At 48.4% G+C, this 57671-nt stretch carries 55 protein-coding genes and 6 pseudogenes (2 of these 61 only partly in view); 32 read left to right on the forward strand and 29 right to left on the reverse strand.

Going from position 1 to position 57671, the window contains the following annotated elements; all coding sequences use genetic code 11:
* A protein-coding gene (locus tag RQN30_RS11770) for an alanine/glycine:cation symporter family protein (protein WP_353060637.1) crosses the window boundary here: on the reverse strand, positions 1-150 show its start. The gene continues 1290 nt to the left of window position 1, outside the view; only the first 150 of its 1440 coding nucleotides appear in the window; its start codon is at positions 148-150; its stop codon lies beyond the left edge, outside the window.
* Between the two features lie 421 nt (positions 151-571).
* On the opposite strand from RQN30_RS11770, the gene RQN30_RS11775 reads away from it, so the two are divergent.
* Entirely contained in the window at positions 572-1162 is a 591-nt protein-coding gene (locus RQN30_RS11775) for a cation efflux transmembrane domain-containing protein (RefSeq protein ID WP_353060638.1), read from the forward strand.
* A 140-nt stretch (positions 1163-1302) separates the two neighbouring features.
* On the opposite strand, the gene RQN30_RS11780 is transcribed toward RQN30_RS11775, so the two are convergent.
* A complete protein-coding gene (locus RQN30_RS11780; RefSeq protein WP_353060639.1) occupies positions 1303-1881 on the reverse strand; it encodes a biotin transporter BioY in 579 nt (192 codons plus the stop codon).
* 427 nt (positions 1882-2308) lie between these two features.
* Between RQN30_RS11780 and RQN30_RS11785 the strand changes: the two genes are divergently transcribed.
* The 11 genes and pseudogenes from RQN30_RS11785 (at position 2309) to RQN30_RS11870 (ending at position 18802) form a co-directional block, all read left to right on the forward strand.
* On the forward strand, positions 2309-2731 hold the full coding sequence (locus tag RQN30_RS11785) for a lipoate--protein ligase family protein (RefSeq protein ID WP_353060640.1): 423 nt from the start codon (positions 2309-2311) through the stop codon (positions 2729-2731).
* Between the two features lie 160 nt (positions 2732-2891).
* Positions 2892-3116: a hypothetical protein gene (locus tag RQN30_RS11790; protein ID WP_353060641.1), complete on the forward strand. Its 225-nt coding sequence runs from the start codon at positions 2892-2894 to the stop codon at positions 3114-3116.
* Positions 3117-3272: 156 nt separating this feature from the next.
* Entirely contained in the window at positions 3273-3770 is a 498-nt protein-coding gene (locus RQN30_RS11795; RefSeq protein WP_353060642.1) for a biotin carboxylase N-terminal domain-containing protein, read from the forward strand.
* Positions 3770-4714 carry an ATP-binding protein gene (locus RQN30_RS11800; RefSeq protein ID WP_353061854.1) on the forward strand — a complete coding sequence of 315 codons (945 nt, stop codon included), beginning with the start codon at positions 3770-3772 and terminating at the stop codon, positions 4712-4714. The genes RQN30_RS11795 and RQN30_RS11800 overlap by 1 nt, the downstream gene beginning before the upstream one ends.
* A gap of 14 nt (positions 4715-4728) precedes the next feature.
* Positions 4729-5037, forward strand: a complete 309-nt coding sequence (locus tag RQN30_RS11805; protein WP_353060643.1) for an acyl-CoA carboxylase biotin carboxyl carrier protein subunit — start codon at positions 4729-4731, stop codon at positions 5035-5037.
* Positions 5037-6709, forward strand: a pseudogene (locus RQN30_RS11810) (acyl-CoA carboxylase subunit beta). Before RQN30_RS11805 ends, RQN30_RS11810 begins: the two are co-directional and overlap by 1 nt.
* A gap of 65 nt (positions 6710-6774) precedes the next feature.
* Positions 6775-16173: pseudogene (locus tag RQN30_RS12650) on the forward strand (fatty acid synthase subunit beta domain-containing protein).
* A gap of 204 nt (positions 16174-16377) precedes the next feature.
* The gene (locus RQN30_RS11855; protein ID WP_353060651.1) at positions 16378-16551 is read left to right on the forward strand and encodes a holo-ACP synthase; all 174 of its coding nucleotides are present in this window, start codon (positions 16378-16380) and stop codon (positions 16549-16551) included.
* A complete protein-coding gene (locus RQN30_RS11860) occupies positions 16548-16946 on the forward strand; it encodes a holo-ACP synthase (RefSeq protein WP_353060652.1) in 399 nt (132 codons plus the stop codon). The genes RQN30_RS11855 and RQN30_RS11860 overlap by 4 nt, the downstream gene beginning before the upstream one ends.
* A gap of 128 nt (positions 16947-17074) precedes the next feature.
* A complete protein-coding gene (locus RQN30_RS11865; RefSeq protein ID WP_353060653.1) occupies positions 17075-17644 on the forward strand; it encodes a TetR/AcrR family transcriptional regulator in 570 nt (189 codons plus the stop codon).
* A gap of 504 nt (positions 17645-18148) precedes the next feature.
* Entirely contained in the window at positions 18149-18802 is a 654-nt protein-coding gene (locus RQN30_RS11870) for an HAD-IA family hydrolase (protein WP_353060654.1), read from the forward strand.
* 180 nt (positions 18803-18982) lie between these two features.
* On the opposite strand, the gene RQN30_RS11875 is transcribed toward RQN30_RS11870, so the two are convergent.
* The 5 genes from RQN30_RS11875 to RQN30_RS11895 all read right to left on the reverse strand — a co-directional run bounded on the left by RQN30_RS11875 (position 18983) and on the right by RQN30_RS11895 (position 23530).
* Complete coding sequence (locus RQN30_RS11875; protein WP_353060655.1) at positions 18983-19813, reverse strand: glycosyltransferase; 831 nt, start codon at positions 19811-19813, stop codon at positions 18983-18985.
* Complete coding sequence (locus RQN30_RS11880) at positions 19810-20805, reverse strand: glycosyltransferase (RefSeq protein WP_353060656.1); 996 nt, start codon at positions 20803-20805, stop codon at positions 19810-19812. The genes RQN30_RS11875 and RQN30_RS11880 overlap by 4 nt, the downstream gene beginning before the upstream one ends.
* A gap of 413 nt (positions 20806-21218) precedes the next feature.
* Entirely contained in the window at positions 21219-21812 is a 594-nt protein-coding gene (locus RQN30_RS11885; RefSeq protein ID WP_353060657.1) for a UDP-galactopyranose mutase, read from the reverse strand.
* On the reverse strand, positions 21718-22311 hold the full coding sequence (locus RQN30_RS11890) for an NAD(P)-binding protein (protein ID WP_353060658.1): 594 nt from the start codon (positions 22309-22311) through the stop codon (positions 21718-21720). Before RQN30_RS11890 ends, RQN30_RS11885 begins: the two co-directional genes overlap by 95 nt.
* A gap of 433 nt (positions 22312-22744) precedes the next feature.
* Positions 22745-23530 (reverse strand): glycosyltransferase family 2 protein, encoded by a 786-nt coding sequence (locus tag RQN30_RS11895; protein WP_353060659.1) that lies wholly within the window; start codon positions 23528-23530, stop codon positions 22745-22747.
* A gap of 387 nt (positions 23531-23917) precedes the next feature.
* Between RQN30_RS11895 and RQN30_RS11900 the strand changes: the two genes are divergently transcribed.
* The 4 genes from RQN30_RS11900 to RQN30_RS11915 all read left to right on the forward strand — a co-directional run bounded on the left by RQN30_RS11900 (position 23918) and on the right by RQN30_RS11915 (position 26501).
* On the forward strand, positions 23918-24103 hold the full coding sequence (locus RQN30_RS11900) for a hypothetical protein (protein ID WP_353060660.1): 186 nt from the start codon (positions 23918-23920) through the stop codon (positions 24101-24103).
* The gene (locus RQN30_RS11905; RefSeq protein ID WP_353060661.1) at positions 24100-24543 is read left to right on the forward strand and encodes an ABC transporter permease; all 444 of its coding nucleotides are present in this window, start codon (positions 24100-24102) and stop codon (positions 24541-24543) included. Before RQN30_RS11900 ends, RQN30_RS11905 begins: the two co-directional genes overlap by 4 nt.
* Positions 24544-24557: 14 nt before the next feature.
* Positions 24558-25325: an ABC transporter ATP-binding protein gene (locus tag RQN30_RS11910; protein WP_353060662.1), complete on the forward strand. Its 768-nt coding sequence runs from the start codon at positions 24558-24560 to the stop codon at positions 25323-25325.
* A gap of 63 nt (positions 25326-25388) precedes the next feature.
* The gene (locus RQN30_RS11915) at positions 25389-26501 is read left to right on the forward strand and encodes a glycosyltransferase family 2 protein (RefSeq protein ID WP_353060663.1); all 1113 of its coding nucleotides are present in this window, start codon (positions 25389-25391) and stop codon (positions 26499-26501) included.
* Between the two features lie 518 nt (positions 26502-27019).
* On the opposite strand, the pseudogene RQN30_RS11920 reads toward RQN30_RS11915, so the two are convergent.
* Positions 27020-27418, reverse strand: a pseudogene (locus tag RQN30_RS11920) (glycosyltransferase family 2 protein); the annotation flags it as partial.
* Between the two features lie 275 nt (positions 27419-27693).
* On the opposite strand from RQN30_RS11920, the gene RQN30_RS11925 reads away from it, so the two are divergent.
* The 3 genes from RQN30_RS11925 to RQN30_RS11935 are packed head-to-tail and all read left to right on the forward strand — an operon-like array spanning position 27694 to position 28579.
* Complete coding sequence (locus RQN30_RS11925) at positions 27694-27876, forward strand: hypothetical protein (protein WP_353060664.1); 183 nt, start codon at positions 27694-27696, stop codon at positions 27874-27876.
* On the forward strand, positions 27852-28268 hold the full coding sequence (locus RQN30_RS11930; protein WP_353060665.1) for a hypothetical protein: 417 nt from the start codon (positions 27852-27854) through the stop codon (positions 28266-28268). Before RQN30_RS11925 ends, RQN30_RS11930 begins: the two co-directional genes overlap by 25 nt.
* Positions 28199-28579 (forward strand): hypothetical protein, encoded by a 381-nt coding sequence (locus RQN30_RS11935; protein WP_353061855.1) that lies wholly within the window; start codon positions 28199-28201, stop codon positions 28577-28579. The genes RQN30_RS11930 and RQN30_RS11935 overlap by 70 nt, the downstream gene beginning before the upstream one ends.
* A gap of 117 nt (positions 28580-28696) precedes the next feature.
* Here the strand turns inward: RQN30_RS11935 and RQN30_RS11940 are convergent, their stop codons facing one another.
* The 9 genes from RQN30_RS11940 to wecB all read right to left on the reverse strand — a co-directional run bounded on the left by RQN30_RS11940 (position 28697) and on the right by wecB (position 34601).
* Complete coding sequence (locus RQN30_RS11940) at positions 28697-28822, reverse strand: hypothetical protein (protein ID WP_353060666.1); 126 nt, start codon at positions 28820-28822, stop codon at positions 28697-28699.
* A 62-nt stretch (positions 28823-28884) separates the two neighbouring features.
* Positions 28885-29268, reverse strand: coding sequence for a glycosyltransferase family protein (locus RQN30_RS11945; protein ID WP_353060667.1), 384 nt, complete (start codon positions 29266-29268; stop codon positions 28885-28887).
* Positions 29238-29699 carry a glycosyltransferase family 2 protein gene (locus tag RQN30_RS11950; RefSeq protein ID WP_353060668.1) on the reverse strand — a complete coding sequence of 154 codons (462 nt, stop codon included), beginning with the start codon at positions 29697-29699 and terminating at the stop codon, positions 29238-29240. The genes RQN30_RS11945 and RQN30_RS11950 overlap by 31 nt, the downstream gene beginning before the upstream one ends.
* Before the next feature lie 140 nt (positions 29700-29839).
* The gene (locus RQN30_RS11955) at positions 29840-30862 is read right to left on the reverse strand and encodes a glycosyltransferase family 2 protein (RefSeq protein ID WP_353060669.1); all 1023 of its coding nucleotides are present in this window, start codon (positions 30860-30862) and stop codon (positions 29840-29842) included.
* Positions 30863-30994: 132 nt separating this feature from the next.
* Positions 30995-31357, reverse strand: coding sequence for a hypothetical protein (locus tag RQN30_RS11960; protein ID WP_353060670.1), 363 nt, complete (start codon positions 31355-31357; stop codon positions 30995-30997).
* Positions 31342-32628: a glycosyltransferase gene (locus RQN30_RS11965; RefSeq protein ID WP_353060671.1), complete on the reverse strand. Its 1287-nt coding sequence runs from the start codon at positions 32626-32628 to the stop codon at positions 31342-31344. Before RQN30_RS11965 ends, RQN30_RS11960 begins: the two co-directional genes overlap by 16 nt.
* A gap of 61 nt (positions 32629-32689) precedes the next feature.
* Positions 32690-32950 carry a hypothetical protein gene (locus RQN30_RS11970; protein ID WP_353060672.1) on the reverse strand — a complete coding sequence of 87 codons (261 nt, stop codon included), beginning with the start codon at positions 32948-32950 and terminating at the stop codon, positions 32690-32692.
* Positions 32938-33393, reverse strand: a complete 456-nt coding sequence (locus RQN30_RS11975; RefSeq protein ID WP_353060673.1) for a hypothetical protein — start codon at positions 33391-33393, stop codon at positions 32938-32940. Before RQN30_RS11975 ends, RQN30_RS11970 begins: the two co-directional genes overlap by 13 nt.
* Positions 33394-33566: 173 nt before the next feature.
* A complete protein-coding gene (gene wecB, locus RQN30_RS11980) occupies positions 33567-34601 on the reverse strand; it encodes a non-hydrolyzing UDP-N-acetylglucosamine 2-epimerase (protein ID WP_491608734.1) in 1035 nt (344 codons plus the stop codon).
* Positions 34602-35166: 565 nt separating this feature from the next.
* On the opposite strand from wecB, the gene glf reads away from it, so the two are divergent.
* The 4 genes from glf (at position 35167) to RQN30_RS12000 (ending at position 38063) form a co-directional block, all read left to right on the forward strand.
* A complete protein-coding gene (gene glf, locus RQN30_RS11985; protein WP_353060675.1) occupies positions 35167-36363 on the forward strand; it encodes a UDP-galactopyranose mutase in 1197 nt (398 codons plus the stop codon).
* 3 nt (positions 36364-36366) lie between these two features.
* Positions 36367-37152 (forward strand): NAD-dependent protein deacylase, encoded by a 786-nt coding sequence (locus tag RQN30_RS11990; protein ID WP_353060676.1) that lies wholly within the window; start codon positions 36367-36369, stop codon positions 37150-37152.
* Positions 37153-37510: 358 nt separating this feature from the next.
* The gene (locus tag RQN30_RS11995) at positions 37511-37714 is read left to right on the forward strand and encodes a DUF6767 domain-containing protein (RefSeq protein WP_353060677.1); all 204 of its coding nucleotides are present in this window, start codon (positions 37511-37513) and stop codon (positions 37712-37714) included.
* 91 nt (positions 37715-37805) lie between these two features.
* Complete coding sequence (locus RQN30_RS12000) at positions 37806-38063, forward strand: glutaredoxin domain-containing protein (protein WP_353060678.1); 258 nt, start codon at positions 37806-37808, stop codon at positions 38061-38063.
* Between the two features lie 169 nt (positions 38064-38232).
* On the opposite strand, the gene RQN30_RS12005 is transcribed toward RQN30_RS12000, so the two are convergent.
* The 5 genes from RQN30_RS12005 to RQN30_RS12025 form a co-directional block, all read right to left on the reverse strand.
* Complete coding sequence (locus RQN30_RS12005) at positions 38233-39009, reverse strand: FtsX-like permease family protein (RefSeq protein WP_353061856.1); 777 nt, start codon at positions 39007-39009, stop codon at positions 38233-38235.
* Positions 39010-39149: 140 nt separating this feature from the next.
* A complete protein-coding gene (locus RQN30_RS12010; RefSeq protein ID WP_353060679.1) occupies positions 39150-40223 on the reverse strand; it encodes an FtsX-like permease family protein in 1074 nt (357 codons plus the stop codon).
* On the reverse strand, positions 40223-40591 hold the full coding sequence (locus RQN30_RS12015) for a hypothetical protein (protein ID WP_353060680.1): 369 nt from the start codon (positions 40589-40591) through the stop codon (positions 40223-40225). The genes RQN30_RS12010 and RQN30_RS12015 overlap by 1 nt, the downstream gene beginning before the upstream one ends.
* Positions 40591-41265, reverse strand: coding sequence for an ATP-binding cassette domain-containing protein (locus tag RQN30_RS12020; protein ID WP_353060681.1), 675 nt, complete (start codon positions 41263-41265; stop codon positions 40591-40593). Before RQN30_RS12020 ends, RQN30_RS12015 begins: the two co-directional genes overlap by 1 nt.
* Before the next feature lie 930 nt (positions 41266-42195).
* Positions 42196-42504 (reverse strand): ArsR/SmtB family transcription factor, encoded by a 309-nt coding sequence (locus RQN30_RS12025; RefSeq protein WP_353060682.1) that lies wholly within the window; start codon positions 42502-42504, stop codon positions 42196-42198.
* 786 nt (positions 42505-43290) lie between these two features.
* On the opposite strand from RQN30_RS12025, the gene RQN30_RS12030 reads away from it, so the two are divergent.
* The gene (locus tag RQN30_RS12030) at positions 43291-44646 is read left to right on the forward strand and encodes a carbohydrate ABC transporter substrate-binding protein (RefSeq protein WP_353060683.1); all 1356 of its coding nucleotides are present in this window, start codon (positions 43291-43293) and stop codon (positions 44644-44646) included.
* A gap of 167 nt (positions 44647-44813) precedes the next feature.
* Here RQN30_RS12030 and RQN30_RS12035 read toward each other — a convergent pair whose 3' ends face one another.
* Complete coding sequence (locus RQN30_RS12035) at positions 44814-44972, reverse strand: hypothetical protein (protein WP_353060684.1); 159 nt, start codon at positions 44970-44972, stop codon at positions 44814-44816.
* 34 nt (positions 44973-45006) lie between these two features.
* On the opposite strand from RQN30_RS12035, the gene RQN30_RS12040 reads away from it, so the two are divergent.
* The 8 genes and pseudogenes from RQN30_RS12040 to RQN30_RS12075 all read left to right on the forward strand — a co-directional run bounded on the left by RQN30_RS12040 (position 45007) and on the right by RQN30_RS12075 (position 51225).
* Entirely contained in the window at positions 45007-45795 is a 789-nt protein-coding gene (locus RQN30_RS12040) for a carbohydrate ABC transporter permease (RefSeq protein ID WP_353060685.1), read from the forward strand.
* Between the two features lie 129 nt (positions 45796-45924).
* A complete protein-coding gene (locus RQN30_RS12045) occupies positions 45925-46434 on the forward strand; it encodes an ABC transporter permease family protein (protein WP_353060686.1) in 510 nt (169 codons plus the stop codon).
* The gene (locus RQN30_RS12050) at positions 46431-46745 is read left to right on the forward strand and encodes an ABC transporter permease subunit (protein ID WP_353060687.1); all 315 of its coding nucleotides are present in this window, start codon (positions 46431-46433) and stop codon (positions 46743-46745) included. Before RQN30_RS12045 ends, RQN30_RS12050 begins: the two co-directional genes overlap by 4 nt.
* Entirely contained in the window at positions 46742-46921 is a 180-nt protein-coding gene (locus RQN30_RS12055) for a DUF6903 family protein (RefSeq protein ID WP_353060688.1), read from the forward strand. The genes RQN30_RS12050 and RQN30_RS12055 overlap by 4 nt, the downstream gene beginning before the upstream one ends.
* Before the next feature lie 404 nt (positions 46922-47325).
* Positions 47326-48260, forward strand: a pseudogene (locus tag RQN30_RS12060) (sulfatase-like hydrolase/transferase).
* Positions 48257-48745, forward strand: coding sequence for a sulfatase/phosphatase domain-containing protein (locus RQN30_RS12065; RefSeq protein WP_353060689.1), 489 nt, complete (start codon positions 48257-48259; stop codon positions 48743-48745). Before RQN30_RS12060 ends, RQN30_RS12065 begins: the two are co-directional and overlap by 4 nt.
* Before the next feature lie 279 nt (positions 48746-49024).
* A complete protein-coding gene (gene gnpA / locus RQN30_RS12070) occupies positions 49025-50437 on the forward strand; it encodes a 1,3-beta-galactosyl-N-acetylhexosamine phosphorylase (protein WP_353060690.1) in 1413 nt (470 codons plus the stop codon).
* Positions 50356-51225, forward strand: coding sequence for a lacto-N-biose phosphorylase central domain-containing protein (locus tag RQN30_RS12075; protein ID WP_353060691.1), 870 nt, complete (start codon positions 50356-50358; stop codon positions 51223-51225). Before gnpA ends, RQN30_RS12075 begins: the two co-directional genes overlap by 82 nt.
* 199 nt (positions 51226-51424) lie before the next feature.
* Here the strand turns inward: RQN30_RS12075 and RQN30_RS12080 are convergent.
* The 6 genes and pseudogenes from RQN30_RS12080 to RQN30_RS12105 all read right to left on the reverse strand — a co-directional run.
* A pseudogene (locus tag RQN30_RS12080) lies at positions 51425-52845 on the reverse strand (amino acid permease).
* 352 nt (positions 52846-53197) lie between these two features.
* Positions 53198-53350 (reverse strand): hypothetical protein, encoded by a 153-nt coding sequence (locus RQN30_RS12085; RefSeq protein ID WP_353060692.1) that lies wholly within the window; start codon positions 53348-53350, stop codon positions 53198-53200.
* Between the two features lie 645 nt (positions 53351-53995).
* Positions 53996-55288 (reverse strand): UTP--glucose-1-phosphate uridylyltransferase, encoded by a 1293-nt coding sequence (locus RQN30_RS12090; protein ID WP_353060693.1) that lies wholly within the window; start codon positions 55286-55288, stop codon positions 53996-53998.
* Positions 55289-55670: 382 nt separating this feature from the next.
* Positions 55671-56791, reverse strand: a pseudogene (locus RQN30_RS12095) (6-phosphofructokinase).
* A 266-nt stretch (positions 56792-57057) separates the two neighbouring features.
* Complete coding sequence (locus RQN30_RS12100) at positions 57058-57411, reverse strand: DMT family transporter (protein WP_353060694.1); 354 nt, start codon at positions 57409-57411, stop codon at positions 57058-57060.
* A 3-nt stretch (positions 57412-57414) separates the two neighbouring features.
* Positions 57415-57671 carry the 3' portion of a DMT family transporter gene (locus RQN30_RS12105; RefSeq protein WP_353060695.1) on the reverse strand. It continues 58 nt past the right edge of the window, so the window shows 257 of its 315 coding nt (coding positions 59-315); its start codon lies beyond the right edge, outside the window; its stop codon occupies positions 57415-57417.

Raw genomic sequence — 57671 nt, forward strand, 5'->3', positions numbered from 1 at the left:
CAGCATTGAAAACATTCGCCGGAAATGGCGGAACTGCAGGCCGCGGGTGCGGATTGTAAAGTAGATGCCGGCGCCGGTAAGTAAGCTGATGAGAAACCAGCCGTAAATCCAGTCATTAATACTGCTTAGCCATGCTGTGATTGCGTCCATTACTATCCCTTTACTTAATATGCGGTTCGTGAAAAGCTGAGATGCTCACGAAATCGTGGTACTGAAAATTAGTTTTCGGTTTTTGTTGATATATGCAGCTTAAACATATTATTTTCAGAAAAATATTCGAACTATGGAATATTCTGCGATAGGTTAATGGTTGGTATCAAGTGTTTTTAGAGTATGCAATATCACCCAGTAAAGTAAAAAGTGAGTAAAAGTGTATTGTTGATTCGTTTAAATGTGAGCAATTAGCGCAGCTGCGGTATTCTTCATTTGTTGGCTGTGCCGGAAATATGCGGTAACTATGCAGGCGGCAGCTGCTGCAGGAATTTTAATTTTCCAGTGTGGTAAATCGGGCTTTGTTACCTTTTTATTACTTTGCAGCAGAGCTTTTTCGGCTTAATCTGGAAGGAACTTGATGTCAATTCGTCTTGTACTTTGGCTTGTTGCAGCGATTAATGCGTTATTTTTCATCACTGAAATGTGTGCGGCAATTTTCGCCGGTTCGGTTTCGCTTTTCGCTGATTCGGTTGATTTCTTTGAAGACGGAGCAATTGCGGCTCTGGTAATGCTTGCTCTTGGTTGGACGGCCCGCCGTCGAAAGACGGTCGCGATTATTCTTTCCGGGATTATTTTACTTCCGGCAGCTGCGGCAATCGTGACTGCGATTCAAAAGCTCATTGCGCCGAGTTTGCCGTCTGGTACAGCGATTACGGTTACGGCAATTGCCGCGCTTGCTGTGAATCTCTTATGTGCGGCAATGCTTGCGGCATATCGCCGCGGTTCGGGAACTTTGCTGCGTGCTGCCTGGCTTGCGGCGCGAAATGATGCGATTGCTAGTATTTTGATTATTGCTACCGGTTTGGTAACTGCTGCAACTGCGACGTTTTACTTCGACGCGGCCGTCGGCGTAATTGTGGCATTGATTAATTTGCGTGCGGCGAAAGAAGTTTGGGAAGCTGCGCACGGGGAAATGGAAGACGAATACGTCGATTTGCTTTCGGAATGAATTTGCAATCTGTGAGTTTGTAATCTGTGAGTTTGCGTTTTGGGGAATTGGAAAAGGCTAGCAGGCTGGATGTTTTCTGCAATCTGCTAGCCTTTGCTTTGCGGTGAATTTAAGTGCGGTTCGCCTGAGGTCTGGTAATCTTACGCGGCAGACTCAGGTGATTTATCTGCAATCAACAGTGCGAAAGAGCTTGCAATCGCTAATTTAATTGCATCGCCAATGAGGAATGGCGTTACACCTGCTGTGAGCAGAGTGCTGAAGCTGAACATTCCGTTCGATGCAAGGAAACCGCCGAGCCAAATTAGGCCGGGAAGATACGGTATTGCAAGACCGATAGCTGGGATGGCGATTGCGCGCCACCCATGCAGACCTTTCGCTGTGAGTCGGGATACGGTGTAAGCTGCAGCAATAAATCCGAGTACGAATCCGAAAGAAGCACCGATTCCGGAAGTGCCGCCGGAGAGGATTGGGGCGCCGAGGGCTGCAAGGGATGCGTAAATTGCAAGCCCGCCAGCAGCTGATTTGTGATGTGCAAGCAAGCCGACAAGTACGACGGCTAAAGTCTGGCCGGTAACCGGAATTGGTTTGAGCGGAATCACGATTTGTGCAAGCAATGCAACGATTGCGGCACTTGCTGCTGCTTCGCGAAGCGGCGCCCAGCTTGCAATCCGAAGTTTTGTTAACGCGGATGGGGAAGCGAAACCTTTTTGCATCGTCATTTGAACTTTCCTAAGTGGTGTTGGCTGACGTATTTTGCGGTTCGGTATGCGGGGTGACTCCTGGTTGACGGGGGTCGATGCAGACGGGCGAACCGTTGGTAGCAAGTGTTGCACAGGATTTTCCGGTTCGCCAGTGCGTAATTTATTTCCGACGGGTGTGTTGAATCGGCGGTGCTGACGTTTTCTGTATCTGTTTTTGCTAGCAGATTAGCAGATATTCTGTGGTTTGCTGTGTGTGTTTTAGGTGCGAAGATTCTGTTTTTATTGTTGTGCACCTCATATTTTTTCATTTTTCGCAGATGTGAAGCGTCACAAAATTGCTGCCGGGTTTGAAAGCGGTTGACGAATAAGCGTACGGCGATGTTAGGCTAGAGAAAACGGAGCGCGCTCCATTTTCTTGTTCATTTGCGAAGAAACGGCGAAATACATGGGAAAAACCAAGCAATTCAAGCTTCTGCGAAACGAAACTGCATCCGTTGCATACATCGAAAGTCTAACCTCAACCCAAGACTATTTGCACAATCAGTGGCGTGAACTTCCGCAATTCGCAGTCTGTCTCACAGATTTTCAAGAACATGGCCGCGGCCGTTATCTGCGCACCTGGCAAGCATCCGCAAAAACCTCGCTCCTGCTTTCCATACTCGTTCCGCTTAGCTCACGCAAATACGGTTGGGCAGCACTTGCCGGCGCACTTGCCGCCCGTGAAGCTTGCGCACAAATAGTGCCGTCGAAACAAATCCTCGTGAAATGGCCTAACGACGTAGTAAACCCGCAGGGAGAAAAATCGCTGGAATTCTCGGCGAAGTATTTGGCGAACGCAGCGGCCAACTTTTCGGCGCAATCGGAGTAGGAATAAACATCTGCCAGACCAAAAACGAACTGCTTCCCAAAGCAACTTCACTTGCAGCAATCGCTCCTGACGCTGTCAGTGATTTCGAAAGTACACGCGAAAATCTTGCCGTAATCTTCGTGCGTGAACTAAAAAATATCTTGCACTCGAAAGCAATGCAATGCTTGCCCTGCTCAAACCGCACTGTATCGATATCGGTCAAGAACGGGTGTATGCCGTCGGAGATAAACAAATTTCAGGAACCGTCCGCGGTATTACTGACGACGGATCGCTCATCATCGGCAGCCAAATATTTACACACACCGACATGGCCCGTGCCGCACTCGCTGAAACCGACCTTAACGAATCCGGTATCCCAATCGACGGCACCGCCCGAGCACAGTAAACAAATCGTAAAACCGCAGCAAACACCGGCAGTTTGCAAAACCAAAGCAAACAAGAGCAAAAGCGGGCAGCTGCCGGCAAAAACTTCTCAGACTTAAAAACAATGCGAAAAATCAAGAAATCGCGAAAAAGAAGATAAGAAGCAGAAGGATGAAAAATGAAGCTTTTAATTGCAAATCGTGGAGAAATCGCGGTGCGGATTATTCGCACATGCCGTGACCTGGGGATTGCAAGTGTCGTGGGATACTGCGATTTTGAGCGTGATGCACAGTACGTGCTGCTCGCCGACGAAGCATACGCGCTTGGAGAAAACGCGAATGCATTCATGGACGGTGATGCTTTCCTCGCAATTGCAAAACGTGCAGGTGCGACGGCGATTCATCCCGGATACGGTTTCCTATCTGAATCTGCTGAATTTGCGCAGGCAGTGCAGAACGCTGGTCTGATATGGGTTGGTCCGGAATCCAGTGCGTTGAAAGCGCTCGGCGATAAAGCAAGCGCCCGTGCAGTAGCTGCAAGTGTAAACGTGAATCCGGTTCCCGGTTGCGAACATGCTGAACTGACTAACGCGAATGTAGAAGAATTCATTGCCGTGCACGGATACCCCGTCGTAATAAAAAAGTTGACGGCGGCGGCGGACACGGAATCAAGATAATTCACGACGAACGCGGGCTGACCGAATATTTCCAACTCAACACCGCACCCGTGCAAGGTGTAATCGTAGAGAAATTCCTTGAACAGGCACGGCACGTTGAAACTCAATGTCTGCGTGATTCGTACGGAAATTTTACCGTTGTTTCAACTCGTGATTGTTCACTGCAGCGACGGAACCAGAAACTAATTGAGGAAGCGCCGGCTTTTAATCTGCCGGCAAAAATCGAAACTGAACTTGTGGAAAACTCACGGAAACTTTTTGCAGCTGTCGGATTCGTAGGGGCGGGTACCTGTGAGTTTCTTTATGAGAATGGTGCGGTTTATTTCCTGGAAGTTAATCCGCGTTTGCAAGTAGAACACACCGTTTCGGAAGAAATAACGGGTGCGGATTTGGTGCGTGCCCAGCTCGAAATCGCTGCGGGCGGGAAACTTTCGGAAATCCCGCAAACACGCGGGCACAGTATTGAATTACGTATTACCAGTGAGAATCCAGATGCGAATATGATGCCGACGGCCGGCGTAATCACCCATCTTTCCTGGCCGCTTGGGAACGGGGTGCGGGTCGATACTGCGATTCGTGAGGGAGATGCCGTCGGCACTGAATTTGATTCGATGGTCGCGAAAATTATTGTGACAGCAGCAAGCCGCAGTGAAGCAATTGCGCGTGCAAAGCGCGCCTTGCGTGAATTTAATATTTCGGGAATTTCGACTCCGGTTCCGCTGTATGCAGCAATTTTGGAGACACCAGAATTCATGTCGGGAATGTTTTCTACCCGCTGGCTGGAAACGGAATTCCTTCCAAAGTGGAGCGGGCAAGCAAATAACGGCAGTGCCGATATGCAAACTGCAGCGCGGGCGGCTCCGCTGACGCGGCCCAGCTGCTGGCAAATGCTGCAGAGAATCACACTTTCACAATTGAAATCGACGGCAAACGCGGCACAATAACTATTCCAAAAGAATTGATTGCCGCGCAGCGTCGGCACACGCTTCCCGCTCAGCCGCTGCGCCGCTCGAAACGGATTATGCAGGAACAAACACAGCAGGAACGTGACGGCAGTGTTACCTCTCCGATTCAGGCGCTTGTGCTGAAAGTGTGCACTTCCGCTGGTGCGCAGGTAAAAGAAGGAGATCTGCTCGTGGTGTTGGAGTCAATGAAAATGGAGAGTTATGTGTATGCGCCCTGTGACGGAGTGGTGGCAGAAGTTGCAGTACGTGATGGAGAAAATGTGAGTCCGGGCGCATTGATTGCACAGATTGCGGAGGCATAATGCAGGAGAAGACAAACAAATCAGCGGCGAATTCGCTGCAGTCGGCGCCGGTATCGGTGCCTGGAAGCGGGTGCGGCACCGGCGGTCAGGCGCAGCTGCCGAGTGAGTATTTTACTATTGACCAGAGTTCAAATGTGATTGACCGTGAAAAGTTCCATGCTTTTGAGCTTAGCGTTATTAAATCTGCGGAGGAAAAGGCGCGTACTCGTCAGCATCCGAAAGGAAAACAGACTGCGCGCGAACGTATTGCGGAACTGGCAGATGAAGGCAGCTTCCAGGAGATTGGGCGTTTTGCCGGCGGTAATATCGGGCATGGTTTTACCGGAGCTGGCGTGGTTACCGGAATTGGGCGGGTGCATGGGCGGCAGGTGGCAATCTATGTACAGGATTTTTCCGTTGCCGGCGGTACTCTTGGCGAAGCTGAGGGGAATAAAATTATTGCCGTCATTGATAAGGCGCTCGAATTGCAGATTCCGGTGATTGGAATCATGGATTCGGGCGGTGCGCGGATTCAAGAAGGTGTGGTGGCGCTTGGGCAGTATGGGCGAATTTTTAAGCGTACATGCCAAGCTTCAGGGAAGATTCCGCAGATTTCACTGATTTTGGGACCGTGTGCCGGCGGTGCAGTTTATAGTCCGGCACTTACCGATTTCGTGATTATGACCCGTGATAATTCGCATATGTTCGTCACCGGGCCGGATGTGGTGCGTTCGACCACGGGCGAGGAAGTAAGTTTTGCTGATTTAGGCGGAGCAGATGTGCATAATTTTCAATCGGGCGTGGCGCACTATCTTGCAGATGATGAAGCAGATGCAATTGATTATACAAAGACGCTGCTTTCGTATCTGCCGGCAAACTCGAATCAGGATGTACCGATTTATGAGTATGATGAGGATTTTTCCGAATCTGGAAAACTGCAATGTGCCGGTCTTGATCGGCTGGTTCCGGAGTCTTCGCGTCAGCCTTATGATATGGCGGCTGTGGTTGAGGAAATTGTGGACTACGGAGAGTTTGTGCAGGTACAGGAGCATTTCGCGCGGAACGTGCTTGTCGGTTTTGCTTGCATTAATGGGCAGAGTGTGGGAATTGTGGCGAATCAGCCGCTGTTTGATGCGGGCACGCTTGATGTGGATGCTTCGGAGAAAGCGGCGCGTTTTGTGCAGATGTGCGACGCATTTGGTTTACCTGTGGTGACGCTTGTGGATGTGCCGGGATACCGTCCGGGAGCTGAGCAGGAACATGCGGGGATTATTCGCCGCGGGGCGAAAATGATTTGGGCGTATTCCACGGCAAGCGTGCCGTTGGTGACAGTTATTTTACGTAAGGCGTACGGCGGGGCGTATATCGTTATGGGTTCAAAATCTCTTGGCGGAGATTTTGTGTATGCCTGGCCGGGGGCAGAAATTGCGGTGCTTGGCGCTGAGGGTGCCGTCGCAATCGTACATCGCCGTGATCTTGCTGCAGCGCGGGCGGAAGGAAATGAAGATCAGGTGCGGACGGTGCTTTGCGAGAAATATCGCCGGGAAAATGTGAATCCGTATCTTTCTGTAGCGCGTGGGGAGGTAGATGGAATTATTCCCCTTCTCGGACCCGTGAGATTATTGCGAAATCACTTGCGAATCTGCGTTCAAAACGTAAATGCGGCTACCGTCACGGAAATATGCCGATGTGAGATATCGGATTTTGAAACTAATCGGATAAATTTTTTAGATTTTTAAACACTAGTAAAGGTATAAAATGACTACTCTTTTCGAAAAACTGAACTCTGGTACACCTTATTTATTGCAATTTGCTGGGCAGGCGTCGCCATGGCGGGAGGAGCTTTCCCGGTTGCGTGCCGATTTTCCGACGGCGGGCAAACTTGCAAAGCTCCAGGAAATGAGCGAAAAAATACTTGCACCGGTACTTCCGGAGCTGACGCAGATTACTGGCGGGAAGCTGGATTTGCTCAGTGAACAGGTTCCGAATGCAGCTTTCGCATCGGTTCCGGGAATTCTGCTTTGCCAATATGCCGGATTGCAGGAGCTGGCATTGGCGGCGAAACCGGCGGCAGTGCTCGGATATTCGCAAGGGGTGCTTGCGGCTGAATTAGTAAAAGAAAGCGAGCTGAGTAATTCGAATCCGCTTCCGGCTGCGGAAAGTGAATTATTGCCTGATTCGAAGCTGCAGCCGCAGCATGGTAAAGCTGATCAGCCGAGTGGATTTGCGGTGAAGATTTTTGCTGCTGCGCGGTTAATCGGTGCTGCTGCCGCACATACTGCGCGGAGAATTGGCAGTGTTCCGCGTGGTGAATTGACTTCGATGCTTGCAGTGCGGGGAATGCCGATTGCGCAAATTGAAACGCTTGCAGCCGAGTGCGGGGTGACTCTGGCAATTATAAACGCACCGAATCGGGCCGCGCTTTCCGGGAATCCGTTATCGCTTGCGAAAGCGGCGAAGCAGATTGCGGAAAGTGCTGCCGCGCAGCAGCAAGCTTTGGATGAAAAGCTTACGGGTTCTCAGGCGCTTACTCCGAGCTGTGAGTTTCTTCCGGTTGACGTGCCGTTTCATACTCCGCTGCTCGAACCTGCGGTTGAATTGGTGAAAAAGTGGGCGCAGTGCTGTGATTTTGGGGCGCTGGATGTTGCCGGGCTTGCACGTGTGGTTCTTACGGATCCGGTTGATTGGCATGCGCAGATTTCACAGGCGTTAAAGCTGAAGCCGGAATGGATTGTTGATCTTGGACCGGGGGCTTCGCTGCGGACGATTACTGCTGCGCAAACTGCAGGTTTAGGTATTGGAGTTGTGGAAGCGGGAGATTCTGGCGGGCGTGATTTGCTGAAAACTCCTGGCGCGGTTTTTCAAAAGTCGGCGGATTATTCGCAGTATATTCCGACTGTTGCACTTCTTGACGGGAAGAAAGTGCTTGAAACGCGTTTTACGCGCTTGACCGGGCGTGCTCCGGTGCTGCTCGCGGGAATGACTCCAACCACTGTTGAAGCAGATATTGTGGCTGCTGCTGCGAATGCTGGTTATTGGGCGGAAATGGCTGGCGGCGGTCAGGTGACTGAGGAGGTGTTCCTTGAGAATCTTACGGATTTGAAAGCAAAGCTGAATCCGGGGCACACTGCACAGTTTAACGCAATGTTTATGGATCGGTACTTGTGGAATCTGCAGTTTGGCGCGCAGCATATTGTGAGTCGCGAACGCCGAAATGGTGCGCCTTTTGATGGTCTTGTTATTTCTGCGGGTATTCCGGAGCTGGAGGAAGCTGTCGGGATTTTGCAGGAGCTGCGGGCGGCGGGTTTCCCGTATATTGCGTTTAAGCCGGGGACTGTCGGTCAAATTCGGCAGGTACTTGCGATTGCGAAAGAAGTTCCAGATTTTCCGGTGATTTTGATGGTGGAGGACGGTCATGCCGGCGGGCATCACTCGTGGGAGGATCTTGAACATTTGCTTCTTGGGACTTATGCGCAGATTCGTGCGCAGGAAAATACGGTGCTTTGTGTTGGCGGCGGACTCGGTGATCCGGTGCGGGCAGCGAAGTTTCTCACTGGTGAATGGGCGCGTGAGTATGCGAATTCGGTGATGCCGGTGGATGGAGTTTTTATCGGGACGACGGCGATGACGGCGCGGGAAGCGCATACTACTGATACGGTGAAAGAGCTGCTTGTGAATACTCCTGGTATTCCGTTTACGCACAATAATGGTTGGGTTGGTTCCGGGCAGGTAAGCGGGGGATGACTTCCGGGCTTTCGCATTTGCATGCGGATATGTATGAAATTGATAATTCTGCCGCGGATGCGTCGCGTTTGTTAACGCAGGCTGGTGATGCCGAATTCCGTGCTGCTCATCGTGAGGAAATTATTGCTGCGATTAATGCTACTGCGAAACCGTATTTTGGTGAATTGGAGCAAATGACGTATGAGCAAGTGCTGCGCCGTTATGCGGAACTTACTTATCCGAATGCGGATTCTTCGTGGCAGGTGCGTTTTCATGAACTGCTGCAGCGCTGTGAAGCACGTTTGAGTGCGGTGGAATCGGGGGAGATTGAAACGATTTTCCCGCATTTGGAGCAGGCGGCAGATCCGCAAAAGTGTATTGCTGAGCTGATTGCGGCGTATCCGCGTGCAATTCGGACTACGTTTACTGTGCTTGATGCGGCATGGTTTATTGAGTTGTGTCGGAAATATCCAAAACCGGTGCCTTTTGTGCCGGCAATTGATGAGAGTTTGCTGAAGTGGTGGGGCAGTGATGGGCTTTGGCAGTCGCATGATGCCCGTTATAGTGCGGATCAGGTTCGGGTGATTCCTGGTCCGGTGTCGGTGGCGGCAATTACGAGTGTGAATGAGCCGATTTCTGATATTCTTGCGCGTTATGAGGCGCAAGCGCTTGCTGATTTGGCAGGGTTGGCGGAGCTGGAAGCTGGCGGCTGTGCAGCTGCAGGTGCGGCAGTGCCGACGGCGGAGATTTTTCGCGTCTCGCTCCGAGTTTTGCGGAATATATAAAACGGGTGCCGCATATTCTTTGGCATGGGCATTTGATGGTGAATCCGGCGCGGGTGCTGGATCAGTATCGTGTGGAGAAAACTGACGCTGGTTATGATTTGCTGATTGATCTTGATACTTTGTGGGATGATACTGCAGCTGCGCAGCATGCGGTGCGGATTTTACGGATTCCGCTTGTGCTTAATGATATTGCGGCCGGCGCGATTCCGGTGGTGGATGATTCGCGGCTGCCGGATGCGATGGCGGAAATGCTTCGTGCGACGGCGGGCGTCGGTGCTAAGAATGTGATGGGTGATGAGATTGCGCATTTGCCTGAGATTGTGCCGAGTGAACTTTCTGAATTTGGTGCAGCGCATTTTGTTTTCACTGTAAATAGTGAGCTTGGTGCGCTGCATGCTGGGGTGACGGCGGGGAGTTGGCTGAAGATTTGCATTTGGCTCCGATTGTGCCGGCTGCTTTGCTGGGGCTGTGTTGGCCGGCAATCTATGCTGCTCTTGGTTCGGCGCAAGTTGCTGGTTATCCGGTGATTGAGGGGCTGCTGAATGCCGTCCATCTTGATCATGCAGAGAGTTTAGCTGTTGCGGCGATTCCTGCTAATGCGCGGATTAGTGCTGTTTCTTATTGTGCGGATATTGCTGAATCTGCTTCGGGGCGTGTGGTTACGGTCGATACAGTTTTGCGTGCTGCGGATTGGGGGAATACCGACGGCAATACCCTGGTTCAGGGCGGCGATATGTTTGCTGCGGGCACTGAGATTGGCCGTTTTTCTGAACGTTTTGCAATTCGCGGGCGGGCGTCGGGTTCTGATTTGCCTGCGGAGCCGCGTCTTGGCCGGGAAATTGAAGCGCAGCTGCGGGCGGGGAAGCGTACTTTGCTGCGTAAGATTAGTGTGAAAGCACCGCGGGATATGACTGCTTTTGCGATGGTTTCTGGTGATTATAATCCGATTCATACTTCGTATCGTGCAGCGAAAGTGGCTGGTCTTGATGCGCCGCTTGTGCATGGGATGTGGCTTTGTGCGGCGGCGCAGCATGTTGTGTGCGGAGCTGATGAAAGCGGGGTTAGCTGGCATATCGAAAATTGGATTTATCGGATGTATGGTTTGGTGAATCTGAACGATAATGTTGATATTTCGGTGGAGCGGATTGGTATTGCAAGCGGCGGGCGTGTAGTTCTTGAAGTGATTTGTAAGGTGGATGGGGAGATTGTCTCGCAGGCTGCGGCAATTGCCAGCCCGGCTTGTACTGCATATGTTTATCCTGGTCAGGGGATTCAAAAGGCGGGAATGACGCTTGATGAGCGTACGAGTTCGCCGGCGGTGCGTGAAGTGTGGGAGCGTGCAGATGCATATACCCGCAAGGAGCTGGATTTTTCGATTCTGGCTGTTGTGCGTGATAATCCAACTGCGTTAACTGCAAATGGCGTAACTTACCGGCATCCGCAGGGGTGCTGAATTTGACACAGTTTACGCAGGTGGCGCTGACAGCTGTGGCTTTTGCGCAGACGTCGCGTCTTGCGGAAGCCGGTGTGCTGGTTGCGGGGGCGTATTTTGCGGGTCATTCTCTTGGTGAGTACACTGCGCTTTCGGCATATGGCGGGATGATGAGTCTGGAGACTGTGCTTGGTATTGTTTTCCAGCGCGGTTCTACAATGCATAATCTTGTGCCGCGCGACGGCAGCGGCCGTTCCGGATATAAGATGGGTGCGCTGCGGTCAAACCAGTTTGGTGTGGATGATGCGCATGTTGCCGAGTATATTTCGCAGGTGAGTGCGGATAGCGGCGAGTTTCTTGAGATTGTGAATTTTAATCTTGCTGGTGCGCAGTATGCTGTGGCAGGTACTGATGCTGGTATTGCTGCGCTTGAAAAGGATGCTGCTGCGCGGGCTGCGGCAGCTGGCGGGAAAGCTCCGTTCATGTTGATTCCGGGAATTGATGTGCCGTTCCATTCTTCGCGGCTGCGTTCGGGAGTGGAAGATTTTCGTTCGGTGCTTTTGGAGCGTTTGCCTGATGATATTGATTTTGATCGCCTTGTCGGGCGTTATATTCCGAATCTGGTGGCGTGTCCGTTCGCGTTTACGCCGGATTTTTGCGGGAGATTCTTGCCGTCGTGCCTTCGGAGTATGTTCAGGATTTGCTTGACCGTTGGGATTCGATTGATTTAGCTGCTGAACGGCAGGAAATTGGCCGCGGGCTGCTTGTGGAACTGCTTGCATGGCAGTTTGCTTCTCCGGTGCGGTGGATTGAGACGCAGGAGTTTCTTTTGGGGAATCCGGTGTTGAGCAGCTGGTGGAAGTTGGGCTTGGGCATGCGCCGACGCTTGCAAATCTTGCGGCGAAGACCTTGCAGTTGGTGCAGTTTGCTGGTGCAGGTGTAAAGACGCTGAATGTGCAGCGTGATGCGGCTGCGGTTTATTCTGAAGACGAACCGAAGCCGTTTATTGGGAAGCGCAGGTCTGCGGCGGCGGATGCAGCTACAGTAACGGGCATATCGGCGGCGGATGCGGAGTTTGGTGCAGCTGTAAAAGCACTGCCCGCGGTGCAGCTGCGAGTACAGGTGCGCATACAGGTGCGGGTGCAGCTGAACTGCGAGAATCGGCGGCAGTGCTGGAAACAAAGGCAGAGGTTTCTGTAGGTTCCGCCGCAGTTTCTGTAGGTTCCGCCGGATTGGGGAATGCGGATTCTGCTGCAGATTCGGAGCTGCCGGCACAGGAAACCGGAACGGTTACTCCGGAAGTTGGGTTTGACGCTGCCGATGCGCTGAAAGTGCTGCTTGCGTATGCGACGAAGATTAATGTGGAGCAGATTGGTGCGCAAGACACGATTGAAACGCTCACGAATGGGGTTTCTTCGAAGCGGAATCAGCTGCTGATGGATATTTCTGCCGAGTTGGGGCTTTCGGCGCTTGAGGGCGGAGCGGAAGCTCCGGTTGCTGAGCTGACAAAAAATGTGCAGGCGGCGGCGCATAATTATGTGCCGTTTGGTCCGGTTCTTTCTGAAGTGCTGGGTGAGCATATTCGCCGACTTTTCGGTTCGGCTGGTGCGGTGCTGGCGGACATTAGTCAGCGGGTGAGTAGTGAATGGCAGCTTGGCGCGGGCTGGCAGGCGTGGGCTGCGGCCTTTGCGATGCTGCAAACCCGTGATGGGAAGTCTACTCGCGGCGGTGAATTAAAGGTGCTGCAAGTTCCGTCGAATAAGGCGGAAGTAGCTGCTTTAATTGATCAGGCATTGGTGAATGCCGGCAAGTTCTTGAAAGTTCCGGTTTCCAAGTCGGCTGCAAATAGCGGCAGTTCAAGCGGGGCGGTGGTTGATTCGGCAGCGCTTGATGAGTTTAAGCAGTTCATCACCGGATCGCTTGCCGAGAATGCCCGTGATTTGCTTAACCGTCTTGATTCCCGTGAAAAACCGGTTGAAAAATCAGCTGCGGATACTGAGCTGCTTGAAACTGTTGCTGCGGAGCTTGGCGCGTCATGGCCGAAGCTGGTTGCGAATGTATTTGATTCGCGGAAAGCCGTCGAGCTGAATGACCGCTGGGCGTCGGCACGGGAGGATGTGACTCGGATTGCTCTCGGTGCCGATGTTAATGCGAATTTTGCGGCTACTGGAGCGGAAGTTGCACGGCAGGCACGTTTCTTAGCGGCCCGTACCTGCAAAACGAATCCGGAAATCGCAGACCGGCTCGCGAAGATTGCAGTGCAGGCACTTGATGAGACTCCAGGTGAGTTTTCAGGGAAGGTTGCTGTTGTTACCGGGGTGACTCCGCAGTCTATTGCCGGTGCGCTCACTGCAAAGCTTCTCGCCGGCGGCGCCACTGTGATTGCGACGGCCTCGCGGATTTCACAGCAGCGGCTGATTGATATCCGCGAGCTTTACCGCAGGTCTGCCCGCGGTGATGCAAGCTTATGGCTGGTTCCGGCAAATCTTGGATCTTACCGTGATATTTCGGCGTTAATTGATTGGATTGGCAGTGAGCAGACTGAGACTGTCGGCGGTGCAAAGCATTTGATAAAGCCGGCGCTGATTCCGGATTTACTTTTCCCATTCGCGGCTCCGCGCGTGTTCGGTTCATTGGCGGATGTTGGTCCGCGTGCGGAAAATGAGGCCCGGATTATGCTGTGGGGTGTGGAGAAGCTGATGTCAGGTTTGGGTGCGCTTGGCGGCGAACATGATATTTCACATCGTTTGCATATTGTACTTCCCGGATCGCCAAACCGCGGTATTTTCGGGGGCGACGGTGCATATGGCGAAGTGAAAGCAGCGCTTGACGCAATCTGTAATAAATGGCGTGTGGAGCCGTGGGGAAGCAGGTTACCTTGGCGCATGCGCGGATCGGATGGGTGCGCGGTACTGGTTTGATGGGCGGAAATGATCCGCTTGTTGCCAGTGTGGAAGCGAAAGGCGTCCGCACCTGGTCTACGGAAGAAATGGCTGGAGAGCTGTTAAGTCTTGCTTCAGCGGCGGCGCGCAGACAAGCACTTGCCGGGCCGTTGGATGCGGATCTTACCGGCGGTTTGGAAGCGGTTGATTTTACGGCTTTGACGCATGAAGCATCTGTGCAGAATGCAGATTGTGTTCCGAAAGTGCATACTCCGCAAATTCAAGCTCTTCCGAGTCCATCTGAAATCACACTTCCCGGCGGCGGGGCAGCTTTCAAAGATGGTTCTGCGAATCCGGAAGATTTAGTTGTGATTGTGGGGCTTGGCGAAGTGGGAACATGGGGCAGTGCCCGCACTCGTTTTGCTGCTGAGCTTGGAATTCAGAAAGATGGGTCGGTTGAGCTGACTGCGGCAGGCGTGCTTGAGCTGGCATGGATGATGGGGCTGCTTACCTGGCATGAGTCGCCTAAGGCTGGCTGGTATGACAGCGAAAATAATCTTGTGGAAGAGCAAGATATTTATTCTCGTTTCCGTGATGAAGTGGCAGCCCGCAGCGGTATTCGGCGTTTGCATGATGACGGGGCAATACTTGCTGCGGGAACTACCGATATGGTGACCGTTTTCCTTGACCGCCCGATTAGTTTTCATGTTTCGAGTGAAGCTGAAGCGCAGGCTTATCTGCAAGCGGATCCAAAGTTTACTCAGGTTGAGCTGGCAGAGACGAGCAGCGGTGAAAGCTGGAAAGTTACACGTTTGCAGGGAGCGGCAACTCTTGTCCCGCGCCGGACTACGATTTCGCGTTTTGTTGCCGGGCAGTTCCCGCAAGGTTTTGATCCGCAAAAGTGGGGGATTCCTGCTGCGATGCTTGAAAGTGCAGACAAGATGGCTGCATGGAATCTCGTGGCAACAGTGGATGCGTTTATTTCTGCTGGTTTCAGCCCGGCAGAGCTGCTGCAGGCGGTGCATCCGAGCAAGGTGGCTTGTACTCAGGGCACTGGTTTCGGCGGGATGAATTCGATGCGGAAACTTTTTGTGGAACGTTTTTGAATGAGTCTGTGCCGCAAGATATTTTGCAGGAGACTTTACCGAATGTGATTGCTGCACATACGATGCAATCTTATGTCGGCGGGTATGGTTCGATGATTCAGCCAGTGGCGGCATGTGCGACTGCAGCTGTTTCGCTTGAAGAAGGCGTCGATAAGATTCTTGCAGGCAAGGCGGGTTTTGTGGTGACTGGCGGTATAGATGATCTTTCCGTCGAATCGCTTGAAGGTTTCGGGTTTATGAACGCGACGGCTGATTCGCATGCTCTTGCTGAGAAAGGGATTAGTGAGCGGTTCTTTTCACGGGCAGGGGATTCGCGCCGAGCTGGTTTTGTGGAGGCGCAGGGCGGCGGTACCGTGCTGATTGCTCGGGGTGATCTTGCGCTTGAGCTGGGTTTGCCGGTTTATGGTGTGGTCGGTTATGTGCAGACATTTGCCGACGGAGCCCACACTTCAATTCCTGCTCCTGGGCTTGGTGCGCTCGCGGCGGGACAAGGCGGGAAAGATTCCGGTTTGGCTCGTTCGTTGGAGCGGTTAGGTGTGAGTACAGATGATATTGCTGTTGTGTCAAAGCATGATACTTCCACAAAGGCGAATGATCCGAATGAAGCTGAATTGCATGATCGGTTGGCGCATGCTCTTGGCCGGAGCAGCGGTAATCCGCTTTATGTGGTTTCGCAAAAAACGTTGACCGGTCACGCGAAAGGCGGAGCGGCACTTTTCCAGATTGCAGGGCTTACACAGATTTTTGCTTCTGGGATAGTTCCGGCAAATCGGGCATTGGATAATCTTGATCCGGAGTTTATGGAACGTGATTATCTGGTTTGGCTGCGTGACCCGCTGGATTTGAATCGGGAAAATACCGGCGGCGTGCACACTGATGATGCTGTCAGTGATGGCAGCGTTGTGCCGATTAAGGCTGGTTTGATTACTTCGCTTGGTTTTGGGCATGTTTCTGCAGTGATTGCGCTGGTGCATCCGGGGGCGTTTGCGGCGAGTGTGTCGCGCAGCCGTGGTGCGGGGGCGCTTTCGGTGTGGCGTGAGCGGGCTTTGAACCGTTTGCATGCCGGCGAGCTGCATCGGGCGCAGGCGATGATTGGACATAAGGCACTTTATGAGCCGGTGGAAGGGCGCCGGCTGCCGGAGGGTGCGGGCCGTGCTCATGAAGCTGAAGCGGCGATGCTGCTTAATCCGCAGGCGCGGCTTTGTGCGGACGGAAAGTATCAAGGCTGAGTTTTGCTTGTGTGAAAGCGAATTGTAAATATCGACGGCGGTGCGGAGGATGGTCTGTATCGCCGTCGGTAAAAACATTCGGATAAATAGTTAAACTTCGAGATGTGAACATTGAAAATATGTGAATAGAAGCGGGGATTAGTGAAGGTGTCTGGATTTAGGCGAACGGATTTTCTGGATGTTCCTCCAATATTCGGAGTTGGCGTGGATTTAGTGTATATTCCGCAGTTTGTTTCGCAGCTGCATCAGGTTGGTTCGGTTTTTGCAGATGCTTTCAGCTCTGCTGAGCGGCGTTATGCCCGCAGGCGGGCGGTGGTTACTGGAAATTTGCCTGAGTATCATTTGGCGGCGCGTTGGGCTGGGAAAGAAGCTTTTTGAAGGCGTGGTCGGGATTGCTTTTTGGGAAGCCGCCGGTGATTGAAGTGTCCGGGGTGAATTTTGCTGAGATTCAGGTGCTTGCTGATGCTTATAACCGTCCGCAGCTGGTGCTTTCCGGGCAAGTTGCGACGAGTTTTGCAGCGAGTGTTTCGCGGGCCGGGAGTGCGCCGGTGAAAGCGGATATTGCGGCGGTGTTAAATTCGCAGGCTGCCGGTGATTGCGAATTGGTTGAGTCGGTTAAATCGGTTGAGTCGGTTGCCGGTGCGGAATTCGGAATTCGAAAATCGATTGTGCACCCGTTGATTTCTTTATCGCATGACGGGGATTATGCGATTGCTTATGTGCAGCTGGCGGCAGGCAGGATACCGGATGCGAATTCGGTTTCCGGACTTTGATTGTTTTTGGTGTGCGGAGGGAGATTTTAGCGATTGCGAATCGTTGTTTTGCGCTAGTTTCAGTAAACTGAAAGCTAAGGTTGGAAGCTTTGAATTATTTTTATATTTAACGAGTGCGGAGGGTTTGGATGGCAGGTGTGCGTGAGGCGAAACATGCAGCGAATTTGCAGCGGATTCTTGAAGCGGGAAGTGAGCTTTTCGAGCAGCATGATTATGCTGATGTTACTACGAATATGCTTGCGCAGCGGGCTGATGTTTCGGTGGGGACGCTTTTTCGGCATATTGGTTCAAAAGCTGCGCTGTTAGTTTCAGTGATTAAGAAAACGCTGCATCAGCCGGTGCAGACGCTGCGTCCGGCTACGACTATCCCGCTTGCGATTCAGGCTGTGATGGCTTTAGTTGAACCGTTTTTGGATTTGGCGGTGCGGCAGCCGAAGAATGTGATTGTTTTTCAGCGGGAAGTGCTTTACGGTGAGGCCGACGGGTCGGAGGTTGTCGGGATTGTGCAGGCACTGGAGCCGCAAATTGGGGAAATTGTGGCAGAGCTGCGCGGTATTCCGAGTCAGAATCTGACGCATACGCTTTATTCGGTGATTTATATGGATTTTTTGCAGGCGACGACGGGGAGTGCGCGGATGGAGGATTTGCCGGAACGGATGCGTGAATCTGTGAGTGCGGTGCTCTATAACTGGCGTTAAAGCCTTTTAGTTGGGTCGATTTGGGCCGGGTTCCGAGCGGTGTTTTGCATAGCGGTCAGGCTTGATCTATGCAAAAACACCGCTTTCCGCCCGAACAACTACCGGCTTTTTATCCCTCTGTGCTGAAAAGCGGCTATCTGTGATTGCAGATTGAATAATTGCAGGGCAGAGACTTGAATATTAAGAGCTTCTAGGTCTGAAATTTGGTGAATATTGATTATCTAGCGTCTGGATATAAAATTTAACGAGTTTCGGCATTATCAGAGTTCAAGTTAGGTTTTGGGCGGGTAGTTTCGTGAGGGGAGAAAGACCCGGTGTTTACATCAGCGTTCAAGTTAGGTTTTGGGTGAGTAGTTTCAGTTTTGGGCGGGTAGTTTCAGTTTCGGTAAAAGCTTAGATATTTTAGGCAAGCTCGGAACTTTCGGAACAGAAAAACAAATGAACAAATGAACAAAAAACAAATAAATAAACAGATAAACAAACAAATGAAGAAACGAGGAAATGATGATTAAGGCAGCAATTTTTGATATGGACGGAACTTTGATTGATACGATGCCGGTATGGCGCGGGGCGGGAGCAAACTATTTGCGCCGGCTTGGGGTGGATGTAGATCCGCATCTGGGTGCGCGCTTCTTTGAGATGACGGTGGGAGAAGCTGCTGAGACGATTCGCGAAGAGTTTAATGTTGATCTTTCTGTTGCAGAAATTGAGCACGGTATTTTTACCGAGGTTGAGCGGTCGTACCGCGAAGAAGCACCATTTAAGCCTGGCGCGATTGGTTTTGTTCAGGCGCTTGCGGATGCTGGAGTGCCGATGTGTATTGTTTCTTCCGGATCGCAGCCGCTGATTTCGGCTGCACTTGAGCGGGCAGGAATCCGCAAATATTTTACCGAAATTTTCGGGGCAGCACAGACGGGGATTGATAAGCGCCAACCGACTATGTTTATGCAGGCGGCAGAGCTGATGGGAGTTGAACCGTTTCACACGTGGGTTTTTGAAGATGCGCTTTATGCGGTGCGTGTGGTGAAGCCGTTTGGTTTCCGAACCGTGGGAATTTCCGACGAACTGAGTGCTGGTACCGCACACTCACTCGCAGCAGAAGCTGACTTGTATTGGGAGGAATATCCGCGCGAGATTCCGGCGCAAATGTTGGGGTGAACGCTTTTGCGTATTCGTTTTTTATTTCGCTCCAGCCAGACTTTGCGGTGATAAATTCGTGACCGGCGGGTGAGCCGCTTCTCTCGAACTGCTTATTAACGCTGTCTTTGAATCGGTAATGTTGTGTTTTCGGATCGGTAATGTGTGTTTTGAATCGGTAATATTATTTTTTGAACCAGCTCAGTTTCCCGACGGTGCGGTAGAGGATTTTCCGCAGGAATCCGGGGATAACTCGGTATCCGCAGCGCAGCACGATATTTTTACCAAATCAAGGCGGGAAGTAATTCCAAGATGATACAGCTTTCGCTGCAGGTCGAATTCTGAGCGGAGCATTGTGATTCCGCCGCGGCGGGAATAGGCTCCGGCTCCGATTCGGTAGAGTACGAGAGAATCAGAAAGGTTGATGCAGCGTACACCGGCGGAAATCATTCGGGCGAAGAGCCAGTAATCTTCCATATGATTAACATGCTGATATTTACCGCACTCACGTATTTTACTCGCCCGGTACACCACGGTTGGGTGGTTGAATGGGTCGCGCAGCCGTGCCGCTTTGCGGATTTCTGCAGCAGTTTCCGGCATTTTTCGGGTAAGTCCGCGCTCATTTTCGTTATCGGTGAATTCGGTGAGAGCTGATCCGACGAGGTCGTATCCTGATTCGATATATGGAATTTGTTTCGCGAAACGTTCAGGCAGCGAGATATCGTCGGCGTCTGCGCGTGCGACGATATCATATTCGCAGGCTTCGAGACCAAGGTTGAGTGCATGTGAAAGCCCGTGGTTTTCTGGTGTTGCAATAACTGTAAGTTTTGTTTTCCCAATCAAATTTGCGCCGGCGGCAGATTGGGCTTTAGCGAGTAAAGCGTGCACTTGCGGGGTGATTGGACCGTCGCACACAACCACAAGCTGTGTTGGCGGAAGTGTTTGCTCAATTGTTGCCGAACGTATTGCACGTTCAAAGAATTCGGCGCGGTCTCCAATGTAGACCGGTAAAAGCACGGAAAAATTGGTCATTTTGTGCTCCTCTCGCGCTTTGTGCTCCTCTCGGCGAATTTCTGTTGTTCCCAGGATTCGCGTTCGAGTGTGAGCACATCTGCCAGTGCCGGTGTGCTTTCAAAAATTTTGGTGTTTGTGCGCGGCCGCCGCAGTCCGGCTTTTACTCCTTGCGCGAAGTATTTTAGCAGCTCGCTGCGATTTTGGTCAGCGGCAAGAAGTTTTATCCAGCGCAAAACAGTTTTTCCGCCGTACAATATTTTTTCGAACGGTGTGAGCGAGGTTGAAAAACGGTACATCCAAAATTTATTGCGGACTTCGTTGAAGAATCTTTTTCCAGGTGAAGCTGCGGCATTGCCGAAGGTTTTCGTGCGGTGTTCGACGCGGGCCGAATTTACGTAGAAGCCAATCCGTTTCCGTAAAATTCGTGCGGTATATTCAAAATCGTCGTTCCATAGAAAATAGTCTGCTACTGGTAAACCGATTTCGCGAATCGCGCTTGCACTAATTAGCGGGCCGACGAATGAGGCGGTTCGGATTGGGTATGCGTGCAGATCTTTAGCTTGGATCACGAGATCGGCGGGGGCGAATGGCATTAGGCGCGGTTTGTTCATTGGGTGTTCGCGTCCGTCGATCCAATCTGCACGGCAGGCAAGTAATCCGAGTTCAGAGTTTTTTGCAGTTTTTACTGCCGGGAGTGCTGCAAGTTTCTGCCACTGAGTGAGCAGCGTTTCGAGCGTGTTGAGATGCGGGAGGGTGTCGTCGTCCATTATCCACACGTAATCTGCTCCAATGCTGATTGCGCGGGCAATTCCAGCTGCGAATCCGCCGGCTCCGCCGAGATTTTCCGGCATTGTAATTGTTTCGGTAACGACTTTTGCGTTTGCGATTACTGTTGGAGTGGAGTCAGTGGAAGCATTGTCTACCACTACCACACCATCAAGTGCCCGAGTTTGGCGGGCTAACCGGTCAAGCATTTTCGCTAAAAGTTCGGCACGATTCCATGCGACCACGACGGCGACGACTTTTTGTTCATATTGCGGGAACCTTATTGATGATTTTGGAGGAGAATAGATGAGGAGAATAGTTAACGACGGGGAAAGGATTTGGCACTTTAAGGATTTGGCACTTTAAGAATCTGGCACTGCAAGGGGCTGCAGCTGGCCGCGGATCCGGATTTAAATCCCGGCTTATCGCGGATTAGGTTTTCAGGGTCAGGCTCAGGGCTTATCGGCTTAAGGGATGGGTTCAGGGATACAGGATTCGATTTCAAGGCGATAAGACTCCTGAATCTCGAAAGTTCTTAATCCTGCCCCTCCCCAAAAAATCCGAAAACACTTCACTAAAAATTTCGAAAACACTTCACCGCGAAATCCCGAAACTCATTAATTCTGCGCCGCGGAAACCATTGCAAGTTTCGGCAGTATCAGAGCCAGAGCTTTGCTTTTGAAAGTGCCGAACGGATTGTGTCTTCCATTCCATAATACCGGTATTCAGCCAGCCTCCCGCCGAATTTGACCTTTTCTTCTGCGAGGGAACGCTGCCGATATTGCTCGTATTTTTCGCGGTCGTCAGCGTTCTCAAGCGGATAATAAGGTTCGATTCCGCGATGCCAGGATTGTGAGTATTCTTTTGAGACTACTGTTTTTGGCTGGGTGCCGAATTCGAAGTGTTTATGTTCAATTGTGCGGGTGTATGGTGTTTGTGTGTCGGTGTAATTCATTACCGCTACGCCTTGTTTGTTATCGGTATCGAATATTTCATGTTCGAAGCGCAGTGAGCGGTAGCGTAGTTCACCGTAGCAGAAATCGTAGTATTCATCGATTGGGCCGGTATAAATCACCATATCGGCAGCAGCATCAATTTCTTCCTTCTGTTTCAGATAGTCGACACCAGTGCGGACATCGGCAGCAGCAAGCATTTTTTCAAAAATCTGCGTGTAACCGCCGATTGGAATCCCTTGATACGGGTCGCGGAAGTAGTTGTTGTCGAATGTGAAACGCAGCGGAATCCGGCGCATTACCGACGGGGAAGTTCTTCACAAGACATTCCCCATTGCTTTTCGGTGTATCCCGCCACCAGTTTTTCGAAGATGTCTTTTCCGGCAATCGAGAGGATGTGTTCTTTGAGATTTTTCGGATCTGCGCATGGAATACATTGCGAAGCAATTTTTCCCGGGCTTCTGCCGGAGTTTTCACACCCCAAAGCTGATAGTAGGTGTTCATGTTGAATGGCATGTTCAGCAGTTCGCCGTGATAGTTTGCCACCGGGGAGTTTACAAAGTTGTTAAATTCGCAGAATTGGTGCATATAATCCCAGATTTCTTTGTCGCTGGTGCGGAAAATATGCGCTCCGTACTTGTGCACGTTAATGTCGGCTATTTTCTCGGTGTAGCAGTTACCGCCGATATGGTCGCGCCGTTCGACTACGAGTACGGACTTGCCGAGCTTTGCTGCTTCGAATGCGATTACTGCGCCAAAGAGTCCGCTTCCAGCAATCGCGATATCGTAGTGTTTCATTTTATCCTTCTGTTTGAGCTCAACTGGTTCAGTGGTTTCAACTGGTTCAGTGTTATGGTGTAATCATATTTTATATTTCACCCGTTTGGGTTATGGCTGCAGAACGGGTACGGAATTTTATTGCTGCCAGTTTCCGCAGACTTGTTTTCTTGTCTGCGCCCATTTTTGCGGGCTGATACGGTTTTCGGTGATACAGGCAAGCAGTTTCCAAAAGTGTCGGGTTTTTCCGGAGTACTGGTCGGCAGTGCGGTTTTGGAAAGTTTTCGGGTGCTTGAGAAGTAAATTTAAATCTTTTTGCTCCACGGGAAGAAATACTGCGGGTTAATATTTCCGGCGCTGAATTCGGATTTGAATGTGTGCTGGAAGTGCGGAAAGAAATCTTTTCTTCCTGCGGGTGTCAGCCGCCAATAATTCCAGATGTAGCTATCCCATTTCAAGCGGGTTTCGTATGTTTTAAGTTTTTGTATTTCGGAGCTGCGGGTCCGAAACCGGCAATAAAGCGTTCAATTTCTGCGAATTCTTTCGCGACGGCAAACACTTTTCCAGCGGAATGAATTGATGAGTTTTCGTTGTCTTGGCGGTAGTGAACAAAAGCATTCGGCAGCAGGCTGACTTTTTCCGCGCATGCCCAGACCTTAAATGTGAAAGATACGTCTTGGTAGCTTGCTCCGGGTGTTTCGAGGAAACGAATTCCGTGTTTAACCAGAAAATCGCGGCGGTAAATTGCCGACCAAATCGATGGCATGTACCAAAATAGTGCCGGATATTCAAGAGGTTTAATAATCTGCGGCGTATTTTTTCGAATTAAATAATTGCACCGATTGGATAGTTTTGGCGAACTCCAGTAGAAGTAGAAATTGGATTTAACAACGGGTGTCTGTGTTTTTTCGGCGTTACCGGTAAGCACAGCGAGCGTATTTGGATCCATAAAATCATCGGACTCAAGGATTGCAATATATTTTCCTTTTGCGGTGTCTAAACCGCGGTTCATTGAAGCGCCGTATCCGGAATTTTCTTTGTTAATGACGGTGATTCTCGAATCTTTTTCCGCATAGGTTTCAAGGATTTGGCTGGTTGTGTCAGTGGATCCGTCGTTAATGCAAATTATTTCGATATTCGGAAGTGTTTGCGAAAGTATTGAGTCAATGCATTCTTTGAGGTATTTTTCAGCGTTATAACAGGGGACAATCACGGATACTAGTGGAGGAAAATCTGTCATTCTTATTCCTTATGGTTAAAGTGTTGGAAATTGCCGCTGTCAGAATTTAGTATTAGAGCCAGTTTAGCGCAGCTGCGCCGCAATGTGAGGAGCTTACTATTGCACTTCCCGGAGTAATCTGTGTGGTATTATAGCCTAGTTGTTTAGGGCGATTCGAAAATAGGAGAAGCCTGCAGCACTGATTTACAGATGCAGAAACTAGAGTAGCGCGAAGAACGGCGGTTTTTATGCATATTGCGCTGAAAAAGATATTTATATCTTGCAGCAGCTGGTCTCAAAAGACTTCAAAATTAAATATCGACGCAGCTTATTGGGAATTGTCTGGTCGGTGTTGAATCCGCTGCTGATGATGATTGTGATGGCAATCGTTTTTCGACGATGTTTGCTGTGGCACGTACCGGCAGTATTCCAAACTATCCGCTTTATCTGATTCTGGGTATTGTCACTTTCCAGTTCATGTCGGAGTCAACTTCGGGGGCGTTGACATCAATTGTTGGCGCGTCATCGCTGCTGAAAAAGGTGCGGATTCATCGCTGGGTGTTTCCGGTGCAAAGATTCTCTTTGGATTGGTGAATTTATCTTTTTCGCTAATTGCTGTTGCGCTGGTAATGCTGTGGTTCCAAATTATTCCCACATGGCATATTGTTTGGCTGCCGGTTTGTTTGCTGCTGCTCTCGATTTTTAATGCCGGTGTCGGGCTGGCGCTGGCAGCTGGTGATGTGTTCTTCCGTGATATCCAGCATTTGTGGGGTGTTTTTATTACGGCCTGGACTTATGCCACTCCGCTGTTTTGGAGCTTTGATATGATTCAGGGGATGAGCCCGACTCTGCAACTTATCATGAAAGCGAATCCGATGTACTCTTTCGTGATGTTTATGAGAGATATTTTCTTATATCAGCAAAGTCCAAGTGCTGCGGTGCTGCTTGCATGTACCGGTTGGGCGGCAGCTGCAATAGTATTTGGCATGATTACTTTCAAACTATCTGAACATAAGTTCATCTTATACATCTGATTATTGGAGATTTAATGGCTTATATTTCACTTCCTGCAAAGCAGCAAGGAGAGTATTCGATTGTTGTTGACGATGTTACGATGATTTTCAACATGGCATCGGAGAATATGCATAATTTGAAGGAATACTTTATCAAGTTGATGAAACGTGAGCTTTTCTTCAAAGAATTCAAAGCATTGAAGAATATTTCGTTTCAGATCAAACGCGGCGAAGTGGTCGGCTTGGTCGGTACTAATGGTTCTGGTAAATCTACAATGCTGAAAATTATTGCCGGTGTGCTTGAGCCGAGTGAAGGTACAGTGCGTGTCGGCGGCAATATTTCTCCGCTGATTGAGCTTGGTGCGGGTTTTGATTTCGAGCTTACTGCGCGGGAAAATGTTTATCTCAACGGCGCATTGCTCGGGTATTCCCGTGAGTTTATTGACGAACATTTTGACGAGATTATTGATTTTGCGGAATTGCATGATTTCGTAGATATGCCGTTGAAGAATTATTCTTCAGGCATGGTGGCGCGGATTGCTTTTGCAGTGGCGACGATTACTGAGCCGGATATTCTGATTGTCGATGAAACACTTTCAGTTGGTGATGTATTCTTCCAGCGAAAGTGTGAGGAAAGAATACAGCATTTTATCGAGAATGGTGATGTTACAGTTCTTTTCGTCTCGCACTCGATGGAGCAGGTGGAGCGGATTTGCGACCGTGCAATCTGGATTGAAAAAGGCGAAATGCGGATGGATGCACCGGTTGCACAAGTGTGTGAGAGTTACAAGAATCAATTCTGATGCTGTTTCGGGGCTGATATTGGATTTGCAGGTTCGCAGCAGAGTTTGATTTAAGGAGAAATTATGGAAGAAAAACAGCCGCTTGTGAGCGTCATTATTCCGATGTATAACTGTGCAGCGTATCTTCCGAAATTGTTTGCCAGCCTGCGCAGCCAGACTTATCCGAATCTTGAAATTATTTGTGTGGATGACGGATCCACTGATGCAAGTTCCGCTATTGCAACGCAGTTTATCTACGACGATTATCGGATACGGATTTTCCGGAAGTATAATTCGGGCGCAGGTGAAACTCGTAATGCTGGGATTGTTGTAGCGAAAGGCGATTATATCTGTTTTGTGGATGCAGATGATTTTATTGCGCCGAATGCAATTGAATTGCTGGTGGATACTGCGGAAAATCATGGTGTCGATGTCGTACTTTTCGATCTTGATAATTACAGTAAAGAGTCGAATTCATTTACGGTAAACGAGTCAATTAACCGCGAGTATGTTCCGGTGCGGCAAGTGTTTAAAGCCGTCGACGTGCCCAATATTTATAAGCATGTAATTGGTTTTACTGTAAACAAGTTTTATCGTGCAGATTTTTTGCGGGAAAATAACTTGTTGTTCCCGAAAATAGCGGCGCATGAGGATATGCCGTTCACTTATCTTGCTTTGAGTCTTGCCGACGGAATCTACTATCTGGATGAAACGCTCTATCATTATCGCCGTGAAAATCAAGACAGCGTAAGTAATACGCTGGAAACTGATTACCAGTACATGTTTCAAGCTCTTGAGATTACCTGCGACTGGTTATTTCGGCATAAAATTTGGAAAAAATTTGAAAAGGATTTCATCAGCTATGTACTGCATATGTGCAGCTGGCAGTATTCGCGGAAAAATATTTTATCGCGGACGGAGTTTCTGGAAACTGCAGCACGGGAGTGGTTTTCGAAGCTCGGAGTTGCATATCTTTCACCGCAAGATGTGCATGATTTAAGCGATTACCAGATTTACGAAAAAGCGATGTCAATCGGGAAAGCGCACAGATTTGCTGCTGAATTTTACCGCAGTTTTTCACGCGCACCGGCAGTAGTGAAAGCAGTGATTTTGTTCCGGACTGTCCGCGGGAGGTTGGCGAAGTTTATCAGGAGACGGCAGAAATTGCGGGAGTTAAGAGCAATCATGCGCAGATAAACTGCGCGTTTCAGGATGAGTTTTGCCGGGAGTACGTCGGAAAAATTTGGGAAAATCATTGCGCGAATCGTGTTGAAATAGTTGTTGAAATCTTGCTTTGAACTTGAAAAACGCTGATGCATCAGCGCGTATTCGAGAAAGTAATGCAGATAAAAATAACGGACTTCGGAGCTTGCACCAGATTCTTTCAGCAGATTTTGGATGCGGCGCTGTGCAAAAATAAATTCCTGTTTTTTAAAATTATTTTTTCCTTCATCGAAAGTAATAGATCCGCTGACTCCGCGGCGATAGTAGTAGAGATGCTCGGCAAGGAGTGAAACCCGCTGGCATTTCAGCATTGCTTCTGCCGCGAAGATTGCGTCCTCATAGATATGGTTGGGCAGAAAACGCAGCTTGTGTTTTTCGATAAATGAACGGCGGAAAATCCGATCCCAGATTCCCATAAACTGAATCATTTCTGGGCGGGTAGCTAGTGAAAATATTTCTCCGTTGAGCTTGCGGTAAAGCTCCTGATCGCGGTACGTATCCAATGCGCCTGATTGCTGCGAATAAAGAAAATAATCAAAAATTACGATATCTGATTTTGTTTTTTCCGCATGTGCAGTGGTTTTTGCAAAAAGCTGCGGATCTGCGAAATCGTCACCGTCAATAAAAACGATATATTCGCCGGTTGCTTTGTCTAAAGCGATATTCCGTGCCTGCGAAACTCCAACATTATCAGCTTGATATACTTGCATCCGTGCGTCTGCTTTTTGGTATTGGGAAAGAATATCGGCTGAAGAATCAGTAGATCCGTCGTTTACACAAATTATTTCGAAATCCTGGATTGTCTGGGCGAAAACAGTGTCAAGGCACTGTGCAAGGTATTTTTCAGTATTATGTACTGGGATGATTACGGATATTAGCGGGTGTTTCATATCGGTCTTTTCTGTTTTTGAACGGATAGTGAATATATTATGTTATATCGCATAGTTGTCTGAATCGCGAGAGCAGATTAAGCCCGATACAGTTACGGGGTAAGCTGCCGAAAATTATGATTTGGTGATTTTCATTGGTAAGGAGTGCATGATAATGAATCCCGGCACACAAGAAGCTGCAGGTCAGCGCACCTCACGGGTGCTCTATTTTGATGTTTTAAATGTGCTTGCCTGCATTTCGGTACTCTTTTACATTGCAATACGATGGTGCACGCATGGAATCCGGGAAAAACTGGGCAGCAGCGCTCGCAATTGAGACGATATTTTTCTTCGCTGTCCCAATATTTTTTATGCTTACCGGAGCGACGCTGCTGCGCTATCGGGATCGTTACGATACGCAAACTTTTTCCGGAAGCGCTTGCTGCGGATTGCGGTGCCGTTTCTTGCTTGGAGTCTAATTGCGTTTATCACGGCGAATATTGTGAATGATCGTTGGGATACGCTTAACGCCTGGAATCCAGTTTCTTTTGCAAACGGCATATTAAATAACACGATTGAGGTCACGTATTGGTTTTTCTTCCCGCTTTTTGCGATTTATCTTGCGCTGCCGGTGATTTCGCTGCTGAAAGATCAGCGCAGCGTGTTGATTTATGCTGCGGCGGCGGCTTTTATTTTGCAGTATTGTCTGCCGGTGATAATGAAGATGCTGGGCAGTAATTGGAATCCTGATTTTTCCATGCCGGCTTTGGGCGGTTTTTATTTTATCCGGTTCTCGGGTACCTGCTTGCAACGGTTGATTTTGCGAAAAAATATCGGATTTTGCTCTATACAGCTGCAGTTCTTTCCCTGATTTTGAAGTTTGGATACACCTTATATTATTCGGCATTAATCCAGGATGTGGATCGGACTTTCTTTGATTATCAGGTGTTCACTGCTGCTTTGCCGGCAGCCGCAATATTTGTGTGGTGTAAAAACACTGATTTTGAATGGCTGCGCAAACACCAAAATCTGTTGGCGAAAATCTCGGGATGCTCATTCGGTGTCTATCTGCTGCACAATCTGGTTTTGCAGAATATCATTTTCGGGTTTTTCGCTATTTCGCCTACGTCGGTGGTGTTACGCACAGCAGTCCCGCTGCTGCTTTATGCTTTTGCGTCTTAGCAGTGCTGTTGTTAAAACAGATTCCAATACTGCGGAAGATTGTTCCGTAAGCCGAGCTGTACACCTGCAGCCCGGCTTAGCCGAAGAACTTGAATGCGGATCTGAAAGTTTTTCGGTTCAGCGGCGGAAGAGGAATCTGTAGGCGCGGGCAATCAGCTGATAGTGGCGCGGCATATTCAGAGTATTAACCAGGATTCGATAGTCGTCCTGATGATAGAAGTACTCTGCGCTTAAATCTTTCACTCCGAGTTTTTCAAACCAAGATGTCAGGCATGAATACCGAAATTCAAGTGCCGGAAATTTTTTCAGCGTTGAATTTTTCCAGGTGCACATATGGAGTACATAGCTGGCGTAGTTCTTTTGGTGAATATCCCATAAACCCAAGGATTGCAAACCTTTTTCAGCTCAAATAACGCTTCAAGCATGTATTCGTAGTGTTTCTCGGTAGCGTCGCTTAAGCTTCCGGAGCGGAATCTGCGGTAGTGATAAAAAGTTTTCGGAAGATAGTAGATTCGCGCAGCGGCGCTGAGGGCGAGATAAGTAAACGGCATATCTTCATGCGCGCCGACTTCCGGAAAATCGATTTGTGCCTGCTGCAGGTACTCGCGCCGGTAGATTTTATTTACAGTAAATCCAACCAGATATTTGTAGAAATTTTTTATTTCACTGGCAGTAAATACGCGGTACACCGGGATATGTTTTTCGAAAGCGCATAGTTCGGGTAGTAAGTTCCGAGCTGATTATCATAGTTGTCGATATCGAAGACGACGGCGTCTGCTCGGTGTGTTTCGGCTGTCTGCACAAGCGTGCTGATTGTATCTGGTTCGATAAAATCATCGGAATCGACGAAGCAAAGATATTTTCCTGCGGCAACCATCATTCCAACGTTGCGGGTTTTCGCTGCGCCGGTATTGTGTTTATCGACAACAATGATTCTGCTGTCTGCGGCGGCGTATTTTTGCAGGATATCAAGACTGTGATCTTGTGAACCGTCGTTAACACAGATGATTTCCAGATTATGATAGGTTTGTGTGCGCAGTGATGCGAATAAATCGGGGAGAAAATTTTCCGAATTATATACGGGAACTACAATGCTCACTAGCGGCTTAGTCTCTGGCATAGAACCTCTTTCAGAACAAAGAAGAAACGGATCAGAAAATTAGCGGTGCAGAATTATATTTTTGCAGATTCAGCCGCGAATCCTTTTTACAATCCGTTTAATTTTCCGAAATGCTTTTGCGGCGAATGGAGAGCGGTCGTTTACCTGGATGGTTTTTGATGTTCTTGTACATCCAGTTCAATCGGCGCTACGGCAAGCTGTTTATCGCCAAGAGAGTCCGGATTATGAATAATGGTTTGTAAATCGTCCCATTCAACCGGAGAGAATAGGGAAGAATCCAGTTCGTTTGCATCGTGTGCAGCGGCAAACTGCTCATGCATTAATTTTCGGAAGCTTGGTTTCAGCGGAGTATCAAGCCGATTATAATTCCACAGATAAGTCTCATATTTTTTCGCCTGTAACTGGAATTTTAGCGCTTCGCGCCGTTTTGGATATTTTGCGAGGAATTTTTCGAATGATTCGTATTCATCGCTCACACAAAATACTTTTGCTCCGGATTTTACTGAAGAGTTCGCATTATCGACACGATAATTCAGGAATGCTTCACGCATGAAAACTACTTTTTCTGCGGCTGCCCAAACTTTAAGTAAGAAACCAGTATCCTGGTACGAAGCTCCTGGTGATTCGAGGAAAGTAATCTGGTGTTCTTTAATAAAAGAATTTTTGAAAATTGAGGTCCAAATTGCGGGGCTGCCCAGAAGTACTCCCGGATAGTCTGCAGGGTTAAACGCGGTATAGTATGGTGCTTTTGCAAGCGTTAAAACGTCAATCACGTTGAAAGCTGAACCGTTGCCGCTCATTGCAAAATAGTTTGAACGCACCACTTCCGCGTTGTTCTGCACGGCTTGTGCATAGAGTTTTTCGAACATTTCCGGGCGGGCAATATCGTCTGATTCGACTATTCCGATATATTCACCGCGTGCGCGTTCAAAACCCCGGTTCATTGTGTGCCCGTAACCCGCGTTTGCTTTATTGATAATAATGATTCTTGAATCTTTTTCCGCGTATTCTTGCGCGATTTCCAACGAGTTATCGGTCGAACCGTCGTTTACGATGATAATCTCAATATCCTGCAGCGTCTGATTTATCACCGAGTCAAGGCAGGGACGGAGGAACTGGGAAACATTGTAAACCGGAATAACGATTGAAACTTTTGGGTACATGAGAATATCCGTATCTAACCGATGAGTATTTCTTCCAACAATATCACGCAACGAAAAATCTCGACCATATGGATGTATATATCGAAGTTTTCCGTTCAGGTTTTGAAAATGAAACGTGCGAAGCGAACCTGCTTAGTCACGCATAAAAAGTTTGCGGTAAGCGCAGCGCGTCGCAGGATTAAACGCAATCTTTTCGAGTATCTTGTTTTTTGCAAGTTTTTCTCCGGCTGCTTTCACTGCAGACTGCAGCTCGGATGGAATTTCCGTTTGCAAACCCAAAGCAGGTATTTTAATTTGCTGCGGATCAAAATCACGGTTTCGGCAGTAAGTCAGATAATTCCATTTTTCACCAGCCCATATGTGCAATCGGGGATTTGTGGCAGCTAAAAATTCGTCAAAACTTTTTGCTCGGCAGAATCCGCGCTCACGGTCTGCATCCCAAATCAAACTTAATGTGAAATGAGATTCAATTACCCGTTTCAAAATTGCGCGCATGTAGTTTTCCTGCCCTTTGCCCATAACTGGAATTTTTCTGCATAATACGAGAGGATTCGCCGAATTACCCGGTCGTGGTGGTCATAGCGGGAGACGAAGTTATCGGGATTTATGCTCTGATCGGCATTTCCGACGGCATAACGATAAACATATTCAGGAGTAAACATCACGGTTTTGATATCCGGAATCGGGAAGAGAATAAACTCAACATCCACATAGAAAGTGTGTTCTTGCAGCTGAAAATCGGCTTTGCGGAGAACTTCGGTTTTCACCATCATTGAAGCCATTGTGAAGTATTCATTGGTAAAATCTTCGGCAGCGAAATGGAAGATTTGATAGTCTTTCTGTCCGCCATTTTTCTCCCAATTAACAGTATGCCCATCAGAGATGTAGACCTGTTTGTAATTTGTAGATATGAGGTCTGGGAAGAGCTGTTTCTTTTCGATGTTCTGTATCAATGCGGCAAAATCGCGGCTGTCAACCCAGTCGTCGCCGTCAACTACCCGGAAATAGGTTCCAGTTGCTGCTTTGAGCGCCGCATTAATAGTTGAACCGTGACCGCCGTTTTGTTTTGTAATAACTTTCACGATATGCGGGTATTTTTCCGCGTACGCACGTGCAATTGTCTCGGATGCATCCGGCGAACCGTCGATCACTACAATCACTTCAAGCTTATTTGCTTGGGTGCAGCTGACGAAAGAGTGCAGGCAGCGGTCAAGGTATGCTTCAACATTGTACGCTGGCACACAAATTGTAATCAGCTTCGTCATATTGGTACTGTCCGTTTCTGCTGCTGAAACTTCCGGCCAGATATTGCGGGTAAAGCTGCGTTCTTTCGCAAGGCAGGCCTGTTCAATTTCCGCATCGTATTTTTCAGCTACCGTTTGTGCACTAAACTTCCGGCGGTATTCTTCGGAAATTTCCGGTGTGATTCGCCCTTCAGCAATATCTGCAAGAATTAATGCAATTTCGGTAATTTGATTTTGTTTTACACAAATACCGCCTGCGCGGCGAATAATCTCATAGGCGGGAGTGCCGATGCCGGTTAATCCGAGAATTGGGGTGTTTGTTCCAAGATAGTCGGCAATCTTTCCCGCGAAATATACTGAACCGCCAAAGTCAGATAAAAATTTAAAATCAGCATCAATATGAAGCAGCCAGTCAGATTCTTTCATGATTGCGAGACTCGTGAGGTAATCAACGCTAGGCTGAATGCTGATGTGATCGTAAAGATAGTAATTGTAAATCAAGGTGCGGATTGTTTCAGTCACGTTTCCCACAAAGTTAACATGCAGCTTTTCTAATGATTCGGGATGATTTAGCCGCAAAAATTCATTGCCCGCACAATTGGTTCGAGGCTGCGCACCGAATCGGAATGACCAAGGAACGAGAGCGTAGTTTTCCTGCAGCTGCTGCCGGGAAAGTGAAGTTTGCTGATTCGGGGTAAAGTGCGGGGTCAAAGGAGTGCGGTACCGTCAGTACACGCGGTCGGCAGCGGGAATCAAGCACATAAGATTTCAGAGTATCGCTGGGAAAAATAACCGCATCCGCTTTTGCAATTGCAGTATCTTCAATTTCTTTCAGCGCACACATTTTTCGGATTTCGCTGCTTTCATGTTCAGTCCATGACGCGGTTCCCGTATGCAGGGCGAGCTGGAAATCTTTTTCTCCGGTGCCGTGAGCTGCGGATTTTCCAGCACCCACGCCTTGATATCATATGGAGATTTCCCAATCGGATCAGCAATTGAAGCGACCCAAGGAATATCCGGGTATTTTTCTTTGATTTTCTTTGCGACTTCAATACTTTCTACCGGCATTGAACGGGTCATAATTGCGTCGTAATGTTCAGTTTTATGCAGTTCACTAAATTTTTCGACAGCTGCTGCTACCCATTCGGAAAATTCACTGGTTTCAATCGGGAAAGTTCGGATGTTCTCAGCTTCAAGCGGAAGAACATGCTGGTAGCTCCAGAGACTGCTCGATGAACAGCAGACGTCATAATGATGGCGTGAATTACGGAAGAGTTTGTACGTCACGATTCCTTCAGATGAAGTTGCCGGAGGAAAAACCAGCTTGCAACGAAGAACTTCATATTCCAACTCTTTCTAAAACTAGATCTGTTTTTCTTTTATCAAATATTCTGTTCAGGTTTCGCTTCAGATAAAGAAACCCTTGAAATTCGGCAGCGCATCGTAAATTATATGTGAATTTACGATGCTGCGTTATCCTGATGACTCGCGAGCAGTATTTGTGCAATTCGTTCACTCGCATGACCGTCGCCGTAGGGGTTAATTGCTTTACTCATTTTCTCGTATGCAGTTTCGTCTGCGAGGAGCGTGGCTGCAATATCGGCGATTTTTCGGGTGCCCACACCGGCTACCACGGCGGTACCTGCGGTTACAGCTTCCGGCCGTTCAGTTTCAGTGCGCAATACGATTACCGGCTTCCCAAGATGCGGGGCTTCCTCCTGCAGCCCGCCGGAATCAGTCATCACAAGTTTTGCCCGCGCCATTGCATTGTGCATATCCTGCACATCAACCGGATCAGTGAGTGTAATCTGCGGATTGTCTGCGAGTTTTTCCCAAACAGTATCGCGTACTGCAGGATTCAAATGTACCGGATAAATTACCCGTACCTGCGGGAAAGTGCGGCAAATTTCAATAATTGCATCACAAATCTGTGCGAGCGGTTTTCCGAGATTCTCACGGCGATGCGCAGTGAGTAAAATAGTTGGCTGTGTGAAATCGTGTGCTTTCAGCTGTTCGTTTTTGAAAACATAGTTTTCTTTCACTGTGTACTGGAAAGCGTCGATTACCGTATTTCCGGTTACGTACACATTATCGGTAATTGCTTCTTTTGCAAGTGCAGCCTGATTTCCAGCCGTCGGAGCAAAAAACACATTCGCAAGGCTGGAAATAAGTTTCCGGTTCATTTCTTCCGGGAATGGAGAATAGCGGTCATAGGTGCGCAAGCCGGCTTCAACGTGCCCGACGGGAATCATCTTGTAAAATGCAGCCATCGCTGCTGCCATACTCGTGGTAGTATCGCCGTGCACAAGCACAATATCCGGTTTGCATTCATCAAGCACTTCCGGAAGTTTTTCAAGCACAGCGGTAGTGATTGAAGTAATCGTTTGCCGGGGTTTCATAATTGCCAAATCGTAATCTGGGGTAACGCCGAAGATTTCGAGAACTTGATCCAGCATTGAACGGTGTTGTCCGGTTACGCACACGAGAGATTCGATTCCATGTGTTTTTGCAGCTCAAGCACGAGCGGACACATCTTAATTGCTTCGGGCCGAGTGCCAAACACAGAGAGAACTTTCATTATTGATCTTTCTATCCATCCGGTTGCTTGTTTGTTATTTGCTGATCCTTATTATAGTTGATGTCAGGAAAAGCAGCGGTGATATTTCCGGCAAAGTTAGTTCCTGCCGGGTAAGGTCTGCGGTGCAGCCGGTATTTGCAAAATATTCTCAGGAGCAGCCGGATTCTGATTATCCTGCGAAATACTTGCTAAACATATCATCAGGCATGTTGGTTTGAAACTGTATTTTGTGTCTGTATGTGATTTAAGTTTGTTCGTTTTTTCAAAATCGAGTTTACTGGCGGGTGCACTCTGGTTTGCGAAGCAGTCTGGTTTGCGAAGCAATCCGATGGTTATTTTGCTGTCAGCAGTTTGGGAAACGCAAATTTCATGAGTATTTTGCATATATGGGTGATATAGTTACGTGAAATAGGTATATCTTATAATTTAGATACAGTATTTAGATAAGATTTTCCGGACAAACACTGGTGGGTAAGAATCTGATGAACATTGATCTTTTGGTAGTCGGCTCGGGGCTTTTTGGGCTGACGGTAGCAGAGCAGATGGCAAATCGCGGCATAAAAACAGCAATTATTGATTCACGCTATCATATCGGCGGAAATGCCTATTCTGAAAAAGATCCGGAAACAGGGATCGAAGTACACAAATACGGCGCACACCTTTTCCATACTTCAAACCAACGAGTTTGGGAATACGTAAATCGGTTCACTTCATTCACGGATTATGTGCATAAGGTGTATACGACGGTAAATGGGGAAGTTTTTCCAATGCCGGTAAACCTGGGCACGATCAACCAATTCTTCCGTGCAGCATATTCACCAGACGAAGCTCGGGAGCTGATTAACAAACAGGCGGCTGAAATTGATTCGGCGGATGTGAAAAATTTCCAATCGAAAGGGATTTCCCTCGTCGGCCGTCCGCTCTTTGAAGCCTTCTTCCAAGGATACACTGCAAAGCAATGGCAAACTGATCCAAAAGATTTGCCGGCATCAATCATTTCCCGGCTGCCGGTACGTTTTAACTATGATAACCGCTATTTCAATGATCGTTGGGAAGGTCTGCCTGCCGACGGTTACGCTGCCTGGCTTGAACGGATGGCGCAGCACCCGAATATTGAAGTGCATTTAAATACCGACTTTTTCGACGAATCACAGCCGTTCAACAAGAAAGCAGCCGTTGGGAATGTTCCCGTGGTTTACACCGGTCCGATTGACCGCTATTTTGAATATGCCGGCGGAGAACTTGGCTGGCGTACCATCGATCTTGATTTGAAAGTGCTTCCCGTCGGAGATTTCCAGGGGACTTCCGTAATGAACTATGGCAGCCTGGAAGTGCCGTATACCCGGATTCATGAGTTCAAACATTTCCATCCGGAACGCACCGACTATCCGGAAGATAAGACGGTAATCGCCTATGAATACTCGCGTTTTGCGCAAAAAGGCGACGAACCGTATTATCCAATCAACAAGAGTTCAGACCGCGAGACACTTCTCGGCTATCGGAATCTTGCATCGAGTGAACCGAATGTTCTCTTTGGCGGGCGTCTTGGCTCCTATAAATATCTTGATATGCATATGGCAATCGCGTCCGCACTCGGGCGTGTAGACAATGTAATCGCGCCATTCTTTGCTGGGGAAACAAAAGAAATGAAGCTGCCGGGCAGCGGAATTGAAGACTAAACGATGAATCCGGAATCTGCATCTGCTTCAGATTTGCGCGGCAGCCGGCGGCTGCGTGAGTTTGCGCAGATGATTCAGAAAGCGCAGCGGATAGTTTTCTTCGGCGGTGCGGGAGTGTCTACCGCTTCCGGTATTCCAGATTTCCGCTCGGCTGCCGGAATCTATACCGCAGACAGCGGCGGCCATTCGCCCGAATATCTCCTGAGCCATACTTGTCTGGAGGAACATCCCGAAGATTTTTTCGAGTTTTACCGTGCGAAAATGCTCTATCCAGATGCCCAGCCGAATGCTGCGCACCGCTATCTTGCCCAACTTGAGAAATCAGAAAAACTTTCAGCTGTCGTTACACAAAATATCGACGGTCTGCATCAAAAGGCTGGTTCGCGGAACGTCTTTGAACTCCATGGCACAGTGCTGCATAATCACTGTGCTTTCGGACATCACTATCCGCTTTCCTGGCTGCTCAATACTGCCGGCGTGCCGCATTGCCCGCACGACGGCACCGTCGTCCGCCCAGATGTGGTGCTCTATGAAGAAGCCCTGCCGGAAGCCGCATTTCACGGCGGAGCAGCTGCAATTCGGGAAGCAGACCTCCTGATTATCGGCGGTACCTCTTTGAATGTATATCCGGCAGCCGGCATGATTCATTATTTCCAGGGCAGTGAGATTGTCCTGATTAACCGCGATGCGACGGAAGCTGATCGGTTTGCCGCACTGGTATTTCGTGAATCTATTGCGGACGTATTCACTGCTGTTAACGCAAATATTGATGCGAATATCAAATATTGATGCAAATATGAAGCAGAGCGAACAGCAGAAAACGCCCCGTACAGCGTGCAGCTGCCAGTAAAAAACATCCGCAGCCGCCGCTGCTGGTGCCGTGCCGCAGATTATTACGGATAATATTGAATATCACAGCCGGCGAAAATATCTGTTTCACGGTTTGCCTGACGCAGCTAAGCTAATCGCGGCTGTGAACTAAGATTAAGAATTATCTTGCAGCAGCTCATCTGCGGCAGAAAATTGCTGCAAAAACAGTATTTTCGATTTTTCCAGCTTCGCTGCGGCGGAATCCGCGATTGTTATTCTGCGGTAAAGCTACTAGTTTTTGAACTGTAGTCAATTCCGAACGGTGAGAGGAAATAAGATGGCGCACAATTCACCGCAGTGCCCGCTTCGTTTCGGTGAGCCCTGCACGCTTTGTCAGGCTTTTGTGAGCGGTCCGGAAGATTGCCAAACCGTCGCACTTGTGATGAGCGATCCGGAGTTGCGTGCAGAGTGGGCGCGCCGCCGCCGTGAATATAATGCAAAGAAACGAGCTGAGCGGGAAAAGGCGAATCACAATTACTGAACTAAGCGCGGAGCGAAGTTTTCCGTGGTTTTACCGCAGCTGCCGGTAGGATGAGGGGAAATTACCGTTGCTCTTAATGGAAGGAAATACAGTGGCGGAAAAGGTGAAAGTTTACGGTGCAGACTGGTGCGGAGATTGCCGGCTCGCAAAGAAAGTGCTTGGAAAACTTGCGGTTGATTATGATTGGTTTGATGTGGAAGCAGACGAATCGTTAAAAGCGAAAGCGATTGAAATTTCTGGGCAAATGCATATTCCGGTGGTGGTCTATCCTGATGGAAGTTTCCAGGTTGAGCCGTCAGCCACAGATTTGAAGCAAAAAACTGCCGAGCTTGCGCTTAGTGCAAACTAGCAGCTCCCGGTAATCTGCAATCAACATAAACAGTACGCCGCAGACTTACTGCGGCGTACTGTTTTCCAGCTGCTGGCTGCAAAGCTGGGTGACTGCAAGACGGGGCGAGTGTGAGGAAAACAGGAGCCGGATAATTCAGAGCTTAGCCGCCCTCGAACTAATCTCCGGATCACTCTTGCCGGTTTGCGGAGAGTGCCGCCGCTTTCTTGATTGTTGGAAGTATAGTGCGAATCGCTAATGCTGAAGCCAGCATTGAACCAATTAATACCGTGATGAATATTGGCGAAATACTTGCATCGAGCGTTACTGAAAGCAATTGCATGAAAATCCACCCGGCACCCATCCCAATCAGCGTGGAAAATAAGGAAATTGCAAGTAACGGCGCAAGTGATTCCACCAGAATCATCCGATAAATTTCATGCAAACTCATTCCGCTGAGCCGTAAAGTCAGCAGCGTGCGGCGGCGTTCCAGAATACTTGCATATGTTGAGACCAGCAGGGAAATAGTTGCAATTAGAACGGTGGCAATGATTCCAAAATAAGTGATCTTTGTGAGTGTTTCGATTGGCGGGTTTACACTGGTAAACTCACCTGAATATTTTACACTCGGATAAAGTTCCAAATTTGGTGTGTCGAGATGCTTTGCGGCAAGCGTATTCCGCAATTTTTCCAGTGTCTGCAGTGAGTCTATTTTCAAAATTATAAAAGTGCGCAGATCTTCTGTCAGCGAAGGATCCATCGCTGAATCGGCTGTAAGTTTTGCTGCAATATCGGCGCGGTCTTTCCCAGTGATTACGGAAACACCAAAATCGTAAGGGGCGCCATAGTTTATTGCAATCACGCCGTTATCCTGGCTGTTTTGCGTTTCTTTCCGCACCTCATTTGGAGAAGAAAGCTGCGTACAATCCGTCGCTAAATATTCACCGGTACATGGAATAATCGGCATCCATGCAATCGACTCAATCGTCTGCACATCGCTCACCCCGGGTACCGATTTTGCAGCATTAAGATAATCGGCAGGAGAAATCCCTGATTCTGTGCTGCTGGTTGCAGAATTAGGGCTGATAATTACGGTTCCGTCGGCAATTACACTCTGTGCCGGGTGAGCTGCAACAGTAAATTCGCCAGTACCGGAAATTGCAGTGAGGAAAAACTTCCAGCGAAGAGTGCCAGCACCACTCCCGTTACTGACCGTGAAATTCTGCTTGCGTGTGCCTGAACGTAACTCCATCCAATATATGACGTGGGCTTGCGGGAAATTTTGCGGAATATGCGGGCCATAACTGCAGTCAGCCAAGTGCCGGCAAGTGTTAAACCGAGCATAATCAGCAAAATCGCTGCAAGAATATATTTAACTGTTTCGGTGCCGCCTTGGTCTTTGGGAGTAACAATCCAGAGCCAAATGAAAATACCAATTCCGGCAAACAGCGGGAGTGCACGCAGGAATGACGGCTTTTTCTCTATTTCCTGACGCCGAACAATTCCAAGCGGGGAAGTAGAAAGACGCTTCAGCCCCCAGCTGTTTGCAAAACAGACCAACCCGAAAGTCAGGAGCGCAGTAATCAGATAATGCCATGGGGTAACAGCAATATTTTCTGCCCACATGCGGCCGGTAAAAGCCGAGAATTCCACGAGCAGAGGGTGCAGTGCGAAGTATAGTCCAATCCCAATGCCGAATCCGAGAACTGACGCGATTAGTGTTTCAGTGGTGACAATCCAGAATATTTGACTGTTTGTTGCTCCGACCAGGCGCAAAGCAGCATAGCGTTGTTCGCGCTGCACGCTCCCCAGCTTGGTGGAGATGTGTATCAGCAATACGACGGGAAAGAGCACAATAATCAAACCGAGATAGAGAACGGCTTGAATCACTTTTTTAGTTTCGAAATCAACACTGGAAATTTTCCAGTTTGTAACGATATGCGCGTCTTGCTGCTGGTGCAGTTCAGAGCTGCCGATTACCACGGCATATTGATCCGGTCCGGTAACAAATGAATGCGGTAATTCTCCTAAATATTTTGTTCCATAACGCACGCTCATTTCCGGATTTTCTTCCAGCGCTGCGGCGAGTGCTGGTGAAGCATAGAATTCACCCGATTTCGGGTAAACTATGCCGCGGAAATCTGGCGGATTATCCCCGACTACCTGCACTTTGAGAATCATTACATTATTCGTGCCAACCTTTGCACCGAACTTCCTGCGCTCATTACCGCCAGTACCGCGTTTGCCGGAAGCTGCTGTACGATGTTTTCTCCGGTTTCAGCAGTATCAGATTCGGGATTCATAGTTTCTTCAGCAATATCAGTATTCCCGTTTCGGGTATCGGAATTTTCTGCCGGCGGTACTTTTAAGGAATCGCTGTTGTATACAGCGGCAGTCAAATCTTGTGCCTCAGTATTAGTCAGCCCCTCCACAAAAGCCGAAAAACTGAGAATCATTGCCACGCCTAAGGAAATCGAAAAAGTAATTAATGCAATCCGGCCTTTTGAATGTGCCGCTGACTTCCGGAAAAGTATAAGTGAAAGATTCATTATGCAGCTGCTCCTGTGGAAAGTAATCCGTCGCGCACAATTACTGTGCGGTCTGCATATGCGGCAATACTCGGCTCGTGAGTTACCATCACGACGGTCATCCCATTTTGCCGTGCCTGGTCAAGGAACATTTCCATCACTTGAGTTGAGGATTGCGAATCCAGGGAACCCGTTGGCTCATCTGCGAAGAGGACTTCCGGTTTGTAGCACAGTGCTCGGGCAACCGCGATACGCTGTGCTTCACCTCCGGAAAGTTTTCCGGGGAGCGAATCTGCGCGTTCTTTAAGTCCGACTTTTGTAAGCCATTTCATGGCTTCGCTGGTTGCTGCGCGGTGCGGGATTCCGCTGAGAAGCAGCGGTACAGCTACATTATCAAGAGCAGTTAATTCCGGTACTAGCTGGCTGAATTGAAAGATGAACCCAAACGCGGTGCGGCGTAATATTGTGCGTTCAGTATCATTAAGTGAATCGATTCGCTTATTTTTGAAAAATACTTCGCCAGTAGTTGGAGTATCGATTGCGGCGAGGGCATGGAGGAGGGTGGATTTTCCTGATCCCGACGGTCCCATGATCGCAAGTACTTCTCCTGCTTGTACATCAAGTGAGATCCCGCGCATTGCCTTTGTTGTTTCGAAAGTTTTCGTTAAATTGCGGGCTTGCAAAATTGCCGTCATGAAAGTGCCTTTCAATTTGTCGATATTTTCTGCTGCTGTTTACGTCTTATTTATTTTCGATTCGTGATAATCGTGTTTTTCATCCCGAATCCGTGAGCGGAAGCAAAATCACCAGATGGGATATCCGTTATTTCACTTTTCGCTTCTGATATTGCCTCTGGTATTGATTCTGGTATTGCCTCTGGTATTACCTCGGAATTTTTCAATCCAAGCATATCTGTTCTGAGGAAGCGAAAGTTTCATTTCGGAGGATTTTCAGGGATAGATTAGGGGTAAATCAGGGGATAAGCGGGCAGTATCCTACGCTGCTGATATTGCGGAAGTGATGCTCGGGTAAATCAGGGGAGGGAAAAAATAGGCAGGCGGTATCGTTTCTGATTGCGGAGCGGTGAGAGCGGTTGAAGCGGTGGGGTAGTTGAAACGGCTTTCCCATCGTTAATCAAAACCGTGTATTTTACCGCCAGTTACGTTGAAAAATACGGATTCTGCCACCACTTACGTGAACCCATGAGCATTTCGCCGTCAGTTGCGTAAGCCGGAATTTGTAACACGAAAAATGTGAAAAGCTCTTAGAAACAGCTCTGATGGCGTGTTGCGGGGCGGGAAATGAAAATGAAAGGGCAGACCCAAAATAGAATCTACCCTTTCGTGAGAGCTGAGGTTTTGCTGCTGTGTAAAATTAACTTTCGGATTTCGTAGATTTATGCGGCATGTTTGCAGGTAGCGCAAGTACAAGTTTCGCAGTTGCAGTCGGTGCATGATTCGCAGCGGCATTCGGTGCATGCGCACACATTGCAATCATCCCAATGATTTTCATGTTCGTGGTGGGCATGGCCGTCGTGAACGAAATCGATGTGATTTTCGTGCTGGAAATGCGGATGGCCGCAATCAACGGAGTGGATGTGCGGGTGGTTCTTGTGTTCGTGATGTTCAGTGTTCACAGTGATCGTGCTCCTTCATATGGATGTAGGCGTCTTTGAAAATATGGGCTACGTGATCGTCGATTAATGAGTATTCCATCCGTCTTCCGTTCCGCTTTGCTTCAATCAAGTGTGCTTTCCGCAGAATTGCGAGATGCCCGGAAACTAGTGGTTGGGAGACATTGAGAATTTCGGTGAGTTCGGTTACGTCTGCGCTGCCTGCTGTTAGCCGCCAAATAATCGAGGCGCGAATTGGGTTGGCGAGACTTGCGAACAAGCGAATCACACCGTCATCTTCATTAAACACTTCGTAACTCATAAAGATAATTATATATAAATATAAAATTATATCAAGTTAATTTTATGTATTACTACGAATTGTTTTCATCGGCTGTTGGCTCGCGCGGGCGGGGATATTTCGAAAGTGAATGGAAAAGTATAAGGGTGATTAACGCTGGGTCTCGGGCGGGGATATTTCACGTTAAAGCGACGAATCGTTATTGCGCTTACGCTGGTCGCAGGGCGGGGGATATGAAAGCATTCAATCGCGGCAAAGACATACCGGCCGCTAGGCTGCCCGGGCAGAAGATGATTTTTGGCTGCACTGTAGATGTGTTTTCGTAATGGCGGGTTCTGGGTGGAATTGAGAAATGATCGGCGGAATAAAAAATAAATTACAGAAACCCGTATCGGTAAATGGCGCGCTGAAAGTCCTAATGGGCTTAACGCGGATAGTGCTGAAATCGCGAAAACAGTTGTTGGAAATTGGATTTATCTGTTTGTTTAATTCGAAAAAACGGCTTACTGGTGCGGAAAGGCGAACTTAATTATTTTCAATAAGCTAAAAATAACAACTTGGTAACACTCTCGCATCGTTTAGTTACCCTGTGTATCTAAACCGTTTATTGTGGTACTTTTAATACGTGGTTGACCTCGCAATAAATGTTTTGCAGTTCCTGATTCCCGCGGAAACCATCCAAAGTTTTCAGGCTTGAGGGAGCGTAATACCGCAGACTCAACCGTGATTTGTTATAGCTACACCGCGCAATAATACTCGGGTCCAACGGAGGATTCGCACAAATTACAAAGAAAAGAAAGGTAAATTATGAAGATAAAGTTTAAGACTTTCGCAGCTGTTGCAGCTTCTCTGGCTTTAGCTCTTTCCGCTTGTTCTTCAACCGGCACTGGCAGTAAGGATGGTGCGAAAGACGGCGATAAGACCACTATTGAATTTGCTGCATTCGAGGGTGGCTACGGCAAAGACGTTTGGGAAAAGGTTGTAAAAGCTTACGAAGAGCAGAATAAGAACGTTAAGGTCGATATGAAGATTTCGAAGACCATTAACGAAGAAATTGCTCCCGGCATGAAAGCTGGCAAGTTCCCAGATGTTGTTTACTACTCCTCTGGTCAGAAGTCCGGATTTACCGAGACGCTTCTTTCTGAAGGCGCAGTAATGAAGATTAACGATGTCTTTGATATGAAAGTACCAGGAGAAGACAAGACTGTTAAAGATAAGCTCCTCCCGGGTCTTCTCGGCGGTACAGCTACTAATCCGCTTGGCGGCGAAGATACCTACCTGGCACCGCTCTTCTATGCACCAAATGGTTTCGTCTACAATAAGAAACTTCTCGCTGATAACGGTTGGGAAGCTCCAAAGACCTGGGATGAAATGTTTAAGCTTGGTGACGAGGCAAAAGCAAAGGGGATTGCGCTCTTTACCTACCCTGTTTCCGGATACTTCGATTCGGCTCTTCCATCATTAATTGCGAACGCTGGCGGTGCTCAGCTTTGGTCGGATATCGCAAATTATAAGGAAGGTGCATGGGATACTGAAGGAGCGAAGAAAGCTCTTGAGACCGCTGCAAAGCTCGTTTCAAAAGATTATCTCCTTGATTCCACTGTCGGTAATGCAAATAAGGAAAACTTCATCAAGAACCAGCAGGCAATTCTTGACGGCACCGCAATCTTTATGCCGAATGGTAACTGGATTGTCAACGAAATGAAAGATGCTCCGCGCACAGACGGGTTTGAATGGGGTGTGATTCCGGCTCCGGCATTCAAGGATGGCGGCGAACGCTTTGCATTCTCCTTCGTTGAGAATATCTGGATTCCAGCTAAGGCGAAGAACGCTGACGCTGCAAAGGATTTCATTGCATTCCTCTATTCCGATAAAGCAGTAGATATTTTCGCCGGTGCTGGTGCTGCGCAGCCGGTTGAAGGCGCTGCGGATAAAGCTATTGCTGCTGCTTCTGATCCGGGTGTAAAGGCATTCTTCGACATGATGAAAGCTGAAGGCGTTGCCGCAGTTGCTGGCGGTCCGCTCGCGAAGACTGCTGAAGGTATCTCTTTTAAGGATTCGGTCTACGGCGCAATTGATTCTGTTGCTTCCGGCGACAAGACTCTTGAAGCTTGGCAGAAAGATATCAAGGAAGTTACCGATAAGCTTCGTGATGCGAAGTAAAATTTAACTTGCGGGTTTATCGTTCGTAAATCGCATTAATCGTTATCGGGGTGGGTGGATTTCCGCCCACCCCGATAATATGTAAACGCACAGCAGTGTGCTTTCCAATATTGTGTGCTGGCTGTAAATCTCACTGTCAACGCAAAGTCATAAAGCCATGGAGGGCGTCATGACAGAATCTCAAGGAGCGCTTGCGGCGGAAAAGCCGGAAGTAACTCTAAAAAACAAGGCAGATTAAAGATTCCAACGAATGCTTCGCAAAAGACTAGGAACACCAGGCGCTTCGCTTTTTTCTGCTCTCTTCCTGCTGCAATTTTGATGTTCACCTTTATTGTCATTCCGACTGTGCAGGTGTTTCAGATGTCGGTGTTCAAGTGGGGCGGTTACTCCCCAGATAAAGAATTCGTCGGTTTGAATAATTTCAAGATTCTTTTTGGTGATATGAAGTTTCTTGAAGCTTTCCAAAACACGGTCTTGCTTCTCGTTGTTGTCACTTCAATCACGCTGCCGGCAGCTGTGATTTTCGGTGCGATTCTTGTTCAGCTGCGGATTTATGGTACTGGCTTTATCCGTTTCATTCTTTATTTACCGTCTATTCTGTCGATGGTGATTATTGCGGCAATATTTGCTGCAATCTATTCGCAGAATGATGGTCTTTTAAATTCAGTACTTACTGCCGTTGGGTTAGGGGACTATACTCAAGCCTGGTTAGGAAATCAAAGGATTGTTATCTATGCCATCGGCTTCGCAATGCTCTGGCAGTCTTGCGGCTACTATATGGTGATGTATATGTCAGCGATGGCAGGAATAGATACTTCAATCTACGAAGCGGCCCGGATTGACGGTGCTTCAAAGGTGCGTCAGCTTTTTGTAATCACGATTCCGCTTATTTGGAGCAATATCCGCACCACGCTAACTTTCTTCATTATCTCGTCGATTAACCTTTCGTTTGTGATTGTTCGTGCAATGACCGGCGGCGGTCCGGATGGTTCTTCTGAAGTTCTCCTCGGATATCTCTATAGCCAGGCATATGATAACTCGCAGTTCGGATACGGTATGGCAATCGGTGTCGTCACATTCACTTTCTCGTTCGCGCTTTCGCTTATTGTGAGCCGTGTTACCAAACGTGAAGTTATTCAGTACGGCTAAGGAGGAAATAGAAATGTCTGAAACACAAGTTGCTAAAAGATTCATCCGGCGAAAGCAAAAGTAGAAGTTAAGAAAAATCGACGGAATTCGGAAGACCGCTGGACAGTTGGACGGATTCTTTCACACATTGTGCTTTTTCTGATTTCGCTCACGATTATCGTGCCGTCTGTGTGGGTGCTTGTCGCATCGTTCAAGCAGCAGTCAGAATTTTATGGAAGTCCATGGACGCTGCCGAAAGGTTTTTACTTCCAGAACTACATCGACGCATTTATCGATTCAGGTATCGGTCAATCCTTTTTAATCTCGGTAATCGTCACCACGGTTGCGATGATTATCTCGATGTCTGTGGCTCTGCCTTGTTCCTACGCATTAGCCCGTTATGACTTCCCAGGGAAGAAGATTCTACAGCTCGCTGTACAAGGCTTACTTTTCGTGAATGTGAACTATATCGTAGTTCCAATCTTCCTGCTTTTGATTGGTGCAGATAATGTAGTCCGGGCAATATTGCCAGATGGTTTCTTCATCGATAACATCTTCATATTGGCTTTGGTTTACGGCGCTACTTCGCTGCCGTTCACGATTTACCTGCTGCAGGATTTTTTGCCGCAATTCCGAAAGAATATGAAGAAGCGGCAATGATTGACGGCGCTGGGCTGACCCGCACAATGGTGCAAATTTTCTTCCCGCTTGCAAAGCCTGCAATCTCCATGGCAATGCTCTTTAACTTCCTCTCTTACTGGAATGATTATGTAATATCTATGACGCTGATTACAGGCGATCGGAAGACAGTACAAGTGGGAATGTTAAATCTGATGAGCACGGCTCATTCTGCAACAAACTACGGCCGGCTCTACGCGGGAATGGTTATCGTCGCAATCCCGGTAATCATCTTCTACATTGTTGTGCAGAAGAAGCTGCTGCAGGTTTCCACTGGAGGTGGTATCAAGTGAGTGAAAAAGGTGCAATAATCCTGCGTATCGTGCTTGGGATAATCGCGTACATCGTGTGTGTATTACTCGCAATATACGGTAATACGATTCCGGGCTGGAAAGGCCTCGGAATTATGATGATTGGTCTGGCAGGTATTTTATTAATGCTCTACCTGTATAACCGACGGCATCGCTAGGGCGGAATTTACGCTGTTTATTTTAGCTGCAGAATAACTTTTCGTGCTGGATCAAGGCAAATAATCGCTTTGCTCCAGCACGAATTAATTTCTGCAGAATCAAATCCAGTGAGAGTAAACTATTTTCATTCGCTGCAATGCACGGAGAAATTTTTGGCGGTGCTGCTAATTCCTGCTTCTGCCCGCGTTGCAATACGCACAATCCGATGCCTGCCAGTGTAGGTATTTCGTACTCGCAGAAAAACTTCCCATACGAATAAACTTAAGATGCGCATGCAATTAAATTTGCCAGCTGAATATTTTCGAAAGGTATGGTGGCTTCGATGGCGAAAACGGCTTCGAAAGACGGAACAAAACCAATGAATATTATTTTGCTTTGTGCAGATCAGATGCGCGCAGATGCAATGTCATGTGCCGGAAATTCAATTGTCGAAACTCCATACTTGGATCTGCTCGCAGAGCAGGGGACCCGTTTTAATCATGCCTATTCCGCCACCCCGACATGCGTACCGGCGCGCGTGGCTCTTTTTACCGGTCAAAGTCAGGAACATCACGGCAGAGTGGGCTATACCGAAGGGGTACCATTTGGCGATGCGTACCCGATTACGCTGCCGGGAGAACTGCGCAAGGCAGGTTATCAGACCCAGGCAATCGGCAAGATGCATGTTTATCCGGAACGAGAGCGCGCCGGATTCGATGATGTCCGTCTGCATGACGGTTTCCTGCACTATGCTCGTCGTGAACATGGCCGGAATCTTGCTTTAATCGACGATTATCTTCCATGGCTGCAACGCCAGCCCGGGATGTCTGCCGCAGCTGAAACTGACCACGGTATCGGATGTAACTCTATTGTTGCGCGGCCATGGGATAAACCTGAAGCGTACCATCCGACCAACTGGATTATGAGTGAAGCAATAGAGTGGCTTTACCGTCGGGATACTACTGATCCATTTTTCTCTATCTGTCCTGGCACCGTCCGCATGCACCTTATGACCCGCCGCAATGGGCTTTTGATCAGTATCAAGATCGGGAAATTCCCGACCCTCCCGTGGGCGAATGGGCAAAAGTCTGGGATGAATTCCGAAATGACGGCGGTGCTGAGACAAAGTTTGGAATCCAACGCCCAGAAGTTCGTGCACGTGCAATTCGCGCCTACTATGGTCTGATTACGCATATTGATACACAGATTAACAGGCTGATGGAAGCGCTTAACGATTTTGATTTGCTCGATAATACGGCTTTCGTGTTCGTCTCTGATCATGGTGACATGCTTGGCGACCATAATTTTTACCGTAAGTCCGTCGGATATGAGGGAGTGCGCATATCCCATTCATTGTGAAGCTCCCGAGTAAGAGCACGGTAGCTGTTTCGGATGCGGTGGTAGAACTTCGTGATGTTATGCCGACGGTGCTCGATATTGCCGGTGTGCCGATCCCGGATAGTGTCGATGGGAAGAGTGTTCTGCCGCTGATCCGCGGAGAAGAAACTGCTTCGCAGTGGCGTTCGGAGATTCATGGAGAGCATTTCTACGAAGTTTTCGGCGAAGAATCGATACAGTGGGTGACTAATGGGAAGCGGAAGTTTATCTGGTTCTCCGGATCAGGCATTGAACAATACTTTGACCTGGAAGCAGATCCGCAAGAGCTGCACAACCTTATTGCTGATTTCTCACGCAAAGCAGAAATCAGCAGCTGGCGTGATTGCCTAATCAACTATCTTGCCAATCGTGAAGAAGGATTCGTAAAAGATGGCAAACTAATTGCTGGGCAGCCTGCCGGAAATGATTTCGCATGGGTGCGCCGGCTGCAAGAAAAGCGCAGCTAAACTCGGTTTTGTGTCCTGTGTGCGCAAATATGAAGAACCGGTAAGCCGATACCGATTTCAAATAGAATCACCGCATATCAGACGCATAAAATAAAGCTGGGTTTTACTGATGCCGGTAAAACTTGAAAACGGTTAAAATCGTCGCAGCATGCAATATTAAAGCTGCCGATAACTGATTGAACTGCTAAACCGGTGCAGTGAAATCAGAACTCGAAATAAAACGAAATATAATATTTACAGGTAAACCAAATGAAAGATTCACAACAGAAGGAGTGTCCGATGGCAGGAAGGCTTACAATCCCAACCGACCTTGATGTGGTGCCGGAAACCCTTGAGCTAATGGAACGCTGGGGCGCTGATGCGATCCGCGATGCCGACGGCACTGATTTTCCGCAAGAACTTGCTGATTCGAATGCAAAGATTTACAAGACTTACTACACCACCCGCAAAGATAACGAGTGGGCGCAGGCAAACCCGGATGAAATACAGCAGTCATATTTGATGACGGCATTCCATACCGCTGCCGCGGGTCCGCTGAAAATAAAGCTGATGGCAGGTATTTCTCCAGAGCTGATGGCGCCGAATACCCGCGACGATATTAAACGTTGGTGGGAAGTAGTGGATCGGACCACCGGTGAACCGCTTGCTCCGGAATCCTGGGAGTATTGCGGGGAAAACGGGGAAGTGGTGATTGCAGATCCAACCCCGTACCATGAGTACACTGTTTCCTTTCTCGCATACCTGATTTGGGATCCGGTCCATATGTACAATGCCGTCGTAAATGACTGGAAAGATGTGGAGCATCAAATCACCTTTGATGTGCGCCAGCCGAAAACTCGTGAATGGTCAATGCAGCGTCTGCGGACTTTTATTGAAGAACACCCATATGTGGATGTGCTTCGATTCACAACATTCTTCCACCAGTTCACGCTCGTTTTTGACGAACTGCGCCGTGAAAAATACGTGGATTGGTACGGATATTCTTCATCTGTTTCCCCATATATTTTGCAGCAGTTCGAAGCGGAAGCGGGATACAAGTTCCGTCCGGAATTTATTATCGACCAGGGATATTACAATAACCAATACCGCGTTCCAAGCAAAGAGTTCCTTGATTTTCAGGCATTCCAGCGCCGTGAAGTGGCGAAACTGGTGAAGGAAATGACAGATATCTGCCATGAATACGGTAAGGAAGCAATGATGTTCCTTGGCGACCATTGGATTGGTACCGAACCATTCATGGATGAGTTTAAAGAAGCCGGTGTTGACGCGATTGTCGGTTCCGTCGGCAATGGTTCTACGCTGCGTCTGATTTCTGACATTAAAGGTGTGGAATACACCGAGGGCCGGTTCCTGCCGTACTTTTTCCCGGATTCTTTCTACGACGGAGCCGATCCGGTGATCGAAGCAAAAGAAAACTGGGTTACAGCACGCCGGGCAATTCTGCGTTCGCCAATCGACCGTATCGGATACGGCGGATATTTGAAGCTTGCATATAAGTTCCCGAAATTTGTTGAATACGTGGAATCGGTTGCAAATGAATTCCGTGAACTGTACGCAAATATTAAAGGGACCACGCCGTTTAGTATCAAAACAGTGGCAGTGCTGAACTCGTGGGGAAGGCGCGCGCTTGGGGCGCGCACATGGTGCACCATGCGCTCTACCAGAAGCAGAACTACTCCTACGCTGGTGTGATTGAGGCGCTTTCGGGGGCGCCGTTTGATGTTCGCTTTATTTCTTTTGCTGATGTGCGTGCGGATTCTGCTGTGCTTGACGATGTGGATGTTATCATCAATGTTGGTGATGCTGATACTGCGCATACCGGCGGTAAGGTTTGGGCTGATCCGGAAATAGTTTCGGCGATTCGAAAGTTTATCCATCGCGGCGGCGGATTTATTGGCGTCGGTGAACCGTCAGGGCACCAGTATCAAGGGCATTTCTTCCAGCTGGCAAGCGCACTTGGTGTAGAGAAAGAAACCGGATTTACACTCGGCTACGACAAATACAACTGGGATGAACACCGCGATCATTTCATTCTTGCTGATGTGAAAGATACAGCTGCCGGCGCCGACGGCGAAGGCAAAGCCGCACGCACCAATCGCCGGCCAAACTTCGGTGAAGGAAAGAAGTCGGTTTATGCTCTTGAAAGCGCTCAGGTTCTTGTCCAGGATGAAAAAGAAGTACAGCTTGCAGTGAATACTTACGGCGAAGGACGTGCCGTTTATATTTCCGGTTTGCCTTACTCTTTCGAGAATGCGCGCCTGCTCTACCGCAGCGTACTTTGGGCAGCAAATGCGGAAGATGAGCTGCAGACATGGTTTTCTGCGAACTACAATGTCGAAGTGCACGCATACGTCGCAAACGGAAAATACTGCGTTGTAAATAATACTTACGCTCCGCAGAGCACCACCGTTTACCGCGGCGACGGATCCACTTTCAATCTCGATCTTGCCGCCAATGAAATCCGCTGGTATGAAATCTGAGATTCACCGCTCAGCCGGAAAACAAACTGCCGGGAAAACTAAATGAAATTCAGGCTTGGGAGCTAACTCTGAAAAGAAGAAACTCCCAAGCCTAAATTTTGAAATTTTGATTCAATCGGTGAACTTCAAGCGGAATGAATCGGACGTTAATTTTCGGAAAATCTGCGAAAGAACCAGGTTTTACTTTCGTTCTGCAGTTTTACTTTCGTTCCGCAGGCGTATCCGCATTCTTCCGAAACATCCATGCGATACCAAGAATCATGAACCAAACCGGCGTAAGCAGAAAAGCTGCACGGGTATCTGGATCAATTGCCAGCAAGGCGGCAATAAAGATGATGAAAGCCAAACATAGGTATGGGGTCCATGCGGAACCCGGCATTTTATACGCAGATGCTGCATGCGCCTGCGGGAATTGCTTCCGATACTTGATATAAGCGAGCACGATTAATGCCCAAATTCCGAGAATCAGGGTAGAAGCTGCGTCCATTACTAAAATAAAAGCATCCATCACGCTGCCGCCGATCCAGAGCAATGGCAGGAAAAGGAAGATTAGCCCGCCGGACAATGCAAGAGCACGTGAAGGCACATGACGCTTTCCTAAGCGTCCGAAAGAGCGGGAAGCATGGTGAGTTAAGCCCAAACCATAAAGCATTCGTGAAGAAGAATAGATTCCGGAATTGGATGAGGACGCAGCGGAAGTTAACACCACGAAGTTCATCACTGAAGCTGCAGCAAGCAGACCCGCCATATTAAAGACGGTGACGAATGGGCTGGCTTCCGGATTGATCACATCCCATGGAGTAATGGACATAATTATTGCTAACGAAAAGACATAAAACACCACAATCCGCATGGGGACAGCGTTAATTGCCCGCGGAATTGTGGTTTGCGGATTTTGGGTCTCAGCAGCCGTCGTTCCAATCAGTTCAGTGCCAATAAAAGAGTAGATTGCAATCGGAAATGCGGCAAGGAATCCGGCGGCACCCGTCGGGAAAAACCGTCATGCGTCCAAAGGTATGTGAACGAAGCTTCAATTCCGTTTGATCCGGTGAATCCGGTAGCGACCATAACTCCGCCGACGCCAATTAGTGCCAGAATCGCAATGATTTTAATCAGCGCAAACCAGAATTCGATTTCGCCAAACAGTTTTACTGTCAGGAGATTTGAAATCAGCAGGGCAAGCAGCAGCACGACGGTGCAGAGAGCGGAAATCGCAGTATTTTTAATCCAAAAGTCGAAGTATCCGGTGACAACGACCATATCGCCGATTGCGATAATTACCCAAAGCACCCAATAGCTCCAGCCGGTAAGATATCCGGCAAAAGGCCCGAGCAGATGTCCGGTAAAATCTTGAAACGATTTATATGAGAGGTCATGCAGTAATACTTCTCCCATTGCCCGCATAATCAGGAACAGCATCAGACCAATAATCGCATAAACGAGCAGAATCGCCGGGCCGGCAAGATGAATTGATCTGCCTGATCCCATAAATAAACCGGTACCGATTGCGCCGCCAAGAGCGATCAGCTGAATATTGCGGTTCGAAAGGCCGCGTTCCAATTTTTCCTTCGGCTGTTTTTGCGGCTTTAGATTTTGCATGGCTCGTGATTCCGTACTCATTAGATTATCTCCGTCATTTTTCGTCGCTACTTCTTTATCTCCATGTTTATTCGGTTATGCGTTCCGCTATTTATTCAATAGTGTGCATAATACATTCGTTCAAGAAACAGTCATTCAAAAGTAAGGTATAGGATTACTTTTCCTGAGTTTACTCTTTGAGATGATGTACATGCTTAATCCATGGATCCAAGAATGAATGAAAATGCACACAGAAAAAGCAAAGCTGCTGATGTAAATCTCTGCAATGCTGGTTTTGCAGCTCGTATTCGGGTGATAAATGGTTAACGGTTAGCGGTTAGCGGTTAGCGGTTTAGTCATTAGCGGTTAGCCGTTAGCCGTTAGCCATTCAGCATTAAGTGATGGTGTAATCCGTATTTTTAACGTAAGTGATGGCGAAATCGGCGGTTTTGATTAACGACGGGAGTGCCGTCGTTATCACGAGCCTGTGACCAGCACAAATATGATCACTTCCGACGCTGAAAATCCCAACCCGAGTTCTTGCCACCAGTTACGTAACTTTTTTACTTCTTGCCATCAGTTACTTAGAGGGGAAGCCATGTCGCGCTGGTGATTGTGTGATGTGGTTGGCTTGTTCGAGCTGCAAGAGCACGTAAGTCGGTAGTGGAATGGATACGAGAGTACGTAACTGGCGGCAAAGTTCACCTAAATCGACTCTGCACTTTTTCTTTGTATTAGCGGAATAAAAAGCTGGTAGTTATTCGGGCGGAAAGCGGTGTTTTTGCATAGATTAAGCCTGACCGCTATGCAAAAACACCGCTTAGAACCCGGCCCAAATCGACCCAACTAATTGAACCCAGATAATTGGAACCGGCCAAACTGGAGCCAACTAATTGAACCCAGATAATTGGAACCGGCTAAATTGGACCAAACTAAAAAGACTTCCACAAAAAATAACCGCCGCGAATCCGTCGCCCTGCAGCACATCCGCAGTGAACCCATTGCCTGCCGCGAATCCGTCGCCCCGCCGGAGCCGCGCAAACAAACAAAATATAAAGAGCAATTTAATCGCAATAACAACGAACGGTAACCGCAATAAGAGCGAACGTAAAAATGATTGCTGCGCAGTCCGCTGTATCAGACTTCGCAGCAATCAAAATTTTCGGATTAAATATTAAACTAAGAATTAACCTTAATTTTCGACGACGGCATCGCCGGTGAAAGTTTGCGGCTGAGTAAAGTGCACATCACCTTTCACGGTAAACGACGCAGCATTTTTTAATGAGGGGATAACCGCAAATCGTTCTTCAAAATCAGCAATATTTTTGAAGAACTTTGGATCCAAATTCACCAGCGGAGCTTTTTCCGCAATCAAGCGCAAAATGCCGTCAACGCCGAGTTCGTAAGCGTCTGAACGGATTGTGAGTAAATCATTGGTTGTTTTCACGGGGAGGAATCGTTCGCGCGGAACAAGAATTGGCTGTGTTCCAGCAAATGCTTCCACGATTGCGCCCATCGAAGTTTCGAGTTGATAAACTTCGGGAGTGGAGGAGTCGGTTGGGTCGATATGCTTCCGATTACGGATTAGGGGCAAACCGGCAATTCCGCCGCGTTCTTCAAGAAGTTTATCGAGCGCTTCAAGGTTAAACCACAGATTATTCGTGTGGAAGAGCCGATGCCGGAATTCGTCAGTAAAATAATGCATATCCGCTTCCGGCGTTTGGGCGGTATCGCGTAAAATTACGTGACCGTCGGAAATCCGCCGTGCCAAATGCCCGCCTTTGCGGTCAGCGGCAGTACGCACGCAAACTTCCGGAGCATATGGAGCGCCGCTTTTTGCGAACCATCCAGCGATTTTCGGATGCGGATAAGAACCGAGATTATCCGCATTTGAGGTGGCGAGATATTTGTATCCTTGCGCAAGAAGTGTTTTCACAAGCCCTTGATCTTGCAAACATGTGTAAATATCTCCATGCCCTGGCGGACACCATTCGAGTGCCGGGTCAGCCGGCCATTCCGCAGGTTCTAAATCTTCAACGCGGAGTTTCGGTTCTTTTCCTTGTAAGAAGTCGAGCGGTAAACCTGCAACTTTCATCTTCTCATCAAGCGCAGCAAGCGATTCATCGCGGGTACGGAAAGAATTCATTAACAATAACGGCAGCTTTACGCCGTATTCTTTGCGTGCCCACTGCACCTGCTGGGAGATGATATCGATGAAACGTTTCCCTGCAGTTACCGGAAGCAGCGACTTGGCGTGCTCCATTCCCATTGAGGTTGCCAATCCGCCGTTGAGTTTCAGCAGAACTGTTTTCGAAAGTGCTTCCCGAGCTTCTGCAGCGCTAACTTCAACGGTGGAAATATCGGCTGCGTCGGTGATTGGCTCAATCGTATCTTCTGGAATTAAACCAGTTGCTCCTGATTCAAGTTGATGGAAATAATACGTGAACACCTTAATTCCGAGTTCGCTCACGCCATTGGCGCGCATTTTTCTTGCGCATTTTCTAATGCAGACACACTCAAATCCTTACTCTGTTGTAAATGCGGATAAATGGGATCTGGGGATAATGCGGAATATTCAAAACACACATTATCAATCCTGATAATCCGGTACTTCAATCTTAGCTTCCAATGGTTCGCAAAGTTGGAAGAAAACTGAAATTTTTATTTTTCAATGAATGTCTGTTACGTATTTTTGCCTTTCAGTTGCCAAAATAAGTATCAGCCGACGGTACAGAATTTGTTCATGTGCGGATGTGCAATCATTGATTCTAGGATGATCCGGGTTTTATCGGGGTTTTATTCGCATCGTTGATTCGGGGGGAAAAAAGAGAGAGGGAAAAAGATGTTCAGTGCCGAATCTAATCTGCTCAATCACCAAACCCAGTTTCAACTTCCCGGGCAGCTTTCACCCACTCGTGTTCAAGGTCGACATATTTTACTTTGCCGGCAACGTTTTCCAGCGGAACATGCACATTTTCGCTGCCTTTCGTGCCGATCATTACGCCGCTGATTCCGTCGGCGATTGCTGCAGCTCCAGCGGCACCGAGACGGGTAGCGAGCAGCCGATCTGCTCCCACCGGGGTTCCTCCGCGCTGGACATATCCAAGAATAGTTACGCGTGATTCGAGTCCGGTGGCGGCTTCAAGCTTTTCCGCCAAACGCAAAGTATGACCGCGGTGTGCAGCTTCAAGTGCTTTCCGATTTTGTTTTGCCAGTGCACGTGTTTCAATTGAGTCGGTGTCTGCGATCAGCTGATTTGAAATCCGCAATTTTTCAGCATACTCCTGGTCCATTGCACCTTCGGCAACAGCAATTACTGAAAAATGTTTTCCCTGTTCACGGCGTTTCGAAATAGTTGCCACAATTTTTTCGACGGAATACGGAATTTCCGGGATGAGAATAATATCGGCTCCGCCGGCAATACCTGACCCGAGTGCCAGCCATCCGGCACGGTGTCCCATGATTTCAACGAGAATAATCCGATGGTGGGAATGTGCGGTGGAGTGCAGCCGGTCGATGGCGTCAGTGGCAATTTCTAATGCGGTTGAGAATCCGAAAGAGTTATCTGTTTCCACAATGTCGTTATCAATTGTTTTCGGCAGGTGCAGCACATTCAGTCCGGCTTTTGCAGCCGCAGCGCGTTTTTAGCGGTACCGCCGCCGCCGAGAGTAACGAGAGCATCGAGCTTGTTTTGCTCATATATCTGCATAATGTGTTCGCGCATATCGCGTTCGGTGCCGTCGATCATCATCCGGTGCACTTTGTCGCGTGAAGTGCCGAGAATTGTTCCGCCGACGGTTAGAATACCGGAAAGGGAGGCAGAATCCAGTTTGATGAACTTATTTTCGCAAAGTCCGCGGACACCTTGCTGAAAGCCAATCAGTTCCATCCCATATGTTCCGACTGCTGAACGCCCAAATCCGCGAATCGCGGCATTGAGTCCCGGAGCGTCTCCGCCGGCGGTAAGAATCCCAACTCGTTTTGCCATATTTTCCTCACGATCTTAGTTCAGTAACTGTATTTCAGCTTGCCGTCTCTATCACAGCTAATACGATTTTAGTTTCTGCTGTCTCGGCTTATGCGCCGGATAGATAAACAGCTATATCCAGTGTATTCCTTCTTACAGTGCGAGGAGATATTTTGCAGATTTTTGCGGAAGTTTTGCGGAAGTTTCCGTGAAACAGGCATTTTTCCGGATTAAGTTTCCGTGAAACAAGCATTTTTTCCGGATTAATCAGCGCGGAATAATTCAGCTTATTCCGCTGCGGATGCGGTTTCGCGCTGCTTCTCTGTGTTTGCAGTTAGTTTCAGCCCGATTACGCAGGCAAGAATTCCGGTGAGAAATAATATTTTGGATACTGAAAAGGGCTCATTTCCAATTAACATCGCAGTTACGACGGTCAGGGCTGTGCCGACGGCTGTCCAGACAGCGTAAGCGGTGCCGATCGGAATTTCTTTTATCGCACGGGCGAGACCGAGTATTGACAAAATATTTGCCACGAAAAATATGATACTGGGAACAAGTTTTGTAAACCCGGCAGATAATCCGAGAGCGCTTGCCCAGATTGCTTCAAATATTGCTGAAATAATGAGGATAATCCAAGCCATGTCTCAACTCACCGCTTTCAAACCGGCTGCGCATCCAAGCAGTATGAGCAGCAGCAGTACGCGGATTAGCGTGATTTTTTCAGTGCCGGTTGCGATTGCATAAATCACGGTCAGGGCTGTGCCGACGGCTGTCCAAACTGTGTAGCATGTTCCAATTGGCAGACTGCGCATTGCTGCAGCAAGACCAGCTAAGGATCCAGTCATAAAAATAATAAAAGCAACTATTGGGCGAATTTTCTTTAATCCGTCACATTTGGTGA

The organism is Arcanobacterium hippocoleae (assembly GCF_040360365.1).
GTDB classification, from domain to species: domain Bacteria; phylum Actinomycetota; class Actinomycetes; order Actinomycetales; family Actinomycetaceae; genus Arcanobacterium_A; species Arcanobacterium_A hippocoleae_A.

Bases quoted from the DNA above. Each gene is read 5' to 3' on its own strand.
- RQN30_RS11775 (WP_353060638.1), top strand. From the start codon at position 572: ATGTCAATTCGTCTTGTACTTTGGCTTGTTGCAGCGATTAATGCGTTA.
- RQN30_RS11780 (WP_353060639.1), bottom strand. From the start codon at position 1,881: ATGACGATGCAAAAAGGTTTCGCTTCCCCATCCGCGTTAACAAAACTT.
- RQN30_RS11785 (WP_353060640.1), top strand. From the start codon at position 2,309: ATGGGAAAAACCAAGCAATTCAAGCTTCTGCGAAACGAAACTGCATCC.
- RQN30_RS11790 (WP_353060641.1), top strand. From the start codon at position 2,892: ATGCTTGCCCTGCTCAAACCGCACTGTATCGATATCGGTCAAGAACGG.
- RQN30_RS11795 (WP_353060642.1), top strand. From the start codon at position 3,273: ATGAAGCTTTTAATTGCAAATCGTGGAGAAATCGCGGTGCGGATTATT.
- RQN30_RS11865 (WP_353060653.1), top strand. From the start codon at position 17,075: ATGGCAGGTGTGCGTGAGGCGAAACATGCAGCGAATTTGCAGCGGATT.
- RQN30_RS11870 (WP_353060654.1), top strand. From the start codon at position 18,149: ATGATTAAGGCAGCAATTTTTGATATGGACGGAACTTTGATTGATACG.
- RQN30_RS11875 (WP_353060655.1), bottom strand. From the start codon at position 19,813: ATGACCAATTTTTCCGTGCTTTTACCGGTCTACATTGGAGACCGCGCC.
- RQN30_RS11885 (WP_353060657.1), bottom strand. From the start codon at position 21,812: ATGCGCCGGATTCCGCTGCGTTTCACATTCGACAACAACTACTTCCGC.
- RQN30_RS11890 (WP_353060658.1), bottom strand. From the start codon at position 22,311: ATGAAACACTACGATATCGCGATTGCTGGAAGCGGACTCTTTGGCGCA.
- RQN30_RS11895 (WP_353060659.1), bottom strand. From the start codon at position 23,530: ATGACAGATTTTCCTCCACTAGTATCCGTGATTGTCCCCTGTTATAAC.
- RQN30_RS11910 (WP_353060662.1), top strand. From the start codon at position 24,558: ATGGCTTATATTTCACTTCCTGCAAAGCAGCAAGGAGAGTATTCGATT.
- RQN30_RS11915 (WP_353060663.1), top strand. From the start codon at position 25,389: ATGGAAGAAAAACAGCCGCTTGTGAGCGTCATTATTCCGATGTATAAC.
- RQN30_RS11925 (WP_353060664.1), top strand. From the start codon at position 27,694: ATGGAATCCGGGAAAAACTGGGCAGCAGCGCTCGCAATTGAGACGATA.
- RQN30_RS11950 (WP_353060668.1), bottom strand. From the start codon at position 29,699: ATGCCAGAGACTAAGCCGCTAGTGAGCATTGTAGTTCCCGTATATAAT.
- RQN30_RS11955 (WP_353060669.1), bottom strand. From the start codon at position 30,862: ATGTACCCAAAAGTTTCAATCGTTATTCCGGTTTACAATGTTTCCCAG.
- RQN30_RS11960 (WP_353060670.1), bottom strand. From the start codon at position 31,357: ATGCGCGCAATTTTGAAACGGGTAATTGAATCTCATTTCACATTAAGT.
- RQN30_RS11970 (WP_353060672.1), bottom strand. From the start codon at position 32,950: ATGTGTGCGCTGAAAGAAATTGAAGATACTGCAATTGCAAAAGCGGAT.
- glf (WP_353060675.1), top strand. From the start codon at position 35,167: ATGAACATTGATCTTTTGGTAGTCGGCTCGGGGCTTTTTGGGCTGACG.
- RQN30_RS11990 (WP_353060676.1), top strand. From the start codon at position 36,367: ATGAATCCGGAATCTGCATCTGCTTCAGATTTGCGCGGCAGCCGGCGG.
- RQN30_RS11995 (WP_353060677.1), top strand. From the start codon at position 37,511: ATGGCGCACAATTCACCGCAGTGCCCGCTTCGTTTCGGTGAGCCCTGC.
- RQN30_RS12005 (WP_353061856.1), bottom strand. From the start codon at position 39,009: ATGCCGATTATTCCATGTACCGGTGAATATTTAGCGACGGATTGTACG.
- RQN30_RS12010 (WP_353060679.1), bottom strand. From the start codon at position 40,223: ATGATTCTCAAAGTGCAGGTAGTCGGGGATAATCCGCCAGATTTCCGC.
- RQN30_RS12015 (WP_353060680.1), bottom strand. From the start codon at position 40,591: ATGAATCTTTCACTTATACTTTTCCGGAAGTCAGCGGCACATTCAAAA.
- RQN30_RS12020 (WP_353060681.1), bottom strand. From the start codon at position 41,265: ATGACGGCAATTTTGCAAGCCCGCAATTTAACGAAAACTTTCGAAACA.
- RQN30_RS12025 (WP_353060682.1), bottom strand. From the start codon at position 42,504: ATGAGTTACGAAGTGTTTAATGAAGATGACGGTGTGATTCGCTTGTTC.
- RQN30_RS12030 (WP_353060683.1), top strand. From the start codon at position 43,291: ATGAAGATAAAGTTTAAGACTTTCGCAGCTGTTGCAGCTTCTCTGGCT.
- RQN30_RS12040 (WP_353060685.1), top strand. From the start codon at position 45,007: ATGTCGGTGTTCAAGTGGGGCGGTTACTCCCCAGATAAAGAATTCGTC.
- RQN30_RS12050 (WP_353060687.1), top strand. From the start codon at position 46,431: ATGATTGACGGCGCTGGGCTGACCCGCACAATGGTGCAAATTTTCTTC.
- gnpA (WP_353060690.1), top strand. From the start codon at position 49,025: ATGGCAGGAAGGCTTACAATCCCAACCGACCTTGATGTGGTGCCGGAA.
- RQN30_RS12090 (WP_353060693.1), bottom strand. From the start codon at position 55,288: ATGCGCGCCAATGGCGTGAGCGAACTCGGAATTAAGGTGTTCACGTAT.
- RQN30_RS12100 (WP_353060694.1), bottom strand. From the start codon at position 57,411: ATGGCTTGGATTATCCTCATTATTTCAGCAATATTTGAAGCAATCTGG.